Annotated in this window: 61 protein-coding genes (1 of these 61 running past the window's edge); 51 read left to right on the forward strand and 10 right to left on the reverse strand. The window is 52.8% G+C overall.

Annotated features, from left to right (window positions below; translation table 11 throughout):
* The first annotated feature begins 390 nt into the window (after positions 1 to 390).
* On the forward strand, positions 391 to 1536 hold the full coding sequence (locus VMX96_10785; protein HUU64378.1) for a CFI-box-CTERM domain-containing protein: 1146 nt from the start codon (positions 391 to 393) through the stop codon (positions 1534 to 1536).
* Positions 1537 to 1883: 347 nt separating this feature from the next.
* Here the strand turns inward: VMX96_10785 and VMX96_10790 are convergent, their stop codons facing one another.
* Together VMX96_10790 and VMX96_10795 are read right to left on the reverse strand one after the other, a co-directional pair.
* Complete coding sequence (locus VMX96_10790) at positions 1884 to 2336, reverse strand: hypothetical protein (protein ID HUU64379.1); 453 nt, start codon at positions 2334 to 2336, stop codon at positions 1884 to 1886.
* 558 nt (positions 2337 to 2894) lie between these two features.
* A complete protein-coding gene (locus VMX96_10795) occupies positions 2895 to 4049 on the reverse strand; it encodes a DUF362 domain-containing protein (protein ID HUU64380.1) in 1155 nt (384 codons plus the stop codon).
* A gap of 317 nt (positions 4050 to 4366) precedes the next feature.
* Between VMX96_10795 and VMX96_10800 the strand changes: the two genes are divergently transcribed.
* The 8 genes from VMX96_10800 (at position 4367) to VMX96_10835 (ending at position 11604) form a co-directional block, all read left to right on the forward strand.
* Entirely contained in the window at positions 4367 to 4942 is a 576-nt protein-coding gene (locus VMX96_10800; GenBank protein ID HUU64381.1) for a hypothetical protein, read from the forward strand.
* An 834-nt stretch (positions 4943 to 5776) separates the two neighbouring features.
* The gene (locus tag VMX96_10805) at positions 5777 to 6649 is read left to right on the forward strand and encodes an alpha/beta hydrolase (GenBank protein HUU64382.1); all 873 of its coding nucleotides are present in this window, start codon (positions 5777 to 5779) and stop codon (positions 6647 to 6649) included.
* A gap of 33 nt (positions 6650 to 6682) precedes the next feature.
* On the forward strand, positions 6683 to 6868 hold the full coding sequence (locus VMX96_10810) for an aspartate/glutamate racemase family protein (GenBank protein ID HUU64383.1): 186 nt from the start codon (positions 6683 to 6685) through the stop codon (positions 6866 to 6868).
* Positions 6869 to 6975: 107 nt separating this feature from the next.
* Entirely contained in the window at positions 6976 to 7521 is a 546-nt protein-coding gene (locus tag VMX96_10815; GenBank protein ID HUU64384.1) for a flavodoxin family protein, read from the forward strand.
* Positions 7522 to 8058: 537 nt separating this feature from the next.
* Positions 8059 to 9255, forward strand: a complete 1197-nt coding sequence (locus VMX96_10820) for a CFI-box-CTERM domain-containing protein (protein ID HUU64385.1) — start codon at positions 8059 to 8061, stop codon at positions 9253 to 9255.
* Between the two features lie 263 nt (positions 9256 to 9518).
* Entirely contained in the window at positions 9519 to 10205 is a 687-nt protein-coding gene (locus VMX96_10825) for an alpha/beta hydrolase (protein HUU64386.1), read from the forward strand.
* A 423-nt stretch (positions 10206 to 10628) separates the two neighbouring features.
* A complete protein-coding gene (locus tag VMX96_10830) occupies positions 10629 to 11327 on the forward strand; it encodes a hypothetical protein (protein HUU64387.1) in 699 nt (232 codons plus the stop codon).
* A 61-nt stretch (positions 11328 to 11388) separates the two neighbouring features.
* Positions 11389 to 11604, forward strand: a complete 216-nt coding sequence (locus VMX96_10835; protein ID HUU64388.1) for a dodecin family protein — start codon at positions 11389 to 11391, stop codon at positions 11602 to 11604.
* A gap of 151 nt (positions 11605 to 11755) precedes the next feature.
* Here VMX96_10835 and VMX96_10840 read toward each other — a convergent pair whose 3' ends face one another.
* Positions 11756 to 12064 carry a CxxC-x17-CxxC domain-containing protein gene (locus VMX96_10840; protein HUU64389.1) on the reverse strand — a complete coding sequence of 103 codons (309 nt, stop codon included), beginning with the start codon at positions 12062 to 12064 and terminating at the stop codon, positions 11756 to 11758.
* A 265-nt stretch (positions 12065 to 12329) separates the two neighbouring features.
* Here VMX96_10840 and VMX96_10845 point away from each other — a divergent pair, with 265 nt between their 5' ends.
* The 7 genes from VMX96_10845 to VMX96_10875 all read left to right on the forward strand — a co-directional run bounded on the left by VMX96_10845 (position 12330) and on the right by VMX96_10875 (position 19971).
* Positions 12330 to 13232: a universal stress protein gene (locus VMX96_10845; protein HUU64390.1), complete on the forward strand. Its 903-nt coding sequence runs from the start codon at positions 12330 to 12332 to the stop codon at positions 13230 to 13232.
* Positions 13233 to 13283: 51 nt separating this feature from the next.
* Entirely contained in the window at positions 13284 to 13931 is a 648-nt protein-coding gene (locus tag VMX96_10850; GenBank protein ID HUU64391.1) for a hypothetical protein, read from the forward strand.
* A gap of 87 nt (positions 13932 to 14018) precedes the next feature.
* A complete protein-coding gene (locus VMX96_10855) occupies positions 14019 to 15425 on the forward strand; it encodes an MBL fold metallo-hydrolase (protein HUU64392.1) in 1407 nt (468 codons plus the stop codon).
* Positions 15426 to 16010: 585 nt separating this feature from the next.
* Positions 16011 to 17159 carry an NADH:flavin oxidoreductase gene (locus tag VMX96_10860; protein HUU64393.1) on the forward strand — a complete coding sequence of 383 codons (1149 nt, stop codon included), beginning with the start codon at positions 16011 to 16013 and terminating at the stop codon, positions 17157 to 17159.
* A gap of 172 nt (positions 17160 to 17331) precedes the next feature.
* A complete protein-coding gene (locus VMX96_10865) occupies positions 17332 to 18258 on the forward strand; it encodes a universal stress protein (protein ID HUU64394.1) in 927 nt (308 codons plus the stop codon).
* 213 nt (positions 18259 to 18471) lie between these two features.
* Positions 18472 to 19299, forward strand: a complete 828-nt coding sequence (locus VMX96_10870; protein HUU64395.1) for a hypothetical protein — start codon at positions 18472 to 18474, stop codon at positions 19297 to 19299.
* Positions 19300 to 19521: 222 nt separating this feature from the next.
* A complete protein-coding gene (locus tag VMX96_10875) occupies positions 19522 to 19971 on the forward strand; it encodes a hypothetical protein (GenBank protein ID HUU64396.1) in 450 nt (149 codons plus the stop codon).
* 325 nt (positions 19972 to 20296) lie between these two features.
* On the opposite strand, the gene VMX96_10880 is transcribed toward VMX96_10875, so the two are convergent.
* Both VMX96_10880 and VMX96_10885 read right to left on the reverse strand, forming a co-directional pair.
* On the reverse strand, positions 20297 to 20788 hold the full coding sequence (locus VMX96_10880) for a YfcE family phosphodiesterase (GenBank protein HUU64397.1): 492 nt from the start codon (positions 20786 to 20788) through the stop codon (positions 20297 to 20299).
* A complete protein-coding gene (locus VMX96_10885; GenBank protein HUU64398.1) occupies positions 20785 to 21075 on the reverse strand; it encodes a Smr/MutS family protein in 291 nt (96 codons plus the stop codon). The genes VMX96_10880 and VMX96_10885 overlap by 4 nt, the downstream gene beginning before the upstream one ends.
* 412 nt (positions 21076 to 21487) lie before the next feature.
* Between VMX96_10885 and rph the strand changes: the two genes are divergently transcribed.
* From rph to VMX96_11005, 24 genes are all read left to right on the forward strand, one after another.
* A complete protein-coding gene (gene rph, locus VMX96_10890; protein ID HUU64399.1) occupies positions 21488 to 22210 on the forward strand; it encodes a ribonuclease PH in 723 nt (240 codons plus the stop codon).
* A gap of 1 nt (position 22211) precedes the next feature.
* Positions 22212 to 23408, forward strand: coding sequence for a CoA transferase (locus VMX96_10895; GenBank protein HUU64400.1), 1197 nt, complete (start codon positions 22212 to 22214; stop codon positions 23406 to 23408).
* 422 nt (positions 23409 to 23830) lie between these two features.
* The gene (locus tag VMX96_10900) at positions 23831 to 25192 is read left to right on the forward strand and encodes a CoA transferase (protein ID HUU64401.1); all 1362 of its coding nucleotides are present in this window, start codon (positions 23831 to 23833) and stop codon (positions 25190 to 25192) included.
* Positions 25193 to 25196: 4 nt separating this feature from the next.
* On the forward strand, positions 25197 to 26000 hold the full coding sequence (locus VMX96_10905; protein HUU64402.1) for a type II CAAX endopeptidase family protein: 804 nt from the start codon (positions 25197 to 25199) through the stop codon (positions 25998 to 26000).
* Between the two features lie 9 nt (positions 26001 to 26009).
* Positions 26010 to 26393 (forward strand): chorismate mutase, encoded by a 384-nt coding sequence (aroH, locus tag VMX96_10910; protein HUU64403.1) that lies wholly within the window; start codon positions 26010 to 26012, stop codon positions 26391 to 26393.
* 3 nt (positions 26394 to 26396) lie between these two features.
* Positions 26397 to 27413 (forward strand): 3-deoxy-7-phosphoheptulonate synthase, encoded by a 1017-nt coding sequence (gene aroF / locus VMX96_10915; GenBank protein ID HUU64404.1) that lies wholly within the window; start codon positions 26397 to 26399, stop codon positions 27411 to 27413.
* A 188-nt stretch (positions 27414 to 27601) separates the two neighbouring features.
* Positions 27602 to 28594, forward strand: a complete 993-nt coding sequence (locus tag VMX96_10920) for a bifunctional riboflavin kinase/FAD synthetase (protein ID HUU64405.1) — start codon at positions 27602 to 27604, stop codon at positions 28592 to 28594.
* 72 nt (positions 28595 to 28666) lie between these two features.
* Positions 28667 to 29887 carry a tyrosine--tRNA ligase gene (tyrS, locus tag VMX96_10925; GenBank protein HUU64406.1) on the forward strand — a complete coding sequence of 407 codons (1221 nt, stop codon included), beginning with the start codon at positions 28667 to 28669 and terminating at the stop codon, positions 29885 to 29887.
* Between the two features lie 117 nt (positions 29888 to 30004).
* Positions 30005 to 31090 (forward strand): alanine--glyoxylate aminotransferase family protein, encoded by a 1086-nt coding sequence (locus VMX96_10930; protein HUU64407.1) that lies wholly within the window; start codon positions 30005 to 30007, stop codon positions 31088 to 31090.
* A gap of 21 nt (positions 31091 to 31111) precedes the next feature.
* Positions 31112 to 31363 (forward strand): hypothetical protein, encoded by a 252-nt coding sequence (locus tag VMX96_10935; protein ID HUU64408.1) that lies wholly within the window; start codon positions 31112 to 31114, stop codon positions 31361 to 31363.
* A gap of 58 nt (positions 31364 to 31421) precedes the next feature.
* Positions 31422 to 32996, forward strand: coding sequence for a phosphoglycerate dehydrogenase (gene serA / locus VMX96_10940; protein HUU64409.1), 1575 nt, complete (start codon positions 31422 to 31424; stop codon positions 32994 to 32996).
* Between the two features lie 16 nt (positions 32997 to 33012).
* Positions 33013 to 35064, forward strand: a complete 2052-nt coding sequence (ligA, locus tag VMX96_10945) for an NAD-dependent DNA ligase LigA (GenBank protein HUU64410.1) — start codon at positions 33013 to 33015, stop codon at positions 35062 to 35064.
* Positions 35057 to 35494 (forward strand): flavodoxin domain-containing protein, encoded by a 438-nt coding sequence (locus VMX96_10950; GenBank protein HUU64411.1) that lies wholly within the window; start codon positions 35057 to 35059, stop codon positions 35492 to 35494. Before ligA ends, VMX96_10950 begins: the two co-directional genes overlap by 8 nt.
* A 143-nt stretch (positions 35495 to 35637) precedes the next feature.
* Positions 35638 to 36204, forward strand: coding sequence for an aminoacyl-tRNA hydrolase (pth, locus tag VMX96_10955; protein HUU64412.1), 567 nt, complete (start codon positions 35638 to 35640; stop codon positions 36202 to 36204).
* Positions 36205 to 36282: 78 nt separating this feature from the next.
* Entirely contained in the window at positions 36283 to 36765 is a 483-nt protein-coding gene (locus VMX96_10960; protein ID HUU64413.1) for a TIGR00725 family protein, read from the forward strand.
* Positions 36766 to 36853: 88 nt separating this feature from the next.
* Positions 36854 to 38146 carry a phosphopyruvate hydratase gene (eno, locus tag VMX96_10965; protein ID HUU64414.1) on the forward strand — a complete coding sequence of 431 codons (1293 nt, stop codon included), beginning with the start codon at positions 36854 to 36856 and terminating at the stop codon, positions 38144 to 38146.
* A complete protein-coding gene (locus tag VMX96_10970) occupies positions 38143 to 39267 on the forward strand; it encodes a 2-hydroxyacyl-CoA dehydratase (protein ID HUU64415.1) in 1125 nt (374 codons plus the stop codon). The genes eno and VMX96_10970 overlap by 4 nt, the downstream gene beginning before the upstream one ends.
* Before the next feature lie 49 nt (positions 39268 to 39316).
* Entirely contained in the window at positions 39317 to 40330 is a 1014-nt protein-coding gene (gene gap, locus VMX96_10975) for a type I glyceraldehyde-3-phosphate dehydrogenase (GenBank protein ID HUU64416.1), read from the forward strand.
* A 383-nt stretch (positions 40331 to 40713) separates the two neighbouring features.
* Positions 40714 to 41352 carry a hypothetical protein gene (locus VMX96_10980; GenBank protein ID HUU64417.1) on the forward strand — a complete coding sequence of 213 codons (639 nt, stop codon included), beginning with the start codon at positions 40714 to 40716 and terminating at the stop codon, positions 41350 to 41352.
* A 70-nt stretch (positions 41353 to 41422) separates the two neighbouring features.
* Positions 41423 to 42985: a radical SAM protein gene (locus VMX96_10985; GenBank protein HUU64418.1), complete on the forward strand. Its 1563-nt coding sequence runs from the start codon at positions 41423 to 41425 to the stop codon at positions 42983 to 42985.
* Positions 42970 to 44001, forward strand: coding sequence for an Mrp/NBP35 family ATP-binding protein (locus VMX96_10990; protein HUU64419.1), 1032 nt, complete (start codon positions 42970 to 42972; stop codon positions 43999 to 44001). The genes VMX96_10985 and VMX96_10990 overlap by 16 nt, the downstream gene beginning before the upstream one ends.
* A gap of 100 nt (positions 44002 to 44101) precedes the next feature.
* Positions 44102 to 44932 carry an MBL fold metallo-hydrolase gene (locus tag VMX96_10995; GenBank protein HUU64420.1) on the forward strand — a complete coding sequence of 277 codons (831 nt, stop codon included), beginning with the start codon at positions 44102 to 44104 and terminating at the stop codon, positions 44930 to 44932.
* Positions 44933 to 44987: 55 nt separating this feature from the next.
* On the forward strand, positions 44988 to 45269 hold the full coding sequence (locus VMX96_11000) for a hypothetical protein (protein HUU64421.1): 282 nt from the start codon (positions 44988 to 44990) through the stop codon (positions 45267 to 45269).
* Complete coding sequence (locus VMX96_11005) at positions 45262 to 45543, forward strand: YtxH domain-containing protein (protein HUU64422.1); 282 nt, start codon at positions 45262 to 45264, stop codon at positions 45541 to 45543. Before VMX96_11000 ends, VMX96_11005 begins: the two co-directional genes overlap by 8 nt.
* 125 nt (positions 45544 to 45668) lie before the next feature.
* Here the strand turns inward: VMX96_11005 and pheA are convergent, their stop codons facing one another.
* The 5 genes from pheA to VMX96_11030 form a co-directional block, all read right to left on the reverse strand.
* Positions 45669 to 46499: a prephenate dehydratase gene (gene pheA / locus VMX96_11010; GenBank protein HUU64423.1), complete on the reverse strand. Its 831-nt coding sequence runs from the start codon at positions 46497 to 46499 to the stop codon at positions 45669 to 45671.
* A gap of 2 nt (positions 46500 to 46501) precedes the next feature.
* Entirely contained in the window at positions 46502 to 47158 is a 657-nt protein-coding gene (locus VMX96_11015; protein ID HUU64424.1) for a TrkA family potassium uptake protein, read from the reverse strand.
* Between the two features lie 11 nt (positions 47159 to 47169).
* A complete protein-coding gene (locus VMX96_11020; protein ID HUU64425.1) occupies positions 47170 to 47568 on the reverse strand; it encodes a TrkA family potassium uptake protein in 399 nt (132 codons plus the stop codon).
* A complete protein-coding gene (locus tag VMX96_11025) occupies positions 47565 to 47999 on the reverse strand; it encodes a universal stress protein (GenBank protein HUU64426.1) in 435 nt (144 codons plus the stop codon). The genes VMX96_11020 and VMX96_11025 overlap by 4 nt, the downstream gene beginning before the upstream one ends.
* Positions 48000 to 48086: 87 nt before the next feature.
* Positions 48087 to 48656, reverse strand: a complete 570-nt coding sequence (locus tag VMX96_11030) for a two pore domain potassium channel family protein (GenBank protein HUU64427.1) — start codon at positions 48654 to 48656, stop codon at positions 48087 to 48089.
* A 780-nt stretch (positions 48657 to 49436) separates the two neighbouring features.
* Between VMX96_11030 and pdxS the strand changes: the two genes are divergently transcribed.
* The 11 genes from pdxS to pyrB all read left to right on the forward strand — a co-directional run.
* A complete protein-coding gene (gene pdxS, locus VMX96_11035; GenBank protein ID HUU64428.1) occupies positions 49437 to 50318 on the forward strand; it encodes a pyridoxal 5'-phosphate synthase lyase subunit PdxS in 882 nt (293 codons plus the stop codon).
* 41 nt (positions 50319 to 50359) lie between these two features.
* Positions 50360 to 50947: a pyridoxal 5'-phosphate synthase glutaminase subunit PdxT gene (gene pdxT / locus VMX96_11040; protein HUU64429.1), complete on the forward strand. Its 588-nt coding sequence runs from the start codon at positions 50360 to 50362 to the stop codon at positions 50945 to 50947.
* The gene (locus VMX96_11045; GenBank protein HUU64430.1) at positions 50944 to 51867 is read left to right on the forward strand and encodes a hypothetical protein; all 924 of its coding nucleotides are present in this window, start codon (positions 50944 to 50946) and stop codon (positions 51865 to 51867) included. Before pdxT ends, VMX96_11045 begins: the two co-directional genes overlap by 4 nt.
* A gap of 8 nt (positions 51868 to 51875) precedes the next feature.
* Positions 51876 to 53396 (forward strand): R3H domain-containing nucleic acid-binding protein, encoded by a 1521-nt coding sequence (locus VMX96_11050; GenBank protein ID HUU64431.1) that lies wholly within the window; start codon positions 51876 to 51878, stop codon positions 53394 to 53396.
* Positions 53396 to 53914, forward strand: coding sequence for a DUF488 domain-containing protein (locus tag VMX96_11055; GenBank protein ID HUU64432.1), 519 nt, complete (start codon positions 53396 to 53398; stop codon positions 53912 to 53914). The genes VMX96_11050 and VMX96_11055 overlap by 1 nt, the downstream gene beginning before the upstream one ends.
* A gap of 8 nt (positions 53915 to 53922) precedes the next feature.
* On the forward strand, positions 53923 to 54360 hold the full coding sequence (locus VMX96_11060; protein ID HUU64433.1) for a DUF488 domain-containing protein: 438 nt from the start codon (positions 53923 to 53925) through the stop codon (positions 54358 to 54360).
* A gap of 12 nt (positions 54361 to 54372) precedes the next feature.
* A complete protein-coding gene (locus VMX96_11065; GenBank protein HUU64434.1) occupies positions 54373 to 55335 on the forward strand; it encodes a hypothetical protein in 963 nt (320 codons plus the stop codon).
* Positions 55336 to 55369: 34 nt separating this feature from the next.
* Positions 55370 to 56014, forward strand: coding sequence for a dTMP kinase (tmk, locus tag VMX96_11070; protein ID HUU64435.1), 645 nt, complete (start codon positions 55370 to 55372; stop codon positions 56012 to 56014).
* A gap of 50 nt (positions 56015 to 56064) precedes the next feature.
* Positions 56065 to 56235 (forward strand): hypothetical protein, encoded by a 171-nt coding sequence (locus tag VMX96_11075; protein ID HUU64436.1) that lies wholly within the window; start codon positions 56065 to 56067, stop codon positions 56233 to 56235.
* Between the two features lie 131 nt (positions 56236 to 56366).
* The gene (pyrR, locus tag VMX96_11080; GenBank protein HUU64437.1) at positions 56367 to 56921 is read left to right on the forward strand and encodes a bifunctional pyr operon transcriptional regulator/uracil phosphoribosyltransferase PyrR; all 555 of its coding nucleotides are present in this window, start codon (positions 56367 to 56369) and stop codon (positions 56919 to 56921) included.
* Between the two features lie 40 nt (positions 56922 to 56961).
* Positions 56962 to 57671, forward strand: the 5' portion of a protein-coding gene (gene pyrB / locus VMX96_11085; protein HUU64438.1) for an aspartate carbamoyltransferase. The gene runs 700 nt beyond the window's last position; 710 of the gene's 1410 nt are visible here — the first part of the coding sequence; the start codon lies at positions 56962 to 56964; the stop codon falls past the right edge of the window.

Raw genomic sequence — 57671 nt, forward strand, 5'->3', positions numbered from 1 at the left:
GCACGTCCGCTGCCTTACACGAGATTGACAAAACGCCTTTCTTGTGATATATTTTTATATAGAGATAGAGCGTCGTGCTAGCACCGGCCGGCGGCTGAAGATAGCCACAATCGCATACGGGGAAGACGAGGATTCACACCAACAGAATATAGGATTAGGAGGTGTGGCGATATCGTTTGCCCCAAGAGAAGGACCTTCGCTCGGGGTGGAGAACCCTGGCGGCGAAGGTTTTTTTAGTCTCCAGACTCTTTATGGGACATCAATACTCTGTCAACTTCAAACCAATGCGAGATTAAAGAAATGAAAGCCAAAGCATTAGTAATCCTTACGACTATGGCCATCTGCCTTTCCTTTGTAGCTGCAGTTTCTCCACCTGCGGCAGGCCCGGTTTTGTCAGACACATGGTATACAAGTCCAGGCGATAGCGTTCAATACGCTATTGACACAGCAGGCCCCAGAGATAGCACTACGCCCAGCATACAGCTGGCGGTACTCCTGGATGGGTCGGGCTCTATGAGCTTAGCAGAGTGGAACACCCAGATAAACGGGCTGCACCTTGCTATCATTGACCCATATTGCATACCCGATCACTATGTGGAGCTTACGGTTATTCAATTCTCTGAGAACTTGGAAGGCGGTGCTCGTACGGAAATTGGTCCCATTGTCGTAACTTATATCAATCGCAATGATGTCGCTGCTGACGTCTCGAAGATCATCCACGCTGAAGGGACAACAACTATCGAAGCCGGTATAGACCTGGCCTTATATGAAATCCGCAACTCTACAAACTTCGCCTCTGCCGCAAAGCAGATCATTAACATAAGTAGCGACATTGGACTGTATGTAGTTAATTTCAATTTAACGAAGTGGGCACGTAATAACGCTATACTTTATGGAATTGATGAGATCAGCGCAGAGGGAATCGGAGATATCCGTCGACCAACGGACATAAATTGGTTACGGGACGAAATTGTATGGCCCCGACCTGGTACTATAGCCCCACCATTCACACCCGGGTGGGTGTATGATGTTGGACTTAATGCTGGCTTGTTCAAGGAAGCCATCTGCCATAAGATTTGGTTTACACTTGCTCCGATACCTACGCCTACACCCACGCCTACACCTACACCCACGCCTACTTCTACACCTACACCTACACCTACACCAACGCCAGGCTCTACTCCTACACCAACGCCAGGCTCTACACCTACACCAACAACTACGCCCACACCCACACCAACAACTACGCCCACACCCACACCAACCCCTGACTACCCTACGGTAAAATGCTTCATCGCCACCGCAGCCTATGGCACATCGAGCGCTGCGGAAATCGACACTCTCAGAGCGTTCAGGGATGAGGTGCTGCTGGAAAGCACACTCGGCTCTCAACTTGTGGAGTGGTACTACCAGACCAGCCCCCCGGTAGCGGACTTTATATCGGACCATGAGGGGTTAAGGACGTTGGTGAGGGAGTTCTTGGTTGATCCCGTTGCTTGGGTAGTCGAAGCAACGGGGTCTCTATGGCGAGATTGAAGCGCCAGCCTTCCACAGCCTGTATTTAGGTCTAGTATCTCTTGGGGTGGACAGCAACGTCCGCCCCTTCTTTTTAACCAACAGCCTGCTGTGGCCAGCAGTGAAGCACTTGCATAAATACTACTTGCGACAACCCATTTTAGCTACTATTTAGCTACGGAGCTTGCCAAGGGGGGGGCTTATGTCAAGCCATGTCTGTCTAGGATAGGATAGTAGCTGTGGAATTTTTAGGGGGGTCTATTATATCGCCTTCACACCTTAACCCTAAAGCCCAGCCGGGCGGATTATGTGGGACTACTCGAGAATGGGTTGCCCCCTACGTTATAGCCCACAGTGGTTAAGGAATCCTAACCTTTTTTAAATAGCCTGCGTTTGATTGCTTTGTTGCCTGTAGGGGATGGGCTTTTCACAGCCTCGTCGGTAGGGGACGGGCTTTTCACAGCCTCAATAGTTGACCTCCACATCTCTTGTGCGTTTGAATGTTGCCACCGGATCAGCGCAATAGCCAAATCTGGATTCTCCTTCGCCCACTCTACCTGTTTGGGCGCTGGCGTGGCATCTAACTGGATAAGCGTAGCTGCCATAGAAACATCCAATCTTCGTCTTTTACCGGAACCAGCCCTTGTAAACTGAGAGCAGTCGCACATTATGCAACTTCCCTGCCCTTCCTCAAAACAGTCCTCACCGCTCTTCGAAATATAGCCGGTATACTTTGCACGATGATCCGACTTGAAATGGTGACACTTGCATAATTCATCGTCAACCAGTTCGTCAGTCTGTTTTATCTCACCATCTGTCATCTACTCTGCTCCTTACGATGTTTTTATAGAACTTCCTTTTTATTGTGTATTCCCTAAGGTCTCTATCTGCGGCGGTCACACATTCGATTTTTTCGTTGATATTAAAAATTTCTCTCTTGCCGCCACTTTGTTATCCTCTTGCCCTTGTATGAAGATTATCCTGCTATACCTAAAAATGCAGCAAAACACCTCCCGATATTCATTCCACCCCTTCTTATGTTTTTTGCAGTGTCTTCAGCTTCTTATAGCTCCTCGCTTTTCTACCATCTGAATCCCTTATAGTGTCCAGCTTCATACCGAGTTTCTATATAACGCCCTTTGCCATTATATAGCCTTTCTTCCCTTAACAACCATGAAAATACCTCTAATATCTCTGTTTGTCAAGTAAAAACAATATGGATTAAATAAAATCTGGCGGTGATAGCGCCTTTGGCTTTAGTACGTGTGATATGAGAGAAGAGCTACCCGAGAATGGGTGGCCCCTTATCTTACCAGCATAACCGCACGTTCTAATTTTATAACGAAATCTCGCACGCCCATGGGTTCATGGCGACCAAATCATTTCAGCGGGAAAAAGATCCTGCCCAACAGCGGATTATCTATGGCTACCGCTCCCTCGGGACACGATTCCTGGCAGCAGTAACAGCGAATACAGCGGCCATATCTGTGCATGGGTGGCTTGGTTTTATCACCCTTATGCCAATCGACGGCTTTGGGATCCACAGGGCACATCTTAACGCATGTCCCGCAATTGGTACATTTTGTGGCATCGATAGCCGGTCTCGGGCATATCCGATTTTTTATAAACGTCTTCACACGCCCGCCGCTAGACCGGACAGGAGGAGTTCGAATCACCTCAAAATTCACATCGATGAACGACTCTATGTTTTCTCCAACTACTTCAATGTTTCCATGATAGTATACTCCGAGGCCTGCCCTTTCACCAGGTTTCGATGTTGGCACCGCTTCGGGGTCAAGATCAATAATTCTACAAGCTATAGAATCGATGGCGATCGGATCGCTGGAGAGCAGTAGAACGCCCAGATTCTTAGGCTTTCCGCTTCTTGGACCGTTGCCCTCCATGGCCATAATACCATCCATAATAGATAGACGGGGTCTTATTAGAGTATTTAAATCAACGAGCATAGTGGCAAAATCATACGGGTCAGGCAGCTTCACGTGATACTGGCTTTTCAAGAGACCAGGAATACATCCGAATTGATTCTTAACGGCCCCGGTAAATCGGGTAAGCGGATGTGTTTTCAGTTTCGGTAGACTTACGAGTCCGTCTGAATCCAAAACCCCATTAGCAATGACAAAGCTCTTGATTAATAATGCCTCCTTGTGACTAACAGACCTCCCGTTGTCAAAATCAGCTAGTCGGATCCCCAGTTGGTCTGCCTCCTGCTTCAAATTAGCCCTTTTCATATTCCATTCACATTTACCAAAGCTTGGAGAATCGCCATAGTACACTTTGGCACCGGCATTTTGAAGCAATCTCCCGGCAGCTTTGAACACAGACGGATGTGTGGTAACGCACTTTTGAGGATTTGTACCAACCAGCACGTTCGGCTTGAGTACGATTCTTTCCTCTGACCCTACAAAATTAGAGATTCCATCAAGAAGGTCAACCCCTGCCTTTAAGGCCTCGTATACTTGCTCCTCATCATATGTGTTGCACCTTACTAAAGCTACTCTTGATTTATTCATCATTCTTCATCCTAAATATACGTCGCCGTTGACAGTAAGTCTGGTTGCATCCCATAACTGGTGGAAATATATCTGAGACATATCCTAACCCTGTTCCTCATAGTAATCAACCCTCTTAGACAACCAGAGCTTCCTTCGGGAACCGCAATTTGCCTGGCTCCTGCTCCAATATCTTTAGCTGTTTCCTCTATCTAGGTAATATCATCAGCTCTCATACTGACTTTCTGCCACTTCAATCCCTCTTCCTCCTACTGCCTTGGGCATTGACAGGCCAGTACCCCAGGGGTATGCTCATTACCATACGAGAGCGTAAGTAGACAATGAAAATTGCACTTATAGTAATAATAGCTATCCTCCTAATCACTTTAATAACGGTTGCCGTAGTTGGTATCACAGGCGGGTTTAATACAGAAGCGACGGCTACACCTACACCCTCGCCTACCCCAGTGACCACCTATACTCCTACGCCTACCCCTACTCCCACGCTTACGCCTACTCCCACCCCTACCCCTACGCCTACCTCTACCTATACTCCTACGCCTACGCTTACGCCCACGCCTACACCTACTCCTATTCCCACTCCTACTCCCACCCCTAGCCCCACTCCTACGCCTACGCCTACTCCTACTCCTACCCCCACTCCCACGCCGACGCCTACTCCGCTGCCAATTATTCCGATGACGTGCACGGAGGCCAGGGATGCCATTCAGGATGCCCTTGGTGCTTACAATACCGAGTACGGTGAGTGGCCTACCGCTGACGGCCAGCCAGGAGACATAGAGTGGACAAAGCTTGTTCCCGACTTTATGGATGGTATCCCATCCAACGATAGCGAGTGCGATTGGTGGGTGAACAGCAACCCTGAGGGAGATGTCTGCCTGCAGAATATGTGCTGAGCTTGTTCTTGTGGCACGTTGTGCTCACAAAATTAAAACACCGGATAAAACTGATTTAGCAGGCGGGCTCTCACTCGAAGAGCGAAACCCTGTCTTTAAGGCTTTGTTTTGCCCCTTACCAGCACAACCTCACGCTGCAATCGTGTAACTACCTCATGAACCCCTACCATCTCCCCACACAACCAACCTCAATGCCACCTTGGCTACAAAAAGCATACCAGGCACCTTGTGACAGGCATACACGAGCATGATGTAACAGATTCCCACATTATGGTAAAATCAAAACGTCGGTTGTGCTTGAACTCTAGACCTATCAGATTCTGAGTGTTATCATGCGTATTCTAGCTCTGTGTCAGGGTCCTTATGGTAAGAGAATTGTCGAGCATACTAAGAAATCCAGGCCACAGGATTGCACAATCGAGGTTTTCAGTCCCCCAGGTCCATTGCGCCGATTCTATCATAAGGTAGAGAGAAGGAAGGGAGGTAAGGTAGCCAAGGTAGCTACTACGAGGAAGCTACTGTAGTGGATGTATCATATACTGAAAGACGGTAAGAGGTATAAAGAGGTAGAGAAGCTGGCTGAGTTTATAATTTGTGGTGAGCCCGCGAAAAGTCCTGGTCCTAATGACCTTTAGAATGATCGGGCAGCCTCGACCTGAACGACATAGTGTGGCGTTCTGCTACGAAGGGATGAGCAGGCAGATCCTGTCAGTTATTAACAAGGTCAGCGTTTTCAGGGATGGACTTTTTGCAACATTAAAAGGCAGGGCCAGCGTTAATATATACGTCGTTGACTGGAATTATTACAAATACATAATAAGAACGGGTATTTAAGTGGCTGATCATCGGCTTCTCGAAATTGAAACAAATGGAATGACCTTTCGTGGCAGGGGCGCTGGTCTGGACAATGTTTCCGGCGAGCCAGTCATTTTGCTGCATGGCTTTCCCGAGACTTCGATCATGTGGGTAGGCCCTATGGAACGTTTAGCGGATGAGGGATACCGTTGCTTTGCACCCGACCAGAGAGGTTACAGCCCCAATGCCCGTCCCGAGGGAATCGAAAAGTACACCTACCATGAGTTAACCTCTGATATTGTTGCTCTGGCTGATGCGCTCGGTTTTAAGCGTTTTCACCTCGTGGGACATGATTGGGGGTCTGCCATCGGGTGGATCCTACTATCTCTATATCCCGAGCGCGTGCATAGTTGGATTGCCATGTCTGTACCCCATATAGATGCGTTTAGGTCAGCACTTGCTGACGATCCCGACCAAAAGCAACGTAGCCAATATATGTCCTTCTTTAGATTGCCAGAGAAGCCAGAGAAAACTCTTACCGCGAATAATCTAGAACCATTGCGTGCAATCTGGTCATCAATACCGGAAGAACAAGTAGAAGAGTATATTACCGTCTTTACTCAGCCAGGTGCGCTCACTGCTGCACTCAACTGGTATCGTGCTAACTCCTTTATATTAGACCAGGGCTATCGAGGAGCAATGTTCGGGCCGGTCTGGTATCCAACACTACTGATCTGGGGCAACCAGGATACTGCAATCGGTCGTGTGGCAGTAGAACGGGCGGGGCAATACATGAAAGGTTCATACCGGCTTGTCGAGTTAAATGCCGGCCATTGGTTGATCCAGGAAGAACCCGAGCGCGTATATAGTGAAATCTTAATGCATCTTAAATCAAATCGCATAAAGCCTTAGGCTATTAAAAGAACTGACTGAGCAAGCATATCGCTGCACCATCGCCGTGCTTGCGTTAGGATTATCAATGGGCTGATACGACAAGGCGCCGAGGGAATTGTGCTCGGATGCACCGAACTCCCCTTGCTTCTTCGCCCCAGTGACGTAGATGTTCCGTTACTGGATACTACTCGGCTTCATGCGCAAGCAGCAGTAAATCTAGCACTCACTAAAAGATAGGGATTTACTCCTTTTGATAATTGGTTGCACTTGATCCTAGGAATCTAGAAACAAGGGCGTTTTGTTAGCTTGACTCCGGTTCACGGGGGTCGAAAGGGTGGAATGAAATGAAAGTCGTCGGTATTTGCGGTTCTCCCAGAAAAGGCAACACAGAGTGGATGCTCAGAAAGCTATTGGAAGGGGCTGCCAGAGATGGGGTAGACTCTGAGCTGATTTTGCTCAGGGAGAAGGACATCAGAACGTGCGATGGCTGCTTAAGCTGCGAAGCGGGGGGGGGACAACGGAAGGTGATCTGTAGGATTCAGGATGACATGCAGGAGATTTACCCCAAGCTGGTTGAGGCCGATGGGCTAGCCCTTGGCACGCCGGTCTATTTTGAAATGCTTTCCGGCCTGCTCAAGAATTTTATAGACAGAACTTGTCCTATCTGGCCAAGGCTAGAGTTAAAGCCGATAGTCGGCATAGCAGTGGCAGAAGAAAGCATTGGAAAGGCGGTCGAGAACCTGAGGACCTACTCCTCTGTCTGTGGCATGAGATGGGTCGGCGATGTCACAGCTTTAGCTAAAACCCCTGAGCAGATATCCAAAGATATGGATGTCGAGAGGCGACTTGAGCGCTTGGGGAGAAGGCTTTTCCTGACCCTGCGGGTCTGAGAATGCACCATTGTCCATGCCAAGGCCGAACAGGGGGGATGGTATAGTATGGTGCCCAGAAGTAGAGAATACCGTTCAAGACTAATAGTAGGCGCTGACGGAGTGAACAGCATAGTGCGCAGGACGATTATCGGCCCTATACCGAAAGAAAACGTGGCTGCCTGTGTTGGCTACTTCGCAGGTGACACTCCAGTGTAACCTAACGTACCCCCGTCCTCCGCCAGGTTGATGAAATTGTCAATCAGGAATTAATCCCCGCTTCGATTTTGCACAGCACCAAGACCTGCGCCCGCCTATTCCATAGTATTATGTAGGAATAGTTAGCTTTTGTGAGGATAAGATAGATTGACAGGCTTTATACACTGTGGTATAAACTCGATTGCAGGCCCCGTGCGCAAAATAAAAGCGTAGGGGGTTAGTGCCGTTTTAATTTCAAACCAAGAAGCAGGGAGGGGAGCGACTTGACAGTTGTGAATAAGTATACCATCGCGACGCTCTCATCGTTGCCTTCGGTTAATGCTGAAAGGGGGTGAAAAAGTGAAAGCAAAGATAGTATATGTGGCATTAGCACTCGTGCTAGCCTTCTCGCTGGCGGCGGTGATAGTGCCGGCTAGTCCTGCGCAGGCAGCTACTTTATGTGTTAATCCAAGTGGGACGGGTGGTTGTTACAGTTCCATTCAGGCTGCAATCGATGCTGCTAATCCTGCAGGTGGCGATACAATCGTCGTAGCAGCGGGGACATATAATGAGAATGTAATCGTCAGCGTAGCGAACCTGACCCTACGAGGTGCCAATGAAGGAAAATCTGCTGGCGCCAATCCTGAAACCAGAGGGTCCGAGTCGATCATCATCGGAGGTATTACGATTCAATTCAACGATGTGGTTATCGATGGTTTTCGGATCGATAGTACTGGATCTTCAGGCATCTATATCAATGGTGGTACCAGTGGGCACACTATCTCCAACAACGTAGTATATGGACCCGGGATTGGCGTTAACGCACGTGGTATCGAATTCAGTTCCAGCACATCCAACATCGTTGTCAGCGATAACGAGTTCACAAACTGGATGAGTGGTATTTACGTGGGTCCGTCCAGCAACAACGACCTTGAGGTTACAGGTAATGACTTCCACGACAACCTTGTCGGTATTGGTTCAGATGGATTGAACAATGTGAGCATCCAGAACAACGACTTCAGCGGCAACACGGCGGAAGGATTTGGGTGTTCGAACGTTGGCACCAATGTCCAGGCACACAACAATAACTTCTATCTCAGCAATAACGCTGGGATTAACAACTACTTCAGCGACCCCTCCGCTCAAATAATCGATGCCACGGACAACTGGTGGGGACATGCCACAGGACCTTATGATGGCTCAGATGACATAGGTGGCTGGTACAACCCCCTTGGTCAGGGCGTCCCAGTCAGCGACAAGGTGAAGTACGAGCCATACCGAGTCGAAGAAGTTGATGGCGGGGGTGGCTGCTTCATCGCCACCGCTGCCTACGGCACAGCGAGCGCTGCGGAAATCGACGTGTTGCGGGCCTTCAGGGATGAGGTGCTGCTGGAAAGCACAGTGGGCTCTCAACTCGTGGATTTCTATTATGAGGTTAGCCCTCCAGTGGCGGATTTCATATCAGAGAATGATGTGTTAAGGACTTTGGTCAGGGAGCTCCTGGTTGACCCCATTGCTTCGTTAGTGGAAGCCACGGAGACTCTCTGGCAAGATTAAAGCACCAGCCAAGCGAATTATGGGGGGCTACCCGAGACGGGTGGCCCCTTTGTTATATAGCCTTTGGCATTGAAAGATTATTTCCACAGGAGTATCCTTGCCACATGAAACTCGATTTCGACTCCACCTACGTGTAGAAATAGGGAAATGATTAGTCAAAATGTATTTCAAGCCGATTGATGAAATGTCTTTACGCCATCTATTCTCTTCTCCTTGGGGAGAAAAGACATTGAAAATGTCGTATTGATGAGGGGGATCCAGGTATGAAGCTGATTTTTATTCATGGCTCAGGCGGCTGCAAGGAAGCCTGGCACTACCAGACGAGTCACTTTCCCGCTGCCGATGTTATCGATCTCCCCGGCCACCCCGAGGGCGAGCCGCGCACCAGCGTTGAGGGCTATGTGGAGTGGCTGCGGGGATACATTCAGGATTTTGGCTATAGCGATGTCGTGCTGGCAGGCCACTCGCTGGGCAGTGCCATAGCTCAGCTTTATGCCCTGAAATATCCTGAAGATTTGAAGGGGCTCATTCTCATCGGCAGCGGCGCCAGGCTCCGCGTCCATCCCCTGTACCTCAAGATGCTGGAGAAGGCTAAAGACGAACCCGGTATGCTCGAGGCTTTCTTCGAAATGTCACAGGGGCCTATCAACCCTGAACTCATGGAGGTGCTCCGGAGGAGGGCTCTGGAGAATGGCCCTGCCGTTTTCCTCAACGATATGCTCTGCTGCGACAAGTTCGACATCATGGATCGGGTTCATGACATCAGGCTGCCGACCCTGGCTCTGTGTGGCAGCGAGGACACAATGACCCCACCGAAATACACCAAATACCTCGCCGATAAGATCGGGGGAGCCAGGGAGGTAATTATCGACGGGGGCACCCATATGGTCTTTGCTGAAAAGCCCAGAGAGGTCAATCAGGCTATCGATAACTTCCTGAGTAGCCTTTGAGAAATGATTTAGGTCTGGCTATCAAACCAAAGGCATCCGAGTTCTGGAGGATAGCACGGTTCTGAGTAACACATCTCCCGGCATTGGGGAGCTAGATGACAACCATACAAAGCCCCTGCGTTTCAGGTGGGACTTTATCCTATAAGCTTTGTTAATTGACCTAACCAACTATCCGCGCTTCCCCGATAAGTATCCAAAAAGATCGCCCCCCCAAGGATCCCCCCATATTCCCTATTCCAACATCCTTATCTCGACCTACATTCTCTCTATATGATGGCTACTACTATCGCCGGGGTGGGATTTATGCAGGATGGGTAAGGTTGGCCCTGAAAGTCTCTCGGCAGAGACGGAGAGTTAGGAGGTTGACAGAGTGCAACCCGACAGGGTATAACCAATTCTGCCAACTGGCAAGAAAAGGGAGACATGGAAGCGGAGAGAATTAAGGGCAAGAATCCATATAATATCTGCACCTGGGACGAAGGTGCAGATTGCGCCAACTGCATCAATCATAATGTATTGCACTGCAAATGGGACAGGAAAGCTCTAACCAGATTTCTCATCCTCGCCCTAATCTTCATGATCATGGCCTTTTTCGGGCTGACAGTCACCGCAATCTTGACCGGGGCGTGGTGGCCGCTGATAGCATACGGGGTATTCTATGTCGTTTTCTTCCTGTTCTTTGAAATACGAATACTCTGCTGCCACTGCCCCTTTTATGGCGAAGGAGGCAAGATCCTGCATTGCATCGGTAATCACGGAGCGCCCAAGATATGGCATTACCGTCCCCAACCAATGAACCAGTTCGAAAGGGTAAGCCTGATAATAGGTTTCATCTTCTTCGGCGGATTCCCCATCGCGGTTGAAGGCTGCGGCATCGGGTTCATAACCTACAACTACGGAGAGTACGGTCAGCTCGCCCTCCTGGGAATGATCGGGGTCGTGCTGGCAACTTTATTGACATTGATCGCCTTCGGCTCGATTCTGATACTTTTCGTGTGTCCCAGCTGCATAAATTTCTCCTGCCCCCTTAACAGGACCCCCAGAGAGAATATAGATGAATACCTCAACCGGAATCCCTTCCTGAAGAAGGCATGGGAGGAAAATGGGCCAAGGGGGGCTTGACAGGACAGTATATTGTGGTGTATAAGTTAGTCTCATAAATTGCCATGAAAGGAGGAAAGTTATGGCAGAGAGTGTCTACAAGATCATTACACTGGTGGGGACAAGCCCCGAGTCATGGGAGAAGGCTGCCGCCAATGCAGTGGCTACGGCTGCAAAGTCCCTGCGCGACCTTCGTATCGCCGAGATCGACGAGCTTGATATGCAGATCGAGAACGGCAAGGTGACCAGCTACCGTGCCAAGGTAAGGATCTCCTTCAAGTACCAGGGCGGCGACTAAGCTGTTCCACCGGCGGTAAAGCCGCAGAGCCAGACACCATCACCACTGATGGAAAAAGGCCCTGAACAGGTAGTTTTGCCCATTGCTACCCGCCGAGGCAAAAAGAAAAGAGGGGACAATTACAATCCCCTCTTCCTTTATGTTGCCCTGCTTAACTTCGGGTCTGCAGCCTGACCTTGGCGTAGCACTCGTTGCAATACACCGGTCTTCCCTGTCGGGGCTCGAAGGGTACCTTCGTGTCTTTACCACACTCGGCGCATGTAGCAGAATGCATTTCCCTCTGCCTCTGATAGCCATAGCCATCCCCATCGCGCTGTTGTCTCCTGGCCGATCGGCATTCAGGACAACGCTTGGGCTCATTGGTAAATCCCCTGGAAGCAAATAGCTCCTGTTCATCTGCGCTAAAAGTGAAACTGACGCCACAATCCGCGCATTCGAGGGTCTTCTCTACGTAGTCCATGGACAACCTCCTTTCCTTTATGACTTGGTCTCAGCTTGGTCATCCATGGCCCTGGGGAACTCGCGAGGAATCACACAGGTTGGGAAAAACCTACTTTGAACCAGATGTTTCAGCATATCATAAAATTGAACATTCTGTCAAGTTGTTGCTGTGCGATGTCCAGGACATACTATACACTTTTCATTCTATGGATGCAGTGAGTATATTGATTTTCCTAAACATGTAATGTATCATCAAACCCACAATACAAATGGGAGGTGACAGGATGTACAAGAGAATACTTGTTCCACTTGACGGTTCGTATTTGGCTGAGATCGCCTTACCCTACGCGGAAGAGATCGCATGCTACCTAAATTCTGATGTGACTCTCATACGTGTTGCTGAGTCAGAAGATGATACCTACGACCACATGCATCGAGTATATATAGATAAAATGGTTGAGGTTACTAGACAGAATCTCCAGAAATTTCACGAGAAAATAGGGGGGGAACCGATTAATGTGAACTCAGTCTTTTTAGCAGGCAATGTCGCTGAAGAGATTGTGGACTATGCTGAGAATCAACAGAGTGGTTTAATCATAATGGCTACTCACGGTCGTTCTGGTATAAGACGCTGGTTATTGGGAAGCGTGGCATCCAAGGTAGTGAGTGCGACAGAACAACCTGTATTGCTTATCAGGGCTAAGAAAAAGGATGCTATCCCCAAAGGGCACAAGAAGCGCCTCATAAAGAAGATACTGGTGCCATTGGATGGATCAAAGGTGAGTGAAGCAGTTATTCCCTATATAATGGAGCTAGCATCAAGGCTTAAAGCAGAAGTAACCTTCTTTCACGTGATTGCGCCGGTCTACTTCTTTTACAGCATTCCAGGAGAAGCTGTAAATCGGTCCTATAGCCCAGAGGATATGATCAATTTAATGACGAGGAATGAGACGTATTTGGATACGGTGGGAGTAGAATTTAAGGACAAAGGAATAAAGACGAAGTCTAAGGTTGTAGTTGGGGTTCCAGCTGATGAAATTATCAGGACAGCTGATGAAACACGGGCAGATGTCGTTGCCATGTCAACGCATGGTTATTCCGGCATCAATCGTTGGACATTGGGAAGCACTGCAGATAAAGTTCTCCATGCAGGGAACACTCCACTCCTACTGGTGAGGCCACACTAAAACTTAAATAGAATCTGGGTCAACAAATTAGAGCTAAGGAGTAAAGGGTTGATGAATGATATAAAATGCCACGAGCTACTTTTTCCTCGCATGACTGTAGGGGTAATGGGGTCAGCTGGCGGAACGCTGCCGGATGAAGTACGGCAGTCGTTGCGTCACCTTGGTGCCGAAATAGCCAGAAGGGGTTACGTCCTCGTGACCGGGGCCTGCCCTGGATTGCCGCACGAAGCTGTTAAGGGTGCCAAAGCAGAAGGAGGGGTTGTGGTAGGGGTTTCTCCTGCCCTGAACTTGGAAGAGCATGTAATCAAGTATTATTCGCCTACCTTCGGCTATGATGCCATCATTTACACGGGAAGTGGCCTCATGGGGCGGGAAATAGATAATATTAGAAGCTGTGATGTAGTCATCTTTGCCGGGGGTCGCTCCGGGACGCTGGGGGAGTTTGCCATCGCCTACGATGAGGGAAAAGTCATTGGGATTATGGAAAGCACGGGAGGAATAACGAAGCACTTAAGGAATATAGTCGCAATGGTTAAGAAGGACACCGGAGCGATCATATGCTCCGATAGTGATCCCGAGCGTCTCTTAGACCAACTGGAGAACGTTTACAAGGAACAAATTTTTCCACGATACTTGAAAATCATGAATGGTCATGACCCTGATGGCCTGCTTGAGCCTAGCCCTGCCGGTCTTATTTGAAGTAATTACTTGGTGACCACCGAGTTACGTGAGAATGGACTGTGCAAACATTATTACTGATGAACTACTAATCACGTCTTTTGAGTTATGCATAACAAGCTACATTTTCTAGGCGCGGCACAAAATGTTACTGGCTCGCGGTATCTAATCAAGGCCAACAACGTCAGGTTTCTGGTAGACTGCGGGCTTTACCAGGAGAGGAAGTACATATATAGAAACTGGGACCCGTTTCCTATTCCTCCAAACACCCTCGATGCTGTGCTTCTTACCCACGCTCACCTCGACCATTGCGGCCTTTTACCCAAGCTGGTACGCGAAGGATTTCGCGGTCGTATTGTCAGTACAGCTGCAACTGCCGACATTACTCAAATCATGCTTATGGATTCTGCAAAGATCCAAGAAGAAGATGCAGAGCACAAGATAAAAAGGCATGAGCGAGAGAGAAGAAAAGGTCTCTATCCGGAGGTACCGCTTTACACACCGGCTGATGCGAAGGCTTGTTGCTCTCTTCTCTCTCCGGTTCGTTACGGTGAGCCCGTACTTATAGGTAACAGTGTTTCTGCTACTTTCCACGATGCTGGCCACGTCCTAGGATCATCGATGATATTGGTCAATATAGGCCAAAATGGAGAAAAGAGAAGTGTACTATTCTCCGGAGACGTTGGGCGTTGGAATAAACCTATACTCCGAGATCCGACACTATTTAACGAAGCTGACTATGTACTTATTGAATCCACCTACGGCGACAGATTACACGAGGACTCTGAGAGCGTAACCAATCAGTTGGCGGAGGTTATTAACTCGACCGTACAAGCCCGAGGGAATATAGTAGTCCCTAGTTTCGCTCTCGAGCGGTCTCAGGAAGTTCTCTACTACCTGAATAAACTGCTTATGGAGAGGCGTATACCTCATCTAATGGTTTTCCTCGATAGCCCAATGGCTGTGGGCATCACGGATATCTTCGAAAAACATCCTGAATTATATGACAGTGATATGCTGGAATTAATCCGAAAGGGAAGTTCACCGTTCGACTTCCCCGGTCTCACAATGGTTAGGGAGACAGATCAGTCAAAGGCGATAAACAACATAACTGGAAGTACAATGATAATAGCTGGCTCTGGCATGTGCACTGGAGGCAGGGTAAAGCATCACCTTGTGACAAACATCTCACGGCCAGAGTGCACGATTCTGTTTATTGGGTATCAAGCTATAGGAACTCTGGGAAGACTTATCGTAGACGGTGCTCGGAAAGTTAGGATATTGGGAAAGGAATACCCGATTAGAGCGAAAATAGCTCAGATAAACGGTTTCTCTGCCCACGCTGACAGGGACGAACTGTTCCAGTGGTTGTCGAGTTTAAATAGGCCGCCTACGCAAATATTCGTTGTCCATGGCGAGCCAGAAACGGCGTTGCAGTTTGCTGATTTTCTCACGGAAAGAACTGGATGGAATATATCAGTCCCAGAGTACGGGAATGAGTCAATTCTAGACTAGTATGTAGCACGGGAATACGTTTCCAAGTTCGAGATTGTGACACCATGATCAGAAGTAAAGGAGTCTGAGTTTTGTATCTACAGAGGGTCTAAAACGCGATATCGACACCTCAACTCGTGGAGAATCAAGAGGATTCCACTTCAGGAACCCCCGTTTTCGAGCATAACTGGGCAAAATGGCAGGAGCAACAAAATGTCAAGTTGTTGCTGTGCAGTGTCCAGGACATACTATACACTTTGCATTCCATGTATACAGTGAGTATATTAAGAGAGACTGCTGAAATAGTCTCAATCAACCCCCTAATCCCCCAATCTTGGGGGACTTTTTAAAGCTGCCCCGATACATCGGGGAGACCCCCGGCAGGAAGTATCCTGCACCTCTTTTTTAGCGGTCTCTAAGAATACCCTGGAGTCACTGGGGATTAACCGAGACCAAATGGAGTGGAAGAAGTATGAGACCTGGACCCCGTATAAAAGTCGCTGGACAGTCTAGAAGCTTCGCCTTAACATCCGGTTGTGTTATCATTATTACGCTTATCTGGCTGCCACTCTTATGGTGCTACCTGCTATCATTATGGAAACTGTCATGGCTGGAAGAGAAGGTTCGATAGCGTTTCAAACGGGGGAAATCGGGGGCATGAAGCTCAAGAACCGCCTGGTGCGCTCCGCGACCTTCGAAGCCATGGCCACCGATGATGGCAAGGTCACGAACGCTCAGGTGGAACTCTACCGTACCCTGGCCGAAGGTGGCGTGGGCCTCATAATCACCGGGCATGCGGCTGTGCATCTTGGCTGGTCAGCCGGGCGGCACATGACCCGAATATCAGATGATTCTTTCATACCTTTGGTCAGGAAGATTGCCAGAGCTGTGCACGAAGTCGGCAACAACTGCAGGGTCGTTCTACAATTAACTCAGTTTGGAAGGCAATGCGGAATACAATGCCTCAAACCCCTGGTGGAACCAGTCGCGCCATCAGCGGTCTACGATACGCTATTCAAGCGCACGCCGAGGGAGCTTACTTCGGAGGAGATAGACGAGATTATCGAGTGCTTTTCCCAGGCAATACTGAGAGCCAGGCAGGCTGAGTTCGACGGCGTGCAACTGCACGCTGCCCATGGCTACCTCTTATCCTCTTTCCTATCACCACATACCAACCGGAGGGAGGACGAATACGGCGGAAGCACTCAAGGGCACGCCATGATTATGAAAGAGATATATGAGCGCGCTACCCGAAAGGTCGGGGATGACTTCCCCATACTGGTCAAGATAAATAGCGATGACCTTTTCCCCGGGGGAATCGACGCAAATGAGGCGACGAGAATAGCAGAAGAACTTGCCAGGATAGGGTACACGGCCATAGAGGTCAGCGGTGGAACCTGGGAAGCCATTACCAGAAGCAAAGAGGAACTGGGGTGGAAGCCCGTACTGCTTCCCGAGTCGAAGGTTGGTATAAAAACCAAGGAACAGGAGGCTTATTTCTGGGAAGCCGCCAAAAGGATTAAGAAAAAGGTAGCTATCCCGATCATCCTTGTAGGAGGGATTAAGTCTATCGACAAAATCGAGGAAATATTAAAAGAGGGCAGTGTGGACTTCTGCTCAATGGCGAGGTCTCTGATTAGAGAGCCGGATCTGCCCAATCGCTGGCTCCAGGGAATGGGGAGCGAGACAGCTAAATGCAAGTCATGCAACGCTTGCATCCCGATAGACGAGCCCTTGAAATGCAAAGGTAATTGAACTTAGAAGGGACATAAGAGCATAACCTTGAATTGAACATGCTGTCAAGTTGTTGCTGTGCGGTGTCCGGGACATACTATACACTTTTCATTATATGGATACAGTGAGTATATTGATTTTTCTAAACATGTAATGTATCATCAAGCCCACAATACAAATAGGAGGTGACAGGATGTACAAGAGGATGCTCGTTCCATTGGACGGTTCAGAGCTAGCCGAACTGGTCTTCGGTTACGCAAAAGAACTTGCGGGGAGGTTAGATCTAGATTTAATTCTGCTTCATGTCTCTGGATCCAGTGAACACGACTTGCTCCCAATACATCGAGCCTATATCGAGCGGGCAGCTGAGATTCTGAGGCGTCAGTCAGCAGAGGTTCAGGAAAAGACAAGAAGTAAACCCGGGGGTAAAGCAGTAGAAGCACAAGGTGAATTAGTGGTGGGCCACCCTGCTGAAGAGATTCTTCGTTATGCCGGTGAGAATAATATCGACCTGATACTCATGGCGACCCATGGTCGGTCCGGGGTTAAGCGCTGGGCTTTGGGGAGCGTAGCTGACAAGGTGCTCCGCGCATCAAAGGTACCTGTTTGGCTTGTCAGAGCCGGTATCCCGGGAGAAGTCGTCCACGACAAATGGCCAAGGAGAACGCTGCTGGTTCCCCTTGATGGCTCAAAGCTCGCTGAATCTGTACTCCCCCATGTTGAAGCGCTGGCAAAACAGCGGGGTACAGAGTTGGTGGATGTGGTTCTGCTCCGAGTTTGTGAACTTCCCGTTATTTCGGCTGATTACCCAGAGGCGATCATGGAATTGAGCTGGGAAGAGCATGTGGAGCAGGAAAAGGCATGGCATAAGCGGGCAGCTGAGAGGTACCTGGCTGAAGTTGAGAAGCGGCTTAGTGATGCTGGCCTAAAGGTACGGTCAGAAATATTACTGGGAAGACCAATCGATGAAATCATTGAGTACGCGAATAAAAATCCGTTCAATCTCATTGTTCTATCAACCCACGGGCGCACTGGAGTAATACGGTGGGCTTATGGCCAAGTTGCTGATAAGGTACTGCAAAGAAGCACCAGCCCCATATTCCTGGTAAGGCCACACTAAAACCCAAATACAATCTGGGTCAGGCCTAAGATAGGGGTTGCGTGTGTTACGTTGTACATTCAATTCCGAGGAGCTCATCGCTGCACATGTAGAAATAATGCGGGGAAGGCAAAGTCATATGGCATCAAATTCTCCCAGGATTGGTTTAGAGAAATATAAAACAAGAGATAGAAAACCTGATTCCAGGATGGCCGGTGGAGTGAGAGAGATAAGATGAGTAGAGGGATGCTTGACGATTCTGATTGGGAAAAAGTTGACCAGAAAATCCCTGATTTAGATAATCTTCAAGACATGACAAATATTTGCTTTCCCGATTCTTTATCCATAGCTTTCTCGCACCAAAGCAATGTTCCTATAGCGTCAGTTTGCTTACGAGAAGCGGCAGACACCCTCTTAGACGCTCGATATGCGCTAAGAGAAATCTTTGCCCATAGGATATGGTACTTGGAGAAGACGAAGCCGCCAGACAATATATCCGCAAATTCCTTCGGACTATACTACGCAGATGATGCGGTATTGCGGCTATATTCAGCCGGAGAGCACCTTGCAAGCGGAATCATTATGATGCTGGATATTACTGACGAAGACTTGAAGCCCTTTAAGCGTAAAGGAAAGCAAGGGAATGAGAAAAGCAGCAAGCAAATATATGTTGGACACTATCTCCGCGATAAAATGAAGGATCACCCAATCACAAAAGCAATAATTAAGCTTGCAGACTCAAAAGATTGGGAAAAGACACGAAATCACAGGGATAAGTGGGTACACGAGCAACCACCTACAGTAAAAGAGCTGGGAAGATTTTACGAGCGATTGATAAGATGGGAATCTTCACCGACAGGAAAAGGCTATACACTCCGTGGTGGCAGAGATGAACCGGAATACTCTATTGATGAGATTTTAGGATTTATACAATCGGCCATGTTTAAGTTTACGGATACATTGACCTTTGTCTTTAATTTCTATATAGACTTGCTCAGGTCTAGGGGATTAAACTTAACATTCGACAAAACTTCCAGCACCATAGGCGTAAAGATATTCTAGCAACCAACATTGTCTTAGCGGATGCTATCGGATATTATGCACATGGGTAATTCTTAAAAAGAAACTTTAAGCCTTGAAAATAAATGTTCCAAATGCGAGTTTGAAAAATAAAAACAGTCTTTATAGCCACCGCCGCTGCGGGACAGTAACCGGGCTGTGGAGTACGCTGAGAATATAGCCGATTCCGTTAAGAATGGCAGTAAAATATATAAGGATGAATGTATGGAACTCGGAGAATTAGAGGTAAGTCTTGACAGTTCGGCTTCGGCTGAGGATGTAGCTGCCGTCAGAGAAGCGTTCAATGATGCCGGGTTAATGGCCACAGTGCGTCCTTCATTCGAACGCAAAGGTATTGGTGATTTTCCGTGGATTGTGCTGTTCACAGCTCCGCTCACAGCTTTCCTTATGGCATTTGCTGCCGCAGCCGGCAAGGATTCTTACGAGGGACTGAAGAAGCTCGTACACACAATATGGGCCAAACGCACAAAAACCTCTGGCCCGTCAGGTAGTTTCACCATCATAGATAGTACATCGGGAGTCTGGGTATTGCTCGACCCAGGTATCACTGACGATGCCTATAGTGCTCTTACCAAGCTTGATTTGGATTCACTGCAGGGACCAGGCGTTCTTAAGTACGATAAGGACGAGAAGCGATGGATACAATTGCCTTGATTGGTCGCTCTGGCAGCTTAAATCACTTGTGAATATAACACGCCCATTTGTCTTGTTAATCACTACTGCACGTTCCGTCAGTTTGTGTAGCTGTCTGCCTCCATCTTCCAATCCGCCTGACCATTGCCAAAACTGCTGCTCTCTGAAGAAGGAATGTACATCGACGGCTCCAAGGCAAAGAGGGATCTGGGGTAGGAACCGAAGGTTTCGTTAGAGGAGGTTACCGGGTTCTATGTCAAGCAGCGAAGGTCGCAGGGTAAGAGATAATCCGGTGATCACTATCCATTTATGCGGTCTGATTGGAGAGGAAGCGGTAATCAGTCTACTAAAAGGTCTTTAGCTCGACCGTTATTCCTTCCCCCTCTACCGCCAAGATTCCTGCAGAGGCGGGTGTTTTAAAGGATGGATAGGCCTGCCCTGGGTTGAGGAAAACCACGCTCCCTATCGTCTCATGGCTGACATCGTGGGTGTGGCCGAAGAGGATGATGTCCACCGCTTCGAACTCCCTGGCAATATCCCCCTCGATCCCCCAGGGCGGGCCACCCCAGAGCTGGTGGATAACCCCGACTCGCTTCGCGCCGACCTTAAAAACCGTCTTATCGGGAAGCTCATCTCGAATCTCCTTTGGGTCCATATTGCCGCATACGCCGATGAAACTTTTCGCCAGTTGGCGCAATTCCTTGAGCAACGCTATGCTGATATAGTCCCCGCAATGAACAACCAGGTCAGCCGCGGCCAGCTCCGCCAGCAGCTCTCGAGGCATCACGTCAATGCTCCTGGCGTGGGTATCGGAGATCACTACAATCCTGTTTTTCACTGATTTGCCAGTTCCACTATGGTGGCGCCATTACCACCCTCTTCCAGCCCGGCAGGCCTGAATGATTTGACCATGGGGCTGCTCCCCAGCTCCTCACGCACAGCATGACGAAGCGTCCCCGTTCCCTTGCCATGGATCACCCTTACCCAGGGCATACCGGCGATGAAGGCATCGTTGAGATAGCGGTCGAGCCTCCATAGCGCCTCATCCACGGTTAGGCGGCGAAGGTGAATCTCCTCCGCTGGCGCGCTTGGAAGTTCCTTTGACGGGCGGTCTTGCCTACTCAAGGTTTACCTTTCACCATCATTATAGCAGCAGTTAAGGAGTCATGCTACGAAAATACAGGTTGTGGCGACTTCAGGATTACCTTATAACCTGGGCGTCCGATTCGATAAATGGCTCTCCGGATGGTCACTATGCTATCGCCCTGTTCAAAGAAATTAATTCAAAACTTATATTAGAAGTGATGAACAAACTCCACTACCGTTCAACACATCCCCATTTTTATCCCCGGTGGTGCCGCTGGCAAGCTACATGCTGGATTGCCAGCGAATCTACACGGTGGTATACTTTATGCTATTCAGAAAGGGTTCAAAACGCTCAATCGGGAAGGGCCTATGGTCGCTGTCCTGACCATTGGTGGAGGATTTTTCGCCCCTTTTCATTACCAGTCATCCCAAACGGAGTGAGGTGACACAATTGCTCAGGTTAGATGGTCGTTCCAACGACGAGCTTCGCCCTATTAGGATCATACCCGGCTTTCAACCCCATGCCGAAGGGTCTGCGCTCATTGAGCTGGGGCAGACAAAGGTGATCTGCGCCGTAACCGTAAAGGATCGTGTTCCCGCCTTTCTCAGGGGGGAGCGAAGAGGCTGGATCACCGCCGAGTACGCCATGCTCCCGCGTTCCACCAACACCAGGACGCCGCGGGAGGAGAGTCGCTCAGGTGGAAGAACACACGAGATTCAGCGTCTCATCGGGCGCTCCCTGAGAGCAGTGGTCGATCTCGATACCCTCGGCGAGCGGACGCTCCTCTTTGACTGTGACGTGCTCCAGGCCGATGGAGGCACCAGGACGGCGGCGATCACAGGCTCCTATGTGGCCCTGGTTCAAACCCTGAATACCCTGCTAGCAAAGGGACTCATACCTTCCCTCCCCATAAGAAGTGCGGTGGCGGCAACCAGCGTGGGTATCGTGGGCGGGGAACAGCTCCTCGACCTCTGCTATGATGAGGACTCCTGGGCTGAGGTTGACTTCAATGTGGTAATGACCGGCAAGGGGACATTTGTGGAGATTCAGGGGACTGCTGAAGCGAGTCCCTTCTCCAAAGAGGCCATCGACGCCCTGCTCGCCCTGGCTCAAGGGGGCATGGCGAAGCTTTTCCAGGCTCAGAAAGATGCGCTGGATATCCTGAAGGGCTAGGATGAAAATGCCCCATCACGCGTTATTCGGTCTGCTGGTCTTAGACCTCTCCCAGAATATCTCCGGCCCATACTCTACCAAACTGCTCGCCGATTACGGGGCAGAGGTAATCAAGATAGAAAAGCCACCCCTCGGCGACACAGGCCGCAGGGTGGGACCCTTCCACAGCGACCATCCTGACATTGAGAAAAGCGGGCTTTTTCTATTTCTTAACACCAGCAAGAAAGGCATTACCCTTAACCTGGATTGTGAAAGTGGCCTTCAGATATTCAGGATGCTGGTAGAGAGGGCGGATATACTGGTGGAGAACTTTCGTCCCGGGGTGATGGCCAGCATGGGGCTCGATTATGATAAGCTGGCGGAGATAAACCCCGAGCTGATAATGACCTCCATATCCTGTTTTGGGCAGTGGGGACCATATCGGGAGTGGGATGGCTCGGATATTGTAGCCCAGGCAATGGGCGGATTGATGGGGCTTACCGGGGAGGCTGACGGCACGCCGCTGAAGCTCCCCCTATCTCAGGCGGAGTATCAGGCAGGGCTCAATGCAGCGGTGGCAACCCTCTGCGCCCTCTATTTTCGAGACGAGACCCGTAAGGGGCAACACATCGATGTCTCCCTTCAGGAGGCGGTCGCCTCCATCCTCGAAGCCTCGGTAACCATGTATAGCTACAGCGGCTTCGTCAGGGGGCGCACTGGCTCGCGCCACCACCTTCAGTGCCCTTCAAGGGTGATGCCCACCAGGGATGGCTATATCCATGTTCAGGCGGGGGCAAACTGGGACCATTTCTCCACCTTTCTGGATACCCCTCAGCTCATGCAGCCCCGTTTCGCATCTCCCCTGCGCTACCAATATGCCGATGAGGTCGAGAGCTTGATACAGCCCTGGATTGAAAACCGTGATAAACGGGAGATCTTCACTACTGCACAGGAGTGGCGGATTCCCTTCGCTCCGGTGCTCGGGATCGATGAGCTGATGGGGGACCCTCAATATGAAGCAAGGGGCTTCTTTCACGAAATAGGACACCCCCAGGCCGGTACCCTTACCTACCCGGGAGCCCCCTTCAGGATGAGCGAGACCCCCGCCGAGGTGCGGCGGGCGCCGCTCCTCGGTGAGCATAACGATGAGGTTTATAGTGAGGCATTGGGCTTAAGCCAGGACCACCTTATAGAGCTGAAGGAGCAAGGGGTTATCTAGGGAGAAGGGGAGTTATCGTCACTTAATCGAAGATAAGAAAGCAAGTCACAGGAAGAACAATGCTAACTAAGTATCAAAAATCCGATATTCTAATAGTCGAGATTTACAACTGGATACCGATCCTTCGCCTTGTCGCAGGTGACCCGCCTTGGCGAGTGAGAAGTCTCGAACCTATATTAAATAAATGTGTTCCCGCTATCACAGCAAAATTCTTTGCACCCATCTGCCAATATCTAAGAAGAATGGTGCCGAGCAACTAACGGGTTGTATTTGGAATAGAGAGAGCCAAGTGCCCGGAGGTGCCGTTTTTTAGGAGGCCAACATACCAGAAGTTTAGCTCGCCAAGATATAAAACGACACATACAAGAAATAGAGCAGGAGCCTTACTAGGAATACTGGCAGTAAAAGAGAGACCAACCGCAGTGGAACAGAAGATGAGGGATGAAGCAGCGCAAGCCTTAACCAGTTTGAGGGTGATCGACCTCTCACAGATTTTCGCCGGCCCCTATGCCACCAAGCTTCTGGCGGACATGGGGGCGGAGATTATCCGGGTTGAGTGCGCCGCCCGCTCGGGGAGGGGAGGGGCGCTCCCCAGGATTAAGCCCGGCGGTGCCTTCGGCGCTTCCTTCCCCGATGGCGACACCGGGGAAAGCTCCTACAATCGTTTCGCCTACTACAACGAGGTGAACCGAAACAAGTATGCTATAACCATCGACCTGGCAAAGCCCCTCGGGGTTAATGTTTTTAAAAGTCTGGTAAAGGTGAGCGATGTGGTGGTGGAGAATTTCACCCCCAGGGTGATGAAGAACTTTGGCCTGGACTATCACGTTCTCAGGGAGACCAACCCCCAGATTATCATGATCTCCCTCTCCGGGTATGGCCAGGACGGCCCTTATAGAGACTATGTTACATATGGTGAGGGAATCGAAGCCATGGTCGGTCTCTCAGAGCTCACCGCCTATCCCGATGGAGAGCCGCTCAAGCCCGGGGTGGCGTACGCCGATGCCACCAGCGGGCTTCACGCTGCCTTCGCTATTCTGGCGGCGCTACGCTATCGCCGCCTTAGCGGCCGTGGGCAGCACATCGATCTCGCCATGCGTGAAGCGGTCACGCCGCTCCTCGGGGAGGCGATTATGGATTATACCATGAACCAAAGAGCGGCAAAACCCGTGGGAAATCGCCACTCCACGATGGCACCCCACGGTTGCTACCGCGCACAGGGGTGGGGTGTTAAGGTTGGAGAGAACCAAGAAGGGCATAGAAGGAGTGGGGAGAACGAAAAAGGGGATGCGTGGATTGCCATCGCCATCTCCTCCGATGATGAGTGGCGTTCCCTTTGCTATGCTATGGGCGACCCACCCTGGACCAGGGAAGAGCAATTCGCCAGCCCCTCCGGTAGACTGGCAAATCGAGAGGAGCTGGACCGGCTTATCGGGGAGTGGACCTCGGCGCATGACCACATTGAGCTGATGACCATGCTCCAGGGTTCCGGTGTTAAGGCGGGGGCAGTACTCAATATCGCTGAACTTGCTCACGACCCTAATCTCAATGAGCGGGGATTCTTTGAGGAGCTTTCACACCCCGAGGCAGGGACCCATCGTTACCCGGGGGTATCCTGGCGGATGAGCCGGACGCCGGGGAGGCTTCGACTGCCCGCCCCCTGCTTCGGTGAGCACAATCACTATGTTTTCGGAGAGCTTTTAGGAATGTCTGACGAGGAGATATGGCAACTGGCTGATGAAGGGGTGAGCGCCAGCGAGCCGCTCTCATACCTGGAGGCCTGATACCATGGAAGAAAAGAAGGAAGAGCAGCCGCAAGCGGAGCCAATTCCCTGGACCGTGATGGACATGGTCAAGGGGATCGGATTGATAATAGGTTTGACAATTATTCTTTCCGCTGGCCTGGGAATTGCCACATCTCTGCTTATTGGCCCGGATGCCTATCTCGAGATCGACCTCCAATACACTAATATAAACCAACTCGTCGAGGAGTTCTTTGATCTACTTGCCTCCGAGGGCCTGCTTCAGCAGTGGCTGCTAATAGCGTTCGCGGGAATGGCAGTTGGTGAAGGGGCAATGGTCTACGGGGCATGGCGGTTCAGCGCTTTCAAGTACCGCCTTGGCTGGCGTGCCCTAGGGTTTCGCTCCTTCAATGTGAGGAGAGGCCTCACATTAGCCACCATTGTAGTACTGGGAGGCCTGTTAATCAGCATCCTCTACGATATGTTGATGACCTCATTATGGGAAGAGCCCACTTCCTCGGTGACACTCGAGTTCACTAATAGCGGTCTCGGCCTGGCGACCATTGCTGTGCTCGCAGTCGTGGTCGCCCCGGTTGCCGAGGAGGTCTTTTTCCGCGGCTTTCTATTCAGCGGCATCGGCAAACGCTATGGGTACGGCTGGGGTGCTATTGTTAGCGCCCTGCTGTTCTCGGCGGCACACATTATGCAACCGGGAGCTTTCCTTCCCATTTTCCTCTTGGGTCTCTTACTTGCCTGGCTTTACATGAGGACTGGCTCAATATGGGCCTGTATCTTCACCCATTTCGCCTATAATTCCATTGCCCTGTTATTTATGATATTATATCAGTAGTGAGAGCAAATGAGGTGTCGTGGCATTCGTGGGGCAACTACGGTCGATGACAATACCAGGGAAGACACCCTGGCAGCGGCCAAGGAGTTACTACAGGAGATGGTCCAGACCAATGGGGTTCAGGAAGAGGAGGTAACCTGTATCTTCTTCACTACCACCCCTGACATTAACCGCACGTTCCCCGCGGCGGCAGCCAGGGAGCTGGGTCTTTCCCAGGTACCCATGCTGTGCGGGCATGAGATGAACGTCCCCGGCAGCCTGCCCATGTGCCTGCGTATCCTGATTCTCTTCAATACGGAAAAGGGCGCAGAGGAGATCGTCCATATTTATACTAAGGGAGCCAGGGAGTTGAGATCCGGGAGCGATAACCAAGAAGGGAGTCTGGAGGTATAATAAATGTTTATCGTAATGCATCAAGGGCATACCGAAAAGGAACTGACGGACATTCTGGAGCGGCTGACCCAAATGGGATTCACCGGTCATGTATCCCAGGGAGTGGAGCGAACGGTGGTCGGCGTGGTAGGGCGAACCAACCCCGAACTGAAGGAGACGCTTGAGCTGTGGCCCGGAGTGGACGACGTTGTGCCCATCAGCCGGCCACATAAGCTTGCCGGTCGTGAGTTTCAGTCCGAGGATAGCGTAATCAAGGTGGGAGATGTGACCATCGGCGGTGAGGCGCTGGTAGTGATAGCTGGCCCCTGCGCCGTGGAGACCGAGGAGCAGCTCCTGCAGTCGGCGCGTGCGGTGAAGGCAGCAGGTGCCAATATCCTGCGCGGAGGTGCCTTCAAACCATCAACCTCCCCCTATAGCTTTCGCGGGCTGGGCAAGGATGGGCTCGAGCTCCTGGCGCAGGCACGCCGGGAGACCGGAATGCCCGTTATCACCGAGGTGATGGCCCCTCACGATGTAGAGTTAGTCTTACGCTATGCCGATATCCTCCAGGTAGGGGCGCGCAACATGCAGAACTTCACCCTCCTGGATGAGGTGGGCAAGTCACAAATGCCGGTTATGCTCAAAAGGGGGCTCTCGGCAACCATTCAGGAGTGGCTGCTCTCTGCAGAATACATCCTGGCCCAGGGCAACCGCCAGGTCATGCTCTGTGAGCGGGGGATCAGGACCTTCGAAACATACACCAGAAATACAATGGATATAAGTGCCATCCCCGTTATCAAGAAGCTGAGCCACCTGCCCATCATCGCCGACCCCAGCCATGGCACCGGCAAATGGCACCTGGTTACCCCCGTCTCCCTGGCCGCAGTGGCTGCCGGAGCTGACGGACTGATGGTCGAGGTTCACCCCAATCCGGAACATGCCCTCAAGGATGGCGCTCAGTCGCTCACCTTCGAAAACTTCCAGCAACTCATGGCGCAGGTCGTGCCGGTGGCGGCCTCGGTGGGACGCAAAATGGCCTGATGGCGATGAGACCCTAAGGTTATACGGGCATTTCTGCGCATCATTGGTCACCAAGCTAGTACCAGGTTGTAAAAGTAAACGTCTAATCGCCTTGTTCGAGAATGCGATTTCCCAGCCCTAGCACCCCCGACTACGGGATAGTTAAGAAGAGATGATGGGGATTTCCGCATAAGTACTTGAGGGAAAATATGCTCGTTGAGGAAGAGCTATCCAGAGCGGTGCCAGAAGGGGACACGGCGTTTACCATCGGGGTTTTCGATGGGGTTCACCTGGGGCACCGGTTTCTTATCGAGAAGCTTAAAGAGAAGGCCGCTTCTGAGGGCCTTATGAGCGGGGTGATAACCTTCAAGCACCATCCCCGCTTGTTGTTTTCGCCACGCTCCCAGATTACCTGCCTGACCACCCTCGAGGAACGGATTAGACTTCTGGAAAGCCTCGGTGTGGCGCATGTCGTTACCCTCTCCTTCACCCCTGAACTATCTCAGCTCAGTGCCCGGGAATTCATCACGCTGCTGAAGCGCTACCTCAGGATGCGGGGGCTGGTTATCGGGCCCGACTTCGCCCTAGGCAGTGGTAGAGAGGGAGATGCCCGTGCCCTTAAGTCGCTGGGTGAGGAGCTTGATTTCTCTGTCGAGGTGGTTCCGCCCAGGTTATTGCAGGGTAAGGTGGTGAGCAGCACGGCGGTCCGCGGGGCGCTCTCCCGGGGTAATGTGAAGGAGGTAGGCGAACTCCTGGGGCGATACTTCACCCTAACGGGACAGGTATCACATGGGGATGCGCGAGGTAAAAGCCTGGGATTTCCGACAGCAAACCTCATCCCGGAACGGGAGCAAGCCCTGCCTGCCGATGGGGTCTATGCTGCTCAGGCCTTCTTCTCCGAACGAAATATTGGAGTCCGCCCCGCTGCACGAGGGCGGTCTCGTAAAACGGCACACAAGGCAGACAGCGAAACGGCTTATCAGGCGGTAATAAATATCGGCCTTCGCCCCACCTTCGATGGCAGCAAGCGCATAGTGGAGGCTCACCTCCTCGATTTCGCCGGTGATCTCTATGGGCAGAAGCTCAAGCTCGAGCTGGTGGAGCGGCTGCGCGGTGAGGAGAGGTTCTCAAGTGCCCAGGAGCTGAAGGCTCAGATAGCAAGAGACATGGAGCAGGCGAGGTCGCTGCTCAAGCGCCCCTAAGCAGATAGACGCTTAAACGTTTAAACGCTTAAAACGCTAGAACGCTTTAAGGGGAGATTAAAAGAACAAGCAATGGGGAAGACAAACGATAGTGAGCACTTCAGGCATCTCCTGAAAAGAGGGGTTGCCGAGATCATCATCGAAGAGGAGCTGGAAAGGCTCCTGGAGTCGGGGCGAAAGCTCCGCCTAAAGCAGGGCTTCGACCCCAGCTGTCCCGACATCCACCTGGGGCATGTAGTTGGGCTCAGGAAGCTGCGCCAGTTTCAGGAGCTGGGGCACCAGGTCATCCTCATCGTCGGTGACTGGACCGCGCGTATCGGCGACCCCAGCGGCGAATCGCAGACCCGCCCCATGCTATCCCCCGATGAGGTGCGCGCCAATGCCGAGACGTATTTGAAGCAGTTCTTCAAGGTGGTCGCTAGGGAAAAGACCAGGGTGGTCTGGCAGAGCGAGTGGTTTGGCAAGTTCAGCCTCTCAGATGTCATTGGACTTGCCAGCAAGTTTACCGTGGCCCAGATGCTGCAGCGGGACGACTTCTCCAAAAGGTACGCCTCAGGCCGCCCCATCGCCATCACCGAGTTTCTCTACCCCTTGCTTCAGGCCTATGACTCCGTAGAAATCGAGGCCGATGTTGAGTTCGGGGGCACCGACCAGACCTTCAACTGCCTGGTAGGGCGGGAGCTTCAGCAGATGATGGGGCAACCCCCGCAGCAGGTCTTCCTGGTGCCTCTGCTTGTGGGCACCGACGGCAGCATGAAGATGTCGAAAAGCCTGGGGAACTACATCGCCATCGATGAGCCCCCAAATGACATGTATGGCAAGGTGATGAGCATTCCCGACGGCCTCATGATGGACTACTTCGAGCTCCTTACCGATGTCACTGATGAAGAGCTTGCCCAGTACCGCAAGGATATTGCTAGCGGTTCGGTGAACCCGATGGTCTTGAAGAAGAGATTAGCCCATGAGCTGGTGGAGCAGTTCCACGACCCTAAGGCTGCTCAGGATGCGGAGGTGGAGTTCGAGAAGGTGGTTCAGAAAAAAGAAATGCCAGAGGAGATACCTAAAGCTCGCATTTCAGTCGGAGCCGGAACCGTTCATCAAACCTCCGGTCTAATTGTCGTGACCGGGCTTGCCAAAAGCAACAGCGAGGCAAAGCGCCTTTTAGCCCAAGGGGCCATTGAGATTGACGGTAAGCGAGTTACCAGCGAGAAAGTAATAATCAAAGACGGCAGCATCATCAAGGTGGGCAAGCGCCGCTTTGTTAGAATCGTTGATGCCGATAAGCAAACCTGAGCTTCCCACTTACCCACCCCCTTTGCCCACACCAGACTAGGCAAACATGTTTCCTACTTCACTATGTTAGCGATTCAGGGTATAATGTCTAAAAATCGCTAATTACGGAGGCAGAGCATGCAGTTACGCATTCCCGGACCCACCCCGCTACCCGATGAAATCCTGCAGACGATGACCAGGCAGATGATCAATCATCGCGGGCCCCAGTTTGCCGAGATAATCCATAAGGTAACCGACATCCTCAAAGCCATGTTTCAGACCGAGGGGGACGTATTTCTCCTCACCTGCTCCGGAACCGGAGGCATGGAGGCAGCCATCGTGAACACCCTCTCGCCAGGGGACAAGGTGCTGGTAGTGGCCAACGGAGCCTTTGGCGACCGCTTTGCCGATATCGCCGAGATATTCGGCGCTCATGTTGAGCGGCTCAGCTTTGAGTGGGGCACCGCCGTCGACCCCCAGGAGGTGCGCCGGGCGCTTTCCAATGACGCCGGCATAAAAGCAGTGCTGGTGACTCATAATGAAACATCCACTGCTGTAACCAATGATTTAGCTGCTATAAGCGCTGTGGTTCAAGAGTACGAAAAGCTCCTTATAGTGGACGCCATCAGCAGTCTAGGCTGCATTGACCTGCCCACCGACAAGTGGGGGTGCGATGTGGTGATTACCGGCTCGCAGAAGGGGTGGATGGCCCCTCCCGGGCTGGCGATGGTCAGCGTCAGCGACCGCGCATGGCAGGCGCAGGCTCAAGCCAAGATGCCCAAATACTACTGGGACTTCGCCAAAGCCAAGAAATTTCTAGAGAAAGGGCAGACCCCCTGGACCCCGGCTGTTTCTACGTTCTACGCCCTCGATGCTGCCCTAGAGCTGCTTCAGCGAGAGGGGCTCAAAAACATCTTTGCACGCCATGCCCGCATAGCGGCGAAGGCGAGGGAGGCGGTGAAATCGCTGGGGCTCTCCCTATTTGCTGATGAAAGCTGCGCTTCAAACACGATCACGGCGGTTAAGGCGACTAAAGGTCTCGACTCTAAGAAGCTTCTCAAGATCCTGCGGGAGGAGTATGATACTGTACTCGCCGGAGGGCAGCAGCGGCTGGACGGTAAGATCTTTCGCATCGGTCACCTCGGCTATGTAAACGAGGGGGACATCGATGCCGTGATCGAGGCGCTGAAGGCGGCCCTGCCCCAGGCAGGCTTCTCCGGGTGAGATTACCAGGAGGTGATTACAATGGAGATCGAGGAGATCGGGGTCGTGTCCCGGTTGGGAATGCGAGGGTTAAAGAATAGGGGTCTCATTGAAATATCCCAGGACCCCAGGAGCGGGGATTTCGTCCTCGTTATCAGCAAAGGCATCCGTGAGAAATGGTACCGCAAGTGGCTAAAGATCAACCTCCCCCAGGGGATGTGGCGGGTGAAGTGCTCCAAGGAGGAGGTATCTGAGGCAGTTAATAAATTCCTATCCGATAAAATTTTACCGTAGATGCGAGTAATCGATTAAAGGCAGGTTAAACTAGGAAAGGTACGCGAAGGGCGAAAAAATGAGGGTATTAATCGCTGATCCCATCGCTCAGGAGGGCATCGAAGCGCTTCGCGCCCATGCCGAGGTGGATGTCAGGCTGGGGCTGGGTCACGATGAGCTTATCGCCGCCATTGGTGATTACGATGCCATCGTGGTAAGGAGCGAGACCAAGGTCTCAGCGGAGATCATCGAGGCGGGACATAAGCTCCAGGTCATCGGTCGTGCTGGTGTGGGGGTAGACAATATCGATATAGAGGCGGCAACGAGGAAGGGCATCGTGGTGGTAAATGCCCCCACGGGGAATACCATCTCGGCTGCGGAGCATACCATCGCCATGATGCTCGCCCTGGCACGACACATCCCCCAGGCAAACGTGAGACTCAAGACAGGGGATTGGCGCCGCCAAGATTTCCTAGGCACTGAGCTGAGGAATAAGACGCTGGGCATCATTGGATTAGGTAATGTAGGCTCCGAGGTTGCACGGCGCGCCATCGGGTTTCAGATGCGCCTTATCGCCTATGACCCCTTTGTATCTACCGAATACGCACAAAATCTGGGGGTGGATCTGGTCTCCTTTGAGGTTCTCCTTAAAGAATCTGACTTTATCACTATACACACCCCGCTCACCAAGACAACCAGGAGGCTAATTGGTGCCAAGGAACTGGCGATAGTCAAGCCAACTGTGCGCATAATCAATTGTGCCCGTGGGGGTGTCATCGATGAAGAGGCGCTTTATAAGGCTATTGAGGGGGGGGCGGCAGCAGGTGCAGCTATCGATGTCTTTACTGAGGAGCCGGCAAAGGATAGCATCCTCTTCAAGAGCGATAAGATTCTGGTCACCCCGCACCTGGCGGCATCCACCGCCGAGGCCCAGGCAGGCGCGGCCCTGGATGTGGCGGAGCAGATAATCGCGGTGCTCCACAGCGAGCCTGCCAGGTATGCAGTGAATACCCCACTGATCTCACCGGAGACGCTTGCCGTGGTCGGACCGTTCCTGAGCGTCGCCCGGCAGATAGGCCGTCTGCTCTATCAGCTGGGTGAAGGTCAGATAAGCACTATCATCATCAAGTATGAAGGGGAGATCGCTAACCACGACACTGCGGCGCTAAAGGCAGCAGTCCTAGGCGGCCTGCTAGAAACCATCAGCGAGGAGCGGGTTAACCTGGTAAACGCCAATATCATCGCACAACGGCGCGGGCTGAAGATCACCGAGCAAAAAGACATCAACTGCGAAAATTATGGAAACCTGATAACCCTCGAAGTGACCTCCAGCACCGGGACAGTCACGGTAGCGGGCACGGTGATGAGGGGCGAGCCTCACCTCGTGAGGGTTAACAGCTACTGGATTGATGTCGTACCGAGGGGGGGTTATTTTCTGTTTAGCGATCATCGCGACCGCCCCGGGCTTATCGGAGCGGTAGGCACGATATTGGGTGACGCTGATATTAACATCAGCTCGATGCAGCTGGGTCGACTCGAGCCTCGAGGTCGGGCGCTTCTGGTGCTCGAGCTCGATCAGCCTGTCGACGAAGAACTGCTGCTCAAGCTTCAATCGCTATCCGAAATCTACACAATGAAGCTGGTGAAGCTTTGACCGGGGGATAGCCAGCGTGGCTGATATCGAACGGGCTAAAGAGAGGATCGCGGAACTCCGGGAACAGATAAACCACCACAACCACCGCTACTACGTGCTCGACAGCCCTGAGATCGCGGACGCCGAGTATGACGCGCTGATGGCTGATCTGAGGGAGCTGGAGGAGGAGCACCCCGGATTTATCACCCCCGAATCGCCGACGCAGCGGGTGGGCGCCGCCCCCATCGAGGCCTTCGGTGCGGTGGAGCACCGCGTGCCGCTGTTGAGCCTAGCCAATGTCTTCTCCTCCGGAGAGCTACTCGGCTGGCACAAGAGAATCTCAAACCTGGTGCCGGGGCGTGAGATGGACTTCGTCTGTGAGCTCAAGCTCGACGGGCTTGCCGTCGCCCTGACGTATACCGATGGCCGCTTTACTACCGGAGCAACGCGGGGCGATGGCTATCGAGGCGAGGATATCACCCAGAACCTTAAGACCATTAAGAGCATCCCCCTCACCGTCCCCAAAGGTGCCCCGCGGAAATTTGAGGTCAGGGGTGAGGTCTATCTCTCCAAGGCTGGCTTCGGAAGACTGAACCGGGAGCGGGCAGAGGAGGGCCAGCCTCTTTTTGCCAACCCCAGAAATGCCGCCGCCGGCTCGGTACGTCAGCTAGATCCACGGGTTACGGCGAAGCGCCCCCTGGACATCTATATCTACGGCCTGGGATATACCGAAGGGGAAGGGATAGGCGAGCGAGAAATGCCCCCAACTCACTGGGAAACCATGGAGTATCTCAAGTCAATGGGATTTAAAATAAGCCCATATAATACTCATGTTTCCGATATTAGCGGTGCGGATAACTACTATCTGCGCTGGGTTAAGGAGAGAGAGAACCTGGAATTTGATGCCGATGGCATTGTGATTAAGGTAAACTCATTAGGGCTTCAGCGAGCATTGGGTACGGTGGGTCACGACCCCCGCTGGGCAGTGGCCTATAAATTCCCCGCTATTCAGGCCACTACCAGGCTTCTCGACATCGGCATTAATGTGGGGCGAACGGGTAGCCTCAACCCCTACGCCATCCTAGAGCCGGTATCAGTTAGCGGTGTCACCATCAAGCGGGCAGCACTCCACAACGAGGAGGATATCCGGCGTAAGGACATTCGCATCGGCGACACGGTGGTGGTGCAGCGCGCCGGCGAGGTCATTCCCGAGGTGGTCGCTCCCGTTTTATCCAGGCGCAGCGGTCAGGAAAGGCTCTTCGTGATGCCATCCCGGTGCCCCGTTTGCGGCGTCAAGGTGGTTAAGCCGGAGGGTGAGGTGATGACGCGGTGCACCAACGCCACCTGTCCCGCCCAGATATATGAGCTCCTCACCCACTTCGTCTCCCGCGGCGCCATGGACATCGACGGGATAGGGGAAAAGCTGGCTGCCGCCCTGCTTAAAGAAGGTCTGGTTAAAAATGTCGCCGATCTCTACTCACTTCGCAAGCAAGACCTGATAGACCTGGAGAGGATGGGGGAAAAGAGCGTCCAGAATTTGCTAGATGCCATCGAGAAGAGCAAGGAGCGCCCTTTTGCAAGGGTAATCTTCGCTCTAGGCATCAGGCATGTCGGTGCCGAGACCGCGGAGCTCCTGGTCAGCCACTTAGGTAGCATGGACAAGCTGGCCAACGCCTCTATCGATGATCTCCTTGAGGTGCCTACCGTTGGCCCCAAGGTCGCAGAGAGCATCCGTGCCTTCTTCCGGCAGGAGGATAACCGCCGCATTATTGACAAGATGAGAAAGGCAGGGGTAAGGCTTGAGCAGGAAAGGAAAGTCCCAGGCGAGCTGCCACTGGCTGGGCGAGAGTTCGTGCTCACCGGCAAGCTGGAAGCGCTACCCCGGGGTGAGGCCGAGGCACGTATCAGGGAGCTCGGCGGCAGCGTGGGCTCGAGCGTCACCAGAAAGACAACCGACGTGGTAGCAGGGGCCGAGCCGGGCTCGAAGCTGGAGAGGGCGCGTTCCCTGGGCACCAGGCTGCTTAACGAGGATGAATTTCGTCACCTCCTCGAGGAGGGCAATATAAATAAAGGAGTAGAAAATGGCTAGAGTATTGATCGTTTACCATTCACAGAGCGGGAATACAGAGGAGATGGCGCAGGCGGTAGCGGAAGGGGCGCGGTCGGTGGAAGGAACCGAGGTCGCCCTTAAGCGGGCCTTCGATGCTACCGCTAAGGACCTCATTAGCTGCGATGCGGTGGCCTTTGGCACCTCAACAAACTTCGCCTACATATCCGGAGGCTTAAAGGACTTCTTCGATCGCACCCTTATTCAGTGCCAGGACAAGACCACCGACAAGCCCTACTGCACCTTCACCAGCAGCGGTATGGGAAAGAGGAAAGCCCTCGATGTCCTCGATGGCATATGTTCCGCCTATAAACTGAGGAAGACCGGTGAAGGTATCATGGCTCCGGGCAAGGCCACCCCCGAGATCCTCGCCGAGCTGCGTGAGATGGGTAAGAGGCTGGCCACCACCTGAAATATATGTACCGACATTCTTTAGTATATTTGGACTGGATGAGCCTAAGCCTGTAAAAGCGGTCCTCGCGGGTTTTTAAGCAACCGGTAGAATCAGGCAAAGGGGTGCGCATCAGCTTCAAGGAGTAAAGCTCTAGTTAAGCTATGAAACTGATTGTCGGGCTAGGAAATCCAGGGAAGAGCTATGCCGGTAACCGCCATAACGTGGGGTTCCAGTGTCTCGACCACTTCGCTACTCAGCACCGCATACCTATAAAAGAGCGAAGGTTAAGGCTCAAAACACTAAAGGCCAAATACGGGACGGGCGAGGTTGCCGGTACGCCGCTGATACTGGCCAAGCCCCGAACATACATGAACCACAGCGGGGCGGCGGTGGTCCAGCTAGTGCGCCGCTTCGAGATATCGCTGGATAACCTCATTGTGATCCACGACGACCTGGACCTGCCCCTAGGCAAACTGCGCATCCGCCAGCGTGGCGGTGCAGCGGGGCATAAGGGCGTAGCATCCATCATAACCTCCCTGGGAAGCGAGGAGTTCTACAGAATTCGCGTCGGCATCAGCCGCCCCGATGGCGATGAGGTCTCCTACGTGCTGAGCGATTTCAGCTCTGAGGAAAAGGAAATCGCAGGGGAAGCCTTTGCCCGGGTCGCCGATGCCATCCTTTGCATACTAACTGAGGGGATCGAGGCGGCGATGAATCGCTTTAACTAAAGTAGCCCTCCTCTCAGTTGCGGCAATTCAACTCAGGGTGCTATAATCCCCTTTAGCCTATTGTAAGAGGTTTTCTAGATGGAACCAGGGTTATTCATTACCGTAATAGGCGCAAGCGATTGCTCCGCAGAAGAGACCAAGCTCGCCGAGGAGGTGGGGCGGGAGCTGGCAAGGCGCGGCGCCACCCTGATCTGCGGCGGTCTCGAGGGGGTGATGGAGGCAGCATGTCGGGGAGCCTACTCCCAAGGTGGTATTACTATTGGTATCCTACCCGGGAACAGCCGCAAAGATGCCAATCCCTATGTTCGAATCCCCATCGTCACCGGCATGGGCTATACCAGAAATGCTATCGTCGCCAAATCGGGTCAGGCAGTGATCGCCATCGGCGGCAGCTATGGGACCCTTTCCGAGATCGCCTATGCACTGCAAAGTGACATCCCGGTTATCGGACTGGGCACCTGGTCACTGGCACGGGGAGGTGTGGCGGATAAATCCATAATCGTGGCTCAAAATCCTATGGATGCCGTGGAAAAGGCCATTGGCGTAATAAGGAAGGGCTAGCACTCTCAACTAATAGGATGGCTAAATATGATAAAGGGCCGGAGAGTGATATCCTATACCTTAGTTAGAAAAAGGTAAAAGGAGAGCGATGACGGTGGCGGTAATTGAGGAAGTGAGAGCCAGGGAGATCCTCGATTCCCGTGGCAATCCCACGGTGAAGGTTCATGTAAGGCTCTCCGATGGTACCCTGGGGCACGCCGCGGTGCCTTCAGGGGCCTCCACCGGCGCCCACGAGGCACTGGAGCTTCGCGATGGCGATAAGGCCCGGTTCGGTGGGTTGGGAGTGCTCCGGGTGGTGGAGAATATCGAGCAGGAGATCGGATCTGCACTTATCGGGATGCCTTGCCAGGAGCAGGTGGCCATAGATGAGCGGATGATCGAGCTCGATGGCACGCCAAACAAATCCCGGCTCGGTGCCAACGCTATTTTAGGCGTCTCCCTCGCTGTCGCCCATGCCGCCGCCAAATCTCTGGAGCTCCCTCTCTATCGCTACATCGGCGGCGAGGAGGCGTGCACCCTGCCCGTGCCTATGATGAATATCCTGAACGGCGGAAAGCACGCTGCGGACGCGACCGATTTCCAGGAGTTCATGATCGTCCCGCTGGGGACACAGCGCTTTGCCCACGCCCTCCGGATATGCGCCGAGGTTTATCAGTCCCTGAAGCAGGTGCTCCAGAGCAAGGGGCTGAGTACCAATGTCGGCGATGAAGGCGGTTTCGCACCCCGCTTGAGCTCCAACAAAGAGGCGGTTGAGTTGATACTCGCCGCTATCGAGGCGGCAGGCTATAAGCCCGGCGCCGATTGTTTCATTGCCCTCGACCCGGCAGCCAGCGAGTTTTTCCAGGGCGACGAATATATACTTGCCAGGGAGGGCCTCTCCCTCTCCAGAGCCGAGATGGTAGATTACTACGTGAAATTGGTATCCGAATACCCCATTATCAGCATCGAGGATGGTATGGCGGAGGACGATTGGGACAGTTGGCGGATGCTCATGGATAAGATGGGAGGAAAAGTCCAGCTCATTGGCGATGATCTTTATGTCACCAGTGTGCCACGCCTCGCCCGCGGCATCAGGGAGAAGGCATCCAATTCCATCCTCATCAAGCTCAACCAGGTTGGCACCCTTACCCAGACCATCGAGGCTATCGATATGGCGCAGAAAGCGAAATGGACAGCGGTGGTGAGCCACCGCTCCGGCGAGACCGAGGATGTCACCATCGCCGACCTCGCCGTAGCCAAGAACACTGGCTTTATCAAGGCAGGCGCCCCCTGTCGCTCGGAGCGCCTGGCCAAATATAACCGCCTGCTCAGCATCGAGGAGGAGCTAGGAGAGCGCGCCCGCTACCCGGGTATGAGCGCGCTGTACAATTTGGCAAAATGACCACTATTGGCATTACAACCACAGTCCCTATAGAGGTGCTCCTGGCAGCGGGCTACCGGCCCGTTGACCTGAATAATGTCTTTATCTCCGACCCGGACCCGGAAAGGCTGGTTAATATCGCAGAGAGGGCGGGCTTTCCCATCAATTGCTGCACCTGGATCAAGGGCATATACGGTGTCGTCATGGAGCAGGGCATCGATACCGTGCTCTGCGTCACCACCGGCGATTGCTCCAACACCATCATGCTCATGGAAGTATTAAAACTCAAGGGACTCAACGTAATCCCCTTCGCCTACCCCGACCATCCCGATGCTCTTCGTATGCAGAATTGCCTGGAATCTCTTGCCGAGACCTTGGGTACAACAGTTGAAACGGCTGTGAATATTCGAAAAGAGCTAGAAAAAGCGAGGAGGCTGGCCCATGAGCTCGATGAGCTCACCTGGAATGGTAACGCGAGCGGGTGGGAGAACCACTTCTGGCTGGTTTCCACCTCCGATTTCATGGGAGACCTTGATGAATACGAAAGACAACTGGGTCAGCTTTTAACCGAATGTCACGAGCGAGATGAACGAGAAGGGCGAAATATGCTGCGTCTGGCCTATATCGGCGTTCCCCCTATCTTCGCCAGGGACCTGTACCATTTCCTTGAAAGCCAGGGGGCCAGGGTGGTATTCAACGAAATTCAGCGTCAGTTCGCCATGCCCCGCTATGGCAATCGGCGAAATTCACTCGCCCAGCAATACTCAAGCTATACATACCCCTACTCCATATTCGACAGGCTCAACGACATCCTGCCACAATTTCGAGAGCGCCGGGTGGACGCCGTCATCCACTATGTTCAGGCCTTCTGTCATCGCGGAATAGGAGACATCATCTTTCGCCACCGCATTGACCTGCCCATCCTGACCCTGGAGGGGAATAACGACTATACGCTTACCGCACACCTTAAGACCAGGATCGAGGCCTTTCTGGACATGGTGAGGCGTCGCCATACCATTACCGGTGGGGCGAGGAAATCACAAGCACCATTCTTTGAGATTGCGGGGCTTGTCCCGACCGCCGGGGAGAGTTCCGAGTTCACTTCGGCTATGCCCGGCAGCAGGCGTAGACCCTCGCTATAACTAATCACGGAACTGTTAGGAAATAAAAAAGGTAGAAAAGGAGGACTAAATGACAACAAGGATCGGCATAAACGGCTTTGGCAGAATCGGGAGGCAGATACTCAGGGCGGTCAATGAAAACCATACCGGAAAGCTTGAGGTGGTCGCCCTCAATGACCTGACGGACACCAGGACCAACGCCCATCTTCTAAGGCATGACTCTACCTACGGTGCATACCCCGGCAAGGTGGAGGCAACCGAGGATGCCATCGTCGTCGATGGCAAGCCGGTGAAGGTGCTTTCCGAGCGCGACCCCAGTAAGATTGCCTGGGCTGAATACGGGATCGAGGTGGTGGTGGAGTCCACCGGGCTCTTTACCGATGCAGCCAGGGCTGCCGCCCACCTGGAGGGCGGGGCCAAGAAGGTCATCATCTCCGCCCCGGCGAAGGGGGAGGATGTGACCATCGTCCTGGGGGTCAATGAAAGCCACTATGACCCCAAAAAGCATCGCGTCATATCAAATGCCTCCTGCACCACCAACTGCATCGCCCCCGTGGCCAAGGTACTTCACCAGTCCTTTGGCATCGAAATGGGACTCATGTCCACCATCCACGCCTACACCAACGACCAGCGGATACTGGACCAGTTCCATACGGACCTGAGGCGAGCGCGGTCAGCGGCAATGAACATCATTCCCACCACCACCGGCGCGGCAAAGGCGGTCACCTTGGTCATCCCCGAGCTGGCGGGCAGGATTCACGGCATGGCCTACCGCGTGCCCGTCCCCACCGTATCCGTGGTGGACTTCGTCGCCACGCTCAGTAAAGGAGCAACTGCAGATGAGATTAATGAGGCATTCAAAAAGGCTGCTGCAGGCCCGTTGAAGGGTATCCTCGAGTTCTGCAATGAGGAACTGGTGAGCATGGACTTCAAGGGAAACCCTTCAAGCGCCATCTTCGATGCGCCGGCAACGATAGTGATCGGTGGTAGCATGGTGAAGGTGCTCGCATGGTATGACAATGAATGGGCCTATAGCTGCCGCGTCGCCGACCTGGTAGCCTTTATCGCAAAGCAGGGGCTTTAGCTATCGGCGCCATTTCATAAAAAAAGGTTGCCCGTTAACGAGGCCTGAAATAGAAACTCAAGTCCAATATCCAAATAAAACCTAAAAAAGTAACGATGATTACCCCTTATGAAGCCCATTGGCTTTAATGTAAGGCTACAGGGGGAAGCTATTTGAAAAATACCAATGCGGAAAGTTTCCCCAGTTTAAAAATGTAAAAGACTGGGATCCCTATTGACAAAAATGCGACTCACTATTTGCCATGTAGCGTTAATTACTCACGCTCTTCTGAAGCATCTAACATGCTGAGTTTCCCCATCCTATTGACAAGGGTGACCCCGATGGTATGATAATTATGGGCATATGTTCATAATTCATACGGAATTTAGGGAATGGAGCTTAAAGTGCCAAGGTTGAGTAAATGGAGGCTAATAGCCAAAGAGCTGGCAGCCCATATTCCCTTCACCGCTTTTGGAGCTCTGAGCGGGCTTTTATTCACGGTCATAATAATCTGGGGCGGTTTTCTGAACCCGATTTCAAACACTTCAGAGACAGTCTTTTACGTCCTCCATCCCACCCACGTCTTCCTCAGCGCCCTGGTAACTACCGCTATATATAGGGTACATGGAAAGGGTAAAATATGGGCAGCCATCCTGATCGGTTATACCGGTGCTATCGGCATCGCTACCCTGAGCGATTCAATCGTTCCCTACTTGGGAGAATCGCTGGCGGTTCTGCCGGGCAGGGAGCTCCATATTGGCTTCATAGAAGAACCGTGGCTTACCAACCCGCCGGCACTCCTGGGCATTGCAATCGGTTACTGGAGACCGATTACCAAGTTCCCCCACGCCGGTCATGTACTAATCAGCACCTGGGCCTCACTATTCCACATCATTATGGCAGTTGGGGAGTCAGTAAACTGGATTCAACTTCTTTCCATCTTCTCGTTCCTGTTTATAGCCGTTTGGATTCCCTGCTGTCTGAGCGATATCATATACCCCCTGCTATTTGTAAGAGGGGCCAGAAGCCATAACCACCATTAAGGGAAATCTGGCCAAACGTGTTGATTTAATATATAATCGAGACACATTCATCAAGCGAGGAGGAATTCCCATGCGCGTACTGCTTATGAGTACTCCCTATCCCCTTGAAGAGAACCCCATCCCACCGCTCTCCCTGAGCTACCTCGCCGCAATGCTCCAGAGTGAAGGTATTGAGGTCCAGATCCTGGACCTTCTAGTGTCCCAGCATTCAGCCCGCAAGATCAGGGATAAGCTTGAGGAATATCAGCCCGGGATGGTCGGCGCTACATGCGTAACCCTGAATTCACCCATCGCCTCCCGAAACCTGAAGGTATGCAAGGATTTTGACCCCAGCATCGTAACCATGCTCGGTGGTCCCCATGCCAGCTTCGCCCTCAAGGAGACCCTCCTCCGGGCCCGCTGGATCGATGTGATAGTAATAGGGGAGGGAGAGCGAACGCTGGTCGAGCTAGTGAGGGCCCTGGAGAAAGGCAAGGACATCCGGCAGGTGGCGGGGATCGCCTTCCGTGAGGATAATAGGGTGGTAAAAACCGAGCCCCGTCCCCTTATCGAGAACCTGGATGAACTCCCCCCCCCAGCGCGCCATCTCTTGCCCCTCTCCAAGTACCGCGCCATCGACTCTCCCTGCACTGTAATCACCAGCAGGGGTTGTCCCTACCGCTGCATCTTCTGCTCCGGGCCCCGGCTCTTCGGGCGCCGTGTCCGCTTCCGCGACCCCAGGCTGGTGGTCGATGAGATAGAGCAGCTCCATAAAGGGTTCGGTTTTGAGAAGTTAAACATCGTCGATGATACCTTCACCCTCAACCACCGCCACGCCCAAGAGGTCTGTGATGAAATCATGAGGCGCAACCTCAAGTTTCAGTGGAATGTCTTCGCCCGCGCCGATACTGTAACCGCGGAGCTACTTAACAGGATGAGAAAGGCTGGCTGCTCCTGGCTGCTCTACGGCGCTGAGTCAGCATCCCCCGAGATCTTGAAGACCATTAAGAAAGGGACCACCCCCGACGATATAAGGCAGGGAACCAGGCTCGCCACCGAGGCTGGGATCGGGGTGTTCAACTCCTTCATCTTCGGTCTGCCCGGTGAAAGCCCGGAGACCGCCTGCCTGTCGCTGGCTTTTGCCCATGAGCTTAACCGGGATTACGATGCCAAATATGGTTTCCACCTGCTATCCCCGCTGCCGGGAACCGAGCTGTATGAGAAGCCCAAAGACTATGGCCTGCGCATCCTTTCCCGAAACTGGGCCAAGTATAACGCCAATGAACCGATTACCGAGACTGCTACTATGAGCCCGCAACAGGTCCTTCAGCACATGGCCGACTACGACCGGATAATTGCCTATGTCTGGCAGCAGATAAAGGATAAGGCGGCGGAGGGGGATCCCGTCTGTGCGGAAGAGGTGAGACAAAAAGCGAGCATAGAGTTCATCTGGAAGATTCTCAAGGGCGATGTCATTGAGCGGCTGGATCATATGAAGGATGGCGGCGATCCAGTGGGACAGCTTGCTCAGCGCATATCGCGCAAGATGGATGTCCCGTTGGATGTGGCCGAGCGGGAGATGGGGAGACTGGTGCAGATGGGGCTTATCCAGCGCGAATCGGCGAACGGAAGATCAATATGGCAGTGGGTCTAGAGGATATCGAAACTGCGCTGAGTGGAATACTCCTCCCTCAACCCAAGCGAAGCCTTACACAGCTTAACATGGTTAGGGACATCGGGGTATCTGAGGGAAGTGTGAAGCTCACCCTTGCCCTGACTGTCCTGAGTGCTGCTGAGAGGGAGCGGGTTCAGGAAAGGGTACGCGCTGCCATTGAGGCTATCCCCGGGGTGAAAGAGCTAGCCATCGAGCTTGTGGAGCAGCCGCTCCAGGAGCTTAACCAGTTCGACCGCGTTATAGCAGTTATGAGCGGTAAGGGCGGCGTGGGGAAATCGCTGGTCACCGCCCTGCTCGCCATCGCCCTCACCCGTCACGGGCATCAGGTGGGCATCCTGGATGCGGATATAACCGGACCCAGCATACCCAAGATGTTTGGCCTGAAGGCTCGTCCCACTGGGAGTGAGAACGGCATCCTGCCGGTAGAGACGAGGTCCGGGATATCGGTCATGTCCCTCAACCTGCTCTTGCCTCACGAGGACGACGCCGTTATCTGGAGAGGGCCCTTGCTTGCCAAGGCTATCACCCAGTTCTGGCAGGAGGTACTCTGGGGCAAGCTCGATTGCCTATTAGTTGACCTGCCCCCGGGCACCGCCGATATCCCCCTCACCGTGATGCAATCGCTCCCCCTTTCAGGCGTCGTTATCGTCTCCACACCTCAGGACCTGGCAAACATGGTGGTGCGCAAGGCGGTTCACATGGCGCACAAGCTAAACGTCCACATCTCAGGGGTGGTGGAGAATATGAGCTACCTGGTTAGCCCGGAGACGGGAAAGAGGATCGAGCTCTTTGGTCGGAGCAGGGGGGAGGAGATGGCAAGTGAGGCCGAGGCCCCCCTCCTGGGGCAAATCCCGGTAGACCCGGAACTCGCCGCGCTCTGCGACAGCGGCGATATCGAGCGCTACAACTCCGAGCCCTTCACTTCACTATCATCAGCCTTCATCCAGGCGCTGCCAGCCTCGTCCCGTCCCGCTGAGGACCAGACTGGTAAATAGGGCATTAAACAAATACTCGACCAAGAATTGACTCATTTTGCCGATATAATGCCGGATTCTTTGCCACAGGCTGGGGAAATTCGCCTGAAGGAGGTTTAAAATGCCGCTCCGCATAACCACCCTCAGCGAGAATACGGCGGGCAGAGCTGGACTGCTTGCTGAATGGGGCCTGAGCGTCCTGGTAGAAACGGGTGACATCAAGATACTCCTCGATACGTGCGCCAGCATCTCAGTGCCCCATAATGCTTCAATATTAGGGGTAGATCTGTCAGCGATCGATAAGATCGTGTTGAGCCATGGCCACTACGACCATACCGGTGGGCTCAAGGAGGTGCTTGCTAAGACAGGGTCAGTTGAGATAATTGCCCATCCCGATGTATGGGCTAAAAAATACATCCGGTTCGGCGAGCGTGATGTTTACATCGGCATTCCCTTCTCAAGGGGGGAACTCGAGGGCCTAGGTGCTTCCTTCACCCTGAGCCCGGAGCCGGTCTGGATCACGGATGAAATTGTGACCAGTGGCGAGATCCCGATGGTAGAGGAGTATGAAGTGATCGAGCCTAACTTCTATGTTAAGAAAACGGGCGAGATGCGCCCTGACCCCTTCTTGGACGACCGTGCACTCATCATCGTGACCGATGAGGGACTGGTGGTCATCCTGGGCTGTGCCCACCGCGGAGCGGTAAATACCCTGCGCCACGCCCAGCAGATAACCGGTGTAGAGCTGATTCACACAGTCATTGGCGGCACCCATCTTATCAGTGCCTCCGAGGAGCGTGTCCTGCGCACCGCTTCAGCCTTCCAGGAGCTTGGGGTACAGCGGGTCGGCGTTTCGCACTGCACCGGGCTGCCAGCTTCGGTGCTCCTCGCCCAGCAGCTCGGGGGATCCTTCTTCTTCAATAACACCGGCACCATCATAACCGTCCCGTAATAGCTTCATTTGCCTTTATTTAAATACCGTAGTATAATCATTTTCGGGGTGAGGTATGTCTCTGGCAGAATTACGTGACCTCTTTATAATCATCTTTGCCGTACTGGGTATTGGGGCCACGGTATTCCTTACCGTTATCGCCTTTCTGATCCTCCGCAGGGTTCTTGCCATCCTCAATTCGGGGAGAATGATAGCAGGGAATATCCGGAGCATCACCTCCGCAGTTTCCCAGGACCTGGTAAAGCCACTGGCCAGCATCGCCAGCGTGGCGCAAGGTGTCGCTAAGGTCCTGGAATTCTTCTCTGATAGGAGAAAGGAGAGGAGGAAAGGTGACTGAGGAAAATAAGGGACACGGCTTTCTAACCGGCCTCCTCATTGGAGGGGTCATCGGCGCGGCACTCACTTTCTGGCTTGTAGAGCGGACGGGCCAGCGAGGGCGGCAGGGTTTGGGCGTCGGTAGCAAGGCGAGTGACCTTGCCAGTTATATTAAGGATGAGGTCTCAAGCAAAGTGAAGGAGCTAATCAGGCGGACTATCGAGGAGGGAAGCGAGACCGCCCGCAGGACCCGCGACGACATCGAGGAGAGGTTGAGGGAGGAAAGCGAAGAATAACTGCTGGGACAGTTCAAAAATTGGTCGATTTCTACTCAACTTGGAGGATTGATTCAGTCAGATAGGTATTATCGAGCTTAATAGTAAAAGAGAAATAGAGGAACGGGGAGGCAATGCCTCTCCGTTTATTTTACACCGTATCTCGGGTAGGAGCCAAATAGCTTGAAGAGGGAGGTTTCCTGTCGCACCTGCTCAAGCGCCTCGCTCACGGCAGGGTCATCGTGGTGACCCTCCAGGTCGATAAGGAAGATATACCTTCCCAGGCTCTCCTTGGAGGGACGGGATTCCACCTTTGTCAGGTTGATACTTCGCTGGGCGAACTTTTGTAGCACCTCACAGAGCACCCCCGGACTATCATCGGCGAAGGAGAAACAGAGGGATGTCTTGTCAAAGCCGGTTGGCAGGTGATCTGTAGGGGCCAGGACCACGAAGCGGGTAACATTGGATTCCCGATCCTGAATCCCAGTGGCCAGGACCTCTGCTCCATAAAGCTCGGCCGCCCGCCTGTTGCCGATGGCGGCAGCAGGGTGAGTCGAGGCCATCATATCCTCCACTGCGCCGGCGGTGGAGAGGGCTGCCACCACCTCAACCCTGGGAAAGCAGCGCTCAATGACCTGGCGGCACTGCCCCAGTGCCTGAGGATGGGAGAAGAGCACCTTCACCTCACTCGCCTGGGTCCCCGGTTTGACCAGGAGGTGGTGCTCAATGGGCAGCACCAGCTCCTTTCTAATGAGCACACCCGACTCGTGGATTAATAGGTCAAGGGTATCGGTAACCGAACCCTCGATGCTGTTCTCTATGGCCACTACCCCCTCCTCCGCCATCCCCGAAGCGACCGCAACCGCCACCGCAGGGATGCTGGGGAAGGGGATTAGCTGGGCGGTCTTATCATGAAGAAGCGCCGCCTCCTCGGTGAAGGTCCCCGGCGGACCAAGATATGCAATCCTCTTTGCCATACTTATCCTGTGAGCGCTACCCTCAGTGCCCCCTCCGCCTCAGGCTTGGTTACCGCAACTATCTGAGCATCTGCCTCCAAAATGGTATCGTCCGTCGGCACATGGGCACCCGACTTCCCGGTTATGAGACAGATCACGCTATCGGGAGGGAAGTCGATCTCGCTCATCCTCTTTCCTACCACCGAGGAACTTGGGGGGATATTTACCTCGACGACCTCTAGATCTCCCCCCTTTAAGGTGAGTAGGTGGACCAGGGGATGTATGGGCACCTCCTCCTCGATATGCTCCAGGATGATATTGGTGCTGCTTATAGTGACATCTATGCCCAGCTTCTTAAATAGCGCTTCATTTTTTGGGTTGTTGATGCGCGCTATGGTGCGTGGCACCTTGAACTTGTGCTTTGCTACCTGGCAGGCGACCAGATTATCCTCATCCTCGTCGGTAACCGCAATGAGCATATCCGCCCGCTCCGTCCCCGCATCGCCGAGGGTTCGCGCCTCGCATCCATCGCCGCGCACCACCACGCTCCCCAGTTGCTCGCAGATTGCACCACACCTCGCCGGGTCCTTCTCCAGAATCAATACCTCATGCCCCTCGCTCAACAGGGCCTGGGAGAGGTAGTATCCTACCTTACCACCACCGACTATAATAAAATACATCAAAGCCCCCCTTAGCCCACTACCTTATCCCGCAGCAGTTGCGCCCCTACCTTGGTCGGGCTGATCGTCTCCAGCCCCAGGGTATGATAGAGCTCTTCACGGAGGGGATCATAGATGCGACAAACCACCTTGGGAACATTAAATACGTCTTTTGCTATCTGAGCAGCCATCACGTTGCGATTATCTCCCTGGGTTACAGCAACGAAGGCATCGGCCTCCTCGATCCCCGCCTTCTTAAGGGATTCCTCATCGGTGCCGTCGCCCACCAATGGTGTGCCTTTAAAGGCTGAAGGAAGCCAGCGAAAGCTGTATGTATCCCTATCTAGAATGGTAACCTTATGTCCATCTTCTTCCAACAGTGCAGCCAGCTGGGCACCTACCCTACCGCACCCCATGATCACCACATTCACTCTTCAGCCTCCTCCATCGGTCCCCTCCAGAGCAACACCCGGCACGGGGCATTCCGCAGAATATAGGGAACGGTGTCCCCCATGTCGAACTCACCGAAGGGCTTCTTGTATTCCAGTCCCATGATGATCATGTCCACCCCCCGCTCCACTGCCTCATCCACTATGGCAGGACCGGTCTCCCGCGCCTGAAGTATCTCCGTTTCCACCTGGCTATCCATCATATCAGCGATCTTCTCGGCATTGGCAAGCACGCTCTCCCCGCTCTGGGTCTCCGGCTGAACCTCCGCATCCAATGGAAGGACGCGGCTCACCTGAATCACATGGACTACGTAGACCTTCCCCTTGCTCCTCCGGGCGAGGACGCAGGCGGTCCTGACTATATCGTCATCCGCCTTCTTCCCGGTTACCGGCACCAGAAACTTGGTAAACATCGCGCTCTCACCCCCCTATACCATTACCCAAATGGCTTATTATAATCGCTGCATCAAAATGATGCAATACTGTCTCCCCATAGATTATCAACCCTCCCCTTTACGCCGCATGATCTGGCCATCGATGAGCCTATCGGCGGTCTCCTTGAGAAGCTCCAGCTCCTCCAGTGACAGGTCGTCCAGCCGCTCCAGGTTATACTCCACGGTGGAGATGATCTGTTTCACCGTACCCTCCCTGCGCCGGGTAAAGTAGACAGTGATACTGGCGATTATCGTCCCCCAAAAGAGCATGGTCCCCAGGATCGCCCATATGCCACCGACTATATGGCCCGCCGTAGTTAACGGTTTAAAGGGCGTCCCCATCGTCTCCACCGCCGCCAGGCTCCACCACAAAGCCTGCCCATAAGAGTATACATGTTCCGGATTGGCATCATGCTCGGCAAAGTAGAAGCCGGCGGAGAAAAGCAGCCATAGGACAGTGAGCAGCGTGAACATGGGCAGAAAAGGGGTCTGGGTGACAATGACCCTGAGGAATCTAACGAACCCGGGGACATTGGGCGCAATCCTCAGCCTTCTCCTGGGCTCCCTCCTTCTCCTGAGCACCTCATCCCCGGGCCGAATCCTGGAAACCGGCTCGAAAGGCTTTTCTTCTCCCATTCCTGAACACCCCGCTCTCTATGATCATTGGGCGGAATTTTACTCTTGTCGCTGCTAGTTGTCAATGGCCTCGTCTAGAGGTTGAAGGATTCCAGTGCGGTTAATGATAGCTGCTTCCCCTTTATAACTATCCAAAACTTAAACCAGAATTTATCCGCTTCAGATAGATAGGTTGCAGCCCGCTGTAACTATGAGGCACTTTGTCAATTGTAGCTGCCCTTGTTCTGCTTAGCCGAATAATACAACTCGTCGTTGCCACGAAAATACAGTCTGGGGTAGTTCGATTGTTATATTGTAACCCATGCGTTCAATTTAATATACAGCCTTTCGGATTGTAAACAGGCGAGCGCACTAATCAAAGTGCTTACCTCCGACTCGTGGCACCACCTATGAACTAACCCCTTCACCAGTCGTTAAACACCCATTTCCCACCTCAGTATTACCCTTAGCAACGGCATGTTGGATTGCGATCAGAGCCGAAGCTCCGCTCAGAAGGCGAAGAGCAAGAAATCCCACCATGAAATGCATGCCTATCTACATGCCTGCTATCGCAGCCACAATGGGCTAGTACCTGGTTGCAAAAGTAAACGTCTAATCACCTCTTCCGAGAATGCGATTTCCCAAGCTCATCATCCCCCTCTCTGAGGTAATTAAAAAATTGCGTGGATTTCCGCAAGGAAGTGCTAGCGGCGATGTTTCACCCTGTACAAAGTACGAGAAACTTGCTAAATATAGGGAGCGATAGTAGAATATTTATGCGAATAACTATTGGAGGGCGGCATGGATAAGGGGACATGGACGGTAAAGGCGGGGCTTGCCCAGATGCTAAAGGGCGGCGTGATCATGGACGTGGTCACCCCGGAGCAAGCCAGGATCGCTGAGGAGGCAGGGGCCTGCGCCGTGATGGCACTGGAGCGTGTCCCCGCGGATATTCGCGCTGCGGGAGGGGTCGCCCGCATGGCAGACCCCAGCATGATTTCAGCCATAATGGAGACGGTCTCCATCCCGGTAATGGCCAAGTGCCGTATCGGTCACTTTGTGGAGGCTCAGGTCCTGGAGAGCCTCGGGGTAGACTTCGTCGATGAATCTGAGGTATTGACCCCTGCCGATGAAAGCCATCATATCTGGAAGCACGACTTCAAGGTTCCCTTCGTCTGTGGCTGCCGTGACCTGGGCGAGGCGCTGCGGCGGATCTCCGAGGGAGCGGCGATGATAAGGACCAAGGGGGAGGCAGGCACAGGGAATATCGTGGAGGCGGTGAGGCATATGAGGGCAGTTATGGACGAAATCCGCAAGCTGGGGAGCATGACCACCGATGAGTTGGTAGCTGAGGCTAAAGCCCTGGGTGCCCCCCTGGAGCTGGTTACCAAGGTACAAAAAACGGGAGGGCTGCCGGTGGTGAACTTCGCCGCTGGCGGCATTGCCACCCCGGCGGATGCGGCATTGATGATGCAACTGGGTGCGGAGGGCGTGTTCGTCGGCTCCGGGATCTTCAAGTCCAGCAACCCGGAGGTAAGGGCCAAAGCCATCGTTAAGGCCACCACCCACTACCGCGACCCGGAGATTATCGCCGAGGCTTCCAAGGGGCTAGGGGTGGCGATGCCAGGTCTTGACATAAAGACCATAGCCGAGGAGAATCTACTCTCCTCCAGGGGCTGGTAAGAGGGGTAAAGGCGCTGAGATGGATAGAGTCAGGAGGTAGCGTGAAGAAAATCGGCGTCCTAGCCCTTCAGGGGGACTTTGCTGAGCACATTGCTCTCTTACTCCGCCTTGATGCAGAGGCTTTTCCCATTCGACTGCCCCGGGAACTTGAGGGCCTGGACGGGCTCGTTATCCCCGGTGGGGAGAGCACCACCATATCCAAATTAATGGGGGAGTATGATTTTATGACGCCCCTCAGCAGGCTTTGCAATGAGGGCTTCCCCATAATGGGCACCTGTGCCGGCATGATCCTGCTGTCGAGAAAAATGGTGGATTTAGGTGTTGAGCCTCTGGGAGCTATGGACATAGAGGTGAGGCGTAACGCCTTTGGCCGGCAGGTGGATAGCTTTGAGGCCGACCTTGAGATACCCGCTATCGGTGAGCCTCGCTTTCACGGCGTGTTTATTCGGGCACCCTTTATCCAGCGGGCGGGGGACGGCGTAGCAGTGCTGGCACGGCTTCCGGACGGCTCCGTCGTAGCGGCGAGGCAGGGCTATATGCTCGCTCTGGCCTTCCATCCTGAACTGACCGATGACCTAAGGCTCCACTCCTATTTCCTGAGCATGGTCAACGGTGACATGAAGCGATGATTCGATCCCTTTATCCCACTGACCTGCTATCATATCTTTTCCTTTCACGGAGGGAGCTTCCCAACCAGGCTATCGCCCGTAATAGCCTTCTTAGAAGAAGCCCTTTCTCTCCAGAGGTCTTCCTGGAGCACTGGCTCCACTTGAGAGGAAGACGGCACACCCTGGTATCAGTGGAGGGTAGTCGCCTGAGCAGCGTAGTTTCGTTTAAGCGATGTGTCGCGCCCACTGCCTGGCAGGTCGATTATCTCAAGGCCGATGATGAGGAGCACTGCATTGCCCTTCTGGACCGACTCAGCGCCGCAGCAGCGGAGTGGGGAGTACGAAAACTCTTCCTGCGCCTCCCCGCTACTACCCCCCTCGCCGATGGGGCGAGGCGTGCCGGCTTCTCATGCTACACTAAGGATTACCTCTACCGCCATGTTGATGAATCAAGACATAATATAACTGCACCACCTGAGCCCTACCAGATCCGCACCAGAGACCGCAGTGATGAGCACGGACTCTTCAAGCTATATATTGCTGCTGTTCCCCTCCCGGTGCGCACCGCCGAGGGGATGACCCTGGAGGAGTGGCAGGGAAGCAGGGAGCAGGGCTCCTGGTTTGATGAGCGCAGGGAATTTGTACTCCAGGGGCGAGGTAGCCTGGCCGGCTGGCTGCAAATCACCGCCACCAAGGGAAAGGGCTGCTTTAACATTGTGTCTCATCAATTGGGGGTGGATGAGCTTGGGTGGTTGGTGAACTATGCTCTTATGTTCCTCGACGGTAAGTCTCCTATATACTGCGTTGTTCCTGCCTTTCAAGGACAACTAACCGGTATTCTGGAAAGTAACGGCTTTGAGCAGGTAACGGAGTGCGACACCATGCTGAAGGAGGTCGCCTTAAGGGTTAGGGAAGCGCAGGCGATACCGATTAGAGCCTGAGGTAAGCGATGTTTAAGAGAATTACTGACGATCTCGATGCACTGCTAGAGCGGCTGCCTCCCCACATTGCGCAGCCGCTCCGGGAGCGGGAGAACAGCAGCGAGCTCCTGGAGGTTATATTGGACCTGGGTCGCCCACCCGAGGCCCGTTATCCTGACCGCGAGATAGTGCTCAGCAATAAGGAGGTCTCCCAGGAGGATATCGAATATATTGTTTCCCGTATCGCCCCCTTCAGCGATGACAATCGGGCCGGCATCGAGCGCACCCTGCACCGCATCTCCGCAATCAGAAACCGCGAGGGGCGCATCGTGGGGCTAACCTGCCGCGTCGGTAGAGCGGTATACGGCACCCTCGGTCTAATTGCCGACCTGGTTGAGTCGGGCAAGAGTATCCTGCTGCTGGGCGGGCCCGGTGTAGGTAAGACTACCATGCTTCGCGAGGTGGCCCGCGTGCTTGCCGACGACCTGAAGAAGCGCGTGGTGATTGTTGATACCTCCAACGAGATCGCCGGCGATGGCGACATCCCCCATCCCGCCATCGGGCACGCACGGAGGATGCAGGTGACCACCCCAAAGCTCCAGCACGCCGTAATGATCGAGGCGGTGGAGAACCACATGCCCGAGGTTATCGTCATCGATGAGATCGGCACCGAGCTTGAGGCCCAGGCATCGCGCACCATCGCCGAGCGTGGGGTGCAGCTTATCGCCACCGCACATGGAAACACCCTGGGTAACCTGATCATGAACCCCACCCTTTCCGATCTCATCGGCGGCATCCAGACGGTGACACTGGGCGATGAGGAGGCTAAAAGGCGGCGCACTCAGAAGTCCATTCTGGAGAGAAAGGTACCGCCCACCTTCGACATCGTGGTCGAGATTCAAGACTGGTATCACGTGGCGGTTCACTCCGATGTCGCTGAGATAGTCGATTCAATGCTGCGCGGGTGTCCCATCCCTCCGGAGGTTCGCTGGATGGACGAGACCGCCGAGGTGAGAAGAGAGCAGATGAAACCTGCAGATGAGCCCTCGGCAAGAAAAGCGCTTGCCGGCACCACCACCAGAATCTACCCCTTTGGCATCAATCGCAGTCGTCTTGAGCAGGCGGTGAAGCGCCTGGAGCTACCGGCGAAGCTTGCTATCGACGTAAGTGGGGCCAATCTGCTGATGACCTCCAAGAGCTATTACCGAATGAAGCCGCAGCCCATTCGCGATGCCGAGGCCGCAGGCATCCCCATCTACGTGCTTAAGAACAACAAGGCATCGCATATGGAGCGTTCCCTATTCAATATATTCGACATGGAAGCTACCGAAGAACCCATTAGCCTGGCAACGAAGGAGGCAGAGGAGGCCATCGCCCAGGTAATCGAGGGGCAAAAGACAGTGGAGCTCAGCCCGCAGAACTCCTACCTGCGTATGCTACAGCACCAGCTCGCCGAGCGCTACAAACTTTCCTCGAAGAGCACCGGCCGCGAGCCACGGAGACGCGTTCGCATTTTTCACACAGGCGATGTTGCGAAAGATGATAGGTAATGGAAGGGTCTATCTATACAATAGGTCATAGCAATCATCCGTCTGAGACATTCGTACGGTTGCTGACTCAAACCGAAATAGAGGTTCTTGTCGACATACGGAGCAATCCTGGCAGCCAATGGGCCTCATACGCAAACCCGTGCGATTTGGAGCAGATTCTTAGGGCAGTTGGTATCCAGTATATCTATTTGGGCGATATGTTGGGAGGTCAGCCTGATGACCCAGACTGCTACAACCCACAAACAGGTAAAGCAGACTATAAAGAAATGCAAAAAAAAGAGTTCTTTAAACGAGGAATCAACCGACTTTTAGAAGCCATGAAAACGTATCATATCTGCGTGATGTGTGCCGAAGAAAATCCTTCCTCTTGCCATCGCAACCTTCTAGTCAGCGAGAGCTTGCGGCGAGAAGATGTCAAAATCTTACATATCCGTGGAACAGGGCAGATTCAAACCGATGAAGAGCTTTGGAAAGAAAATGCAGGAGTAGGAAAAAATCAACTTCCACTTCCAATGTGAGGTTCTTGGTGACTATATACACAATTGGTTTTACCAAGAAATCCGCTCAAGAATTCTTTGAGACTCTACATAATAGTGGAGCGAAGCACCTCTTCGATATTCGTCTTCACAATAAATCGCAGTTGGCAGGTTTTGCAAAGGGCGACGATCTACGTTATTTTCTTGAACAAATCGTTGATATGGAATACCACGAAGTACCAATACTAGCACCCGAAGACTCACTTATAACTGAATACCGAAAAACAGGAGATTGGGCCAAATATGAGCAAAGCTACCTAGAGCTAATTGGTCAACGACAAGTCGAACGCTATATAGACCTAACGTTATTTAAAGATGGCGTTGTCCTGCTTTGTAGCGAGGCTGAACCCCATCACTGCCACCGACGGCTGGCAGCAGAATATTTAGCAAGGTCAATACTAGTAGGTGCTAATATCAAACATCTATAAAATGGAATATTAATGCATAAAACAATCGTGATAAGTGATCTGACAAAGATGGGGGGAGAAGGTGTTTGTATTGTTGGCATTGACCAAAATTACCAGAGTATCCGCCCCGTTTTGCCGCCACCTGGCGTCCTAAGAAAGCATCTTTTCAAGGGAATAATTAGAAAGCGATTGGTTATTCGCCCAAAAGCTAAAATTACATTTGACTTCCACAAAGTCCCAATTGAACCTCCACATATTGAAGACTTGGGCTTTAATCCAAAGTCAATCGTTTATGAAGGTTTATGCACTGATGCTGAGTGGGAGAAATTGATAAAAGCAATTTCCTTTCGCTCTGTTCAGGATATATATGATGACTATCTTAAAGAAGATCGTTGGGTGGAACCTGGAACGAATACCAGGTCTTTAGGAACAGTGTCACAGATACAAGTAATTAGTGTTAATCTCCAAGAGAGGTCTGGCGAACGACGATACAGACTCTACTTCACTGACCAGACAGGCCACCAATATGACAATGTCACTATTTCTGACTTGGCATTTCGCGCACTCTGTGACGCGGAGCTAAATCGCCGTAGTTCCCTTCTGTCTGCTTCACAATGGATTACAGACCAACTTAAAAGCGTTGATCTCCTGTATCTCAATTTTGGCTTGGCTCGCCCCTGGGCGCCAAGTGATGGTAGCTTTGGCCCCCGCTGCTGGATGCAGGTTACTGGAATCTACACCTTTCCTGATTATTTGGGAGGAAAGTCATTTGCAGACTTTGAAACAACAATGCAACCCAGTAAAACGAAAGCGTATGATGTTGAGGAAATTCGGGCGGAACACCCAAAGGCATATACAAAATGGACTGAAGAAGAGGATAACATTTTAAGAAACGAGTATTTTCGAGGCAAAACTGTTGAGGAATTAGCAAGTAAGTTACAAAGGAAACCAGGCGCTATTCGCTCTCGTTTGATAAGATTAGGTTTATTGAAGTAACACCATGCAAAATAGCAATGAGCTGAGGTAACCATTGTCATTATTCATCACATTTGAAGGCGGGGAGGGAGCGGGGAAGTCCACACAGGCGAGGGCGCTTCACCAGCGCCTTTCCAGTAAGGGCATCCCCGCACTGCTTACCCACGAGCCCGGGGGTACCCCTCTGGGCAGAGAGATCAGGCGCTGGCTCAAGGGGGAGAGGAACAACGAAACGGGGGATGTCGACCCACTCGCCGAGCTCTTGCTCTTCAATGCATCGCGTGCCGAGCTCGTCTCCAATGTGATTCAACCCGCCTTGAAGAGCGGGATCACCGTTATCTGCGACCGTTTCTACCACTCCACCGTCGCCTATCAGGGCTATGGCCGGGGCCTTTCCATCGACCTCATCGAGGCCGTCAATAACATCGCCACCGGCGGGCTGAAACCCGATCTTACTGTATTCCTAGACCTTACAATAGAACACGGTCTATCACGAAAAAAGCCAAGAGATCGCTTTGAGCGGGAGGAGCCTGACTTCCATAAGCGGGTGAGGCAGGGCTATCTGATGATAGTGAAGAAGGACCCCGAGCGCTGGCTGGTGATCGATGGCTCCCTGCCCAAAAAGGAGATCGAAAGCCTCATATTAGAGAGGATAGGGCAATTTCTTCCCAAAGTCGTAAAAAGGGTTGAAAAAAAGTAAGGAAAGTGGTATAATAGCCCGCTAGAAAAATGAAGGAGTGAGATTAGCTAATGAGTGATACGAAGATGAAGACGATCAGCCTATGTGGTTCATGTTCTTCTTGTCCTGTGGTGAAGATAGGCGACGAACACGTTGAGATCGGAGAGGATGGTAACCTCTGCATTCTCACCAAGAGCCAGTGGGAGACCCTGAAGCAAAAGGTATTGAACGGAGAGGCGTAGGCCGCATATCTTAGTCACCGGTTGAACCTTTAAATCCAGTCCGGCGAGGCTGGCAAGGGTAAGCAGCAGTACAAGTTAATAGGACAGAATACCAAAATCCCCTTGCCAGCAAATAGGCGAGGGGTTTTTTTATGCCTGAGAAAGTGATCCTAGACCAGGAAGATATCCGCCGTGCCATAACCCGCATCGCCCATGAGATCGTGGAGCGAAATCACGGTTGCGACGGCATTATTCTTATGGGGGTGCACACCCGTGGCGTACCCCTAGCGAAGAGGATCGCTGCAAGTATACAGGAGTTCGAACATACCGAAGTCCCCGTTGGCGACCTGGATATCAGCCTTCATCGCGATGACCTTCTCTCTTTCGAGGTGCAACCCTTCCTCCGTCCTACAAATATCCCCGCCGATATCGAGGGGAAGCGTATCGTCCTGGTCGATGATGTCCTCTATACCGGACGCAGCACTCGTGCCGCCATGGATGCCCTTATCGACCATGGGCGGCCGCTGTCCATTCAGCTGGTGGTGCTTATTGACCGCGGCCATCGAGAGATACCAATCCGCGCCGACTTCGTGGGAAAGAATATGCCCACGTCAAGGGATGAGGAGGTCGAGGTGCGTCTCAAGGAAATCGATGGCAGAGATGAGGTGGCCATTGTAAAAGATGGGAGTAAGCGGGAGTCAATCTAATAAAAATAGCATTCTTGTTTTGCATATAAGGGGGTTGACCATGAGCCTAGCAAACAGAAGCCTGATCACCATAGACGACCTCTCAAATAAAGAGATTGAGGCAGTCTTTTCTCTAGCAGACGGGATGTCTTATTCGATGAATGAGCAATCAAGCGTGTGTCAGGGCAAGATCATGGCCAGCCTATTTTTCGAGCCCAGCACCAGGACCAGGCTTTCTTTCGAGGCGGCGATGCACCGGCTAGGTGGCAGGGTAATATCCGTGGTGGAGATGGGAAACACCTCGCTGGCAAAAGGCGAGAGCATCGCCGATATGGCAAGGGTGGTGGGAAGCTATGCCGATATAATCGTCATCAGGCACCCGTGGGAGGGGGCTGCCAGGGTGGTCTCCGACTATGCTGGCGTCCCGGTAATAAATGCCGGCGACGGGGGACATGAACACCCCACCCAGACCCTGTGCGACCTCTACACCATCAGGAAGGAGAGGCATACTCTTGAAGGGCTGAAGATTGCGCTCTGGGGCGACCTCAAATACGGGCGAACCATACATTCCCTAGCCTACGCGCTGGCCAGGTTCGGGGCAACCATCCATTTTCGTCCCGGCTCGGGCCTTGGTCTACCGGAGCACGTTATAAGGAAGCTGACTACCGAATATGGAGGTATACTGGAAAGATATAACGATACCAAAGGCGTGGATAAGGAGAGGATTTTCCCCCTGGATGCCATATATATGACCCCGAGCAAGCCGCATCA

It is taken from the genome of Dehalococcoidia bacterium (assembly GCA_035528575.1).
Classification (GTDB): domain Bacteria; phylum Chloroflexota; class Dehalococcoidia; order E44-bin15; family E44-bin15; genus DATKYK01.

Excerpts from the sequence above, each read along its gene's own strand:
- VMX96_10790 (HUU64379.1), bottom strand. The coding sequence starts at position 2,336 with ATGACAGATGGTGAGATAAAACAGACTGACGAACTGGTTGACGATGAA.
- VMX96_10795 (HUU64380.1), bottom strand. The coding sequence starts at position 4,049 with ATGATGAATAAATCAAGAGTAGCTTTAGTAAGGTGCAACACATATGAT.
- VMX96_10800 (HUU64381.1), top strand. The coding sequence starts at position 4,367 with ATGAAAATTGCACTTATAGTAATAATAGCTATCCTCCTAATCACTTTA.
- VMX96_10815 (HUU64384.1), top strand. The coding sequence starts at position 6,976 with ATGAAAGTCGTCGGTATTTGCGGTTCTCCCAGAAAAGGCAACACAGAG.
- VMX96_10825 (HUU64386.1), top strand. The coding sequence starts at position 9,519 with ATGAAGCTGATTTTTATTCATGGCTCAGGCGGCTGCAAGGAAGCCTGG.
- VMX96_10830 (HUU64387.1), top strand. The coding sequence starts at position 10,629 with ATGGAAGCGGAGAGAATTAAGGGCAAGAATCCATATAATATCTGCACC.
- VMX96_10835 (HUU64388.1), top strand. The coding sequence starts at position 11,389 with ATGGCAGAGAGTGTCTACAAGATCATTACACTGGTGGGGACAAGCCCC.
- VMX96_10840 (HUU64389.1), bottom strand. The coding sequence starts at position 12,064 with ATGGACTACGTAGAGAAGACCCTCGAATGCGCGGATTGTGGCGTCAGT.
- VMX96_10845 (HUU64390.1), top strand. The coding sequence starts at position 12,330 with ATGTACAAGAGAATACTTGTTCCACTTGACGGTTCGTATTTGGCTGAG.
- VMX96_10850 (HUU64391.1), top strand. The coding sequence starts at position 13,284 with ATGAATGATATAAAATGCCACGAGCTACTTTTTCCTCGCATGACTGTA.
- VMX96_10855 (HUU64392.1), top strand. The coding sequence starts at position 14,019 with ATGCATAACAAGCTACATTTTCTAGGCGCGGCACAAAATGTTACTGGC.
- VMX96_10860 (HUU64393.1), top strand. The coding sequence starts at position 16,011 with ATGGCTGGAAGAGAAGGTTCGATAGCGTTTCAAACGGGGGAAATCGGG.
- VMX96_10865 (HUU64394.1), top strand. The coding sequence starts at position 17,332 with ATGTACAAGAGGATGCTCGTTCCATTGGACGGTTCAGAGCTAGCCGAA.
- VMX96_10870 (HUU64395.1), top strand. The coding sequence starts at position 18,472 with ATGAGTAGAGGGATGCTTGACGATTCTGATTGGGAAAAAGTTGACCAG.
- VMX96_10875 (HUU64396.1), top strand. The coding sequence starts at position 19,522 with ATGGAACTCGGAGAATTAGAGGTAAGTCTTGACAGTTCGGCTTCGGCT.
- VMX96_10895 (HUU64400.1), top strand. The coding sequence starts at position 22,212 with ATGAAAATGCCCCATCACGCGTTATTCGGTCTGCTGGTCTTAGACCTC.
- VMX96_10905 (HUU64402.1), top strand. The coding sequence starts at position 25,197 with ATGGAAGAAAAGAAGGAAGAGCAGCCGCAAGCGGAGCCAATTCCCTGG.
- aroH (HUU64403.1), top strand. The coding sequence starts at position 26,010 with ATGAGGTGTCGTGGCATTCGTGGGGCAACTACGGTCGATGACAATACC.
- aroF (HUU64404.1), top strand. The coding sequence starts at position 26,397 with ATGTTTATCGTAATGCATCAAGGGCATACCGAAAAGGAACTGACGGAC.
- VMX96_10920 (HUU64405.1), top strand. The coding sequence starts at position 27,602 with ATGCTCGTTGAGGAAGAGCTATCCAGAGCGGTGCCAGAAGGGGACACG.
- tyrS (HUU64406.1), top strand. The coding sequence starts at position 28,667 with ATGGGGAAGACAAACGATAGTGAGCACTTCAGGCATCTCCTGAAAAGA.
- VMX96_10930 (HUU64407.1), top strand. The coding sequence starts at position 30,005 with ATGCAGTTACGCATTCCCGGACCCACCCCGCTACCCGATGAAATCCTG.
- VMX96_10935 (HUU64408.1), top strand. The coding sequence starts at position 31,112 with ATGGAGATCGAGGAGATCGGGGTCGTGTCCCGGTTGGGAATGCGAGGG.
- serA (HUU64409.1), top strand. The coding sequence starts at position 31,422 with ATGAGGGTATTAATCGCTGATCCCATCGCTCAGGAGGGCATCGAAGCG.
- VMX96_10950 (HUU64411.1), top strand. The coding sequence starts at position 35,057 with ATGGCTAGAGTATTGATCGTTTACCATTCACAGAGCGGGAATACAGAG.
- pth (HUU64412.1), top strand. The coding sequence starts at position 35,638 with ATGAAACTGATTGTCGGGCTAGGAAATCCAGGGAAGAGCTATGCCGGT.
- VMX96_10960 (HUU64413.1), top strand. The coding sequence starts at position 36,283 with ATGGAACCAGGGTTATTCATTACCGTAATAGGCGCAAGCGATTGCTCC.
- eno (HUU64414.1), top strand. The coding sequence starts at position 36,854 with ATGACGGTGGCGGTAATTGAGGAAGTGAGAGCCAGGGAGATCCTCGAT.
- VMX96_10970 (HUU64415.1), top strand. The coding sequence starts at position 38,143 with ATGACCACTATTGGCATTACAACCACAGTCCCTATAGAGGTGCTCCTG.
- gap (HUU64416.1), top strand. The coding sequence starts at position 39,317 with ATGACAACAAGGATCGGCATAAACGGCTTTGGCAGAATCGGGAGGCAG.
- VMX96_10985 (HUU64418.1), top strand. The coding sequence starts at position 41,423 with ATGCGCGTACTGCTTATGAGTACTCCCTATCCCCTTGAAGAGAACCCC.
- VMX96_10990 (HUU64419.1), top strand. The coding sequence starts at position 42,970 with ATGGCAGTGGGTCTAGAGGATATCGAAACTGCGCTGAGTGGAATACTC.
- VMX96_10995 (HUU64420.1), top strand. The coding sequence starts at position 44,102 with ATGCCGCTCCGCATAACCACCCTCAGCGAGAATACGGCGGGCAGAGCT.
- VMX96_11000 (HUU64421.1), top strand. The coding sequence starts at position 44,988 with ATGTCTCTGGCAGAATTACGTGACCTCTTTATAATCATCTTTGCCGTA.
- pheA (HUU64423.1), bottom strand. The coding sequence starts at position 46,499 with ATGGCAAAGAGGATTGCATATCTTGGTCCGCCGGGGACCTTCACCGAG.
- VMX96_11015 (HUU64424.1), bottom strand. The coding sequence starts at position 47,158 with ATGTATTTTATTATAGTCGGTGGTGGTAAGGTAGGATACTACCTCTCC.
- VMX96_11025 (HUU64426.1), bottom strand. The coding sequence starts at position 47,999 with ATGTTTACCAAGTTTCTGGTGCCGGTAACCGGGAAGAAGGCGGATGAC.
- VMX96_11030 (HUU64427.1), bottom strand. The coding sequence starts at position 48,656 with ATGGGAGAAGAAAAGCCTTTCGAGCCGGTTTCCAGGATTCGGCCCGGG.
- pdxS (HUU64428.1), top strand. The coding sequence starts at position 49,437 with ATGGATAAGGGGACATGGACGGTAAAGGCGGGGCTTGCCCAGATGCTA.
- VMX96_11045 (HUU64430.1), top strand. The coding sequence starts at position 50,944 with ATGATTCGATCCCTTTATCCCACTGACCTGCTATCATATCTTTTCCTT.
- VMX96_11050 (HUU64431.1), top strand. The coding sequence starts at position 51,876 with ATGTTTAAGAGAATTACTGACGATCTCGATGCACTGCTAGAGCGGCTG.
- VMX96_11055 (HUU64432.1), top strand. The coding sequence starts at position 53,396 with ATGGAAGGGTCTATCTATACAATAGGTCATAGCAATCATCCGTCTGAG.
- VMX96_11065 (HUU64434.1), top strand. The coding sequence starts at position 54,373 with ATGCATAAAACAATCGTGATAAGTGATCTGACAAAGATGGGGGGAGAA.
- VMX96_11075 (HUU64436.1), top strand. The coding sequence starts at position 56,065 with ATGAGTGATACGAAGATGAAGACGATCAGCCTATGTGGTTCATGTTCT.
- pyrR (HUU64437.1), top strand. The coding sequence starts at position 56,367 with ATGCCTGAGAAAGTGATCCTAGACCAGGAAGATATCCGCCGTGCCATA.